Origin of the sequence: Neptunicoccus sediminis, assembly GCF_001719615.1 — a bacterium.
In the GTDB taxonomy this organism is placed as follows: domain Bacteria; phylum Pseudomonadota; class Alphaproteobacteria; order Rhodobacterales; family Rhodobacteraceae; genus Amylibacter; species Amylibacter sediminis.
The window spans coordinates 1-57,671 of record NZ_MDVX01000017.1 but is presented as its reverse complement, the minus strand read 5'-3'; the positions used below and the strand labels follow the sequence as shown (position 1 = coordinate 57,671).

General features: G+C 57.9%; 47 protein-coding genes and 2 tRNA genes (1 of these 49 running past the window's edge). 33 read left to right on the top strand and 16 right to left on the bottom strand.

Going from position 1 to position 57,671, the window contains the following annotated elements; translation table 11 throughout:
- A protein-coding gene (locus BFV97_RS15560; RefSeq protein ID WP_069301317.1) for a bifunctional allantoicase/(S)-ureidoglycine aminohydrolase crosses the window boundary here: on the top strand, positions 1 to 555 show its 3' portion. The gene continues 279 nt to the left of window position 1, outside the view; 555 of the gene's 834 nt are visible here — the last part of the coding sequence; its start codon lies off the left edge, out of view; it ends in the stop codon at positions 553 to 555.
- Here the strand turns inward: BFV97_RS15560 and bhcR are convergent.
- Positions 552 to 1,400: an HTH-type transcriptional regulator BhcR gene (bhcR, locus tag BFV97_RS15555; protein WP_069301353.1), complete on the bottom strand. Its 849-nt coding sequence runs from the start codon at positions 1,398 to 1,400 to the stop codon at positions 552 to 554. The two genes, BFV97_RS15560 and bhcR, sit on opposite strands and share 4 nt — an antisense overlap.
- Before the next feature lie 168 nt (positions 1,401 to 1,568).
- On the opposite strand from bhcR, the gene bhcA reads away from it, so the two are divergent.
- From bhcA to BFV97_RS15525, 6 genes are all read left to right on the top strand, one after another.
- The gene (gene bhcA, locus BFV97_RS15550; protein WP_069301316.1) at positions 1,569 to 2,759 is read left to right on the top strand and encodes an L-aspartate--glyoxylate aminotransferase BhcA; all 1,191 of its coding nucleotides are present in this window, start codon (positions 1,569 to 1,571) and stop codon (positions 2,757 to 2,759) included.
- Positions 2,760 to 2,776: 17 nt separating this feature from the next.
- On the top strand, positions 2,777 to 3,736 hold the full coding sequence (gene bhcB / locus BFV97_RS15545) for a beta-hydroxyaspartate dehydratase BhcB (protein WP_069301352.1): 960 nt from the start codon (positions 2,777 to 2,779) through the stop codon (positions 3,734 to 3,736).
- A gap of 14 nt (positions 3,737 to 3,750) precedes the next feature.
- Positions 3,751 to 4,911, top strand: a complete 1,161-nt coding sequence (gene bhcC, locus BFV97_RS15540) for a 3-hydroxy-D-aspartate aldolase BhcC (protein WP_069301315.1) — start codon at positions 3,751 to 3,753, stop codon at positions 4,909 to 4,911.
- A gap of 71 nt (positions 4,912 to 4,982) precedes the next feature.
- The gene (gene bhcD, locus BFV97_RS15535; RefSeq protein WP_069301314.1) at positions 4,983 to 5,948 is read left to right on the top strand and encodes an iminosuccinate reductase BhcD; all 966 of its coding nucleotides are present in this window, start codon (positions 4,983 to 4,985) and stop codon (positions 5,946 to 5,948) included.
- Between the two features lie 146 nt (positions 5,949 to 6,094).
- Positions 6,095 to 7,090 (top strand): type I glyceraldehyde-3-phosphate dehydrogenase, encoded by a 996-nt coding sequence (locus tag BFV97_RS15530; RefSeq protein ID WP_069301313.1) that lies wholly within the window; start codon positions 6,095 to 6,097, stop codon positions 7,088 to 7,090.
- A 17-nt stretch (positions 7,091 to 7,107) separates the two neighbouring features.
- Positions 7,108 to 9,384 carry an NADP-dependent malic enzyme gene (locus BFV97_RS15525; protein ID WP_069301312.1) on the top strand — a complete coding sequence of 759 codons (2,277 nt, stop codon included), beginning with the start codon at positions 7,108 to 7,110 and terminating at the stop codon, positions 9,382 to 9,384.
- Positions 9,385 to 9,525: 141 nt separating this feature from the next.
- Here BFV97_RS15525 and BFV97_RS15520 read toward each other — a convergent pair whose 3' ends face one another.
- Both BFV97_RS15520 and BFV97_RS15515 read right to left on the bottom strand, forming a co-directional pair.
- Positions 9,526 to 10,956, bottom strand: a complete 1,431-nt coding sequence (locus tag BFV97_RS15520) for a nucleobase:cation symporter-2 family protein (RefSeq protein WP_069301311.1) — start codon at positions 10,954 to 10,956, stop codon at positions 9,526 to 9,528.
- Positions 10,957 to 11,012: 56 nt separating this feature from the next.
- Entirely contained in the window at positions 11,013 to 11,504 is a 492-nt protein-coding gene (locus BFV97_RS15515) for an ureidoglycolate lyase (protein WP_069301310.1), read from the bottom strand.
- 400 nt (positions 11,505 to 11,904) lie between these two features.
- On the opposite strand from BFV97_RS15515, the gene BFV97_RS18655 reads away from it, so the two are divergent.
- Positions 11,905 to 13,122 (top strand): calcium-binding protein, encoded by a 1,218-nt coding sequence (locus BFV97_RS18655; protein WP_069301309.1) that lies wholly within the window; start codon positions 11,905 to 11,907, stop codon positions 13,120 to 13,122.
- A gap of 84 nt (positions 13,123 to 13,206) precedes the next feature.
- Here BFV97_RS18655 and BFV97_RS15505 read toward each other — a convergent pair whose 3' ends face one another.
- The gene (locus BFV97_RS15505) at positions 13,207 to 14,124 is read right to left on the bottom strand and encodes a LysR family transcriptional regulator (RefSeq protein ID WP_069301308.1); all 918 of its coding nucleotides are present in this window, start codon (positions 14,122 to 14,124) and stop codon (positions 13,207 to 13,209) included.
- A gap of 96 nt (positions 14,125 to 14,220) precedes the next feature.
- Between BFV97_RS15505 and BFV97_RS15500 the strand changes: the two genes are divergently transcribed.
- From BFV97_RS15500 to BFV97_RS15485, 4 genes are all read left to right on the top strand, one after another.
- Positions 14,221 to 15,477 (top strand): urate hydroxylase PuuD, encoded by a 1,257-nt coding sequence (locus tag BFV97_RS15500; protein WP_069301307.1) that lies wholly within the window; start codon positions 14,221 to 14,223, stop codon positions 15,475 to 15,477.
- 132 nt (positions 15,478 to 15,609) lie between these two features.
- The gene (locus tag BFV97_RS15495; protein ID WP_069301306.1) at positions 15,610 to 16,749 is read left to right on the top strand and encodes a hypothetical protein; all 1,140 of its coding nucleotides are present in this window, start codon (positions 15,610 to 15,612) and stop codon (positions 16,747 to 16,749) included.
- Positions 16,750 to 16,890: 141 nt separating this feature from the next.
- A complete protein-coding gene (locus tag BFV97_RS15490) occupies positions 16,891 to 18,444 on the top strand; it encodes a phospholipase D-like domain-containing protein (protein WP_083225680.1) in 1,554 nt (517 codons plus the stop codon).
- 77 nt (positions 18,445 to 18,521) lie between these two features.
- Positions 18,522 to 18,761 carry a hypothetical protein gene (locus BFV97_RS15485; RefSeq protein ID WP_245667768.1) on the top strand — a complete coding sequence of 80 codons (240 nt, stop codon included), beginning with the start codon at positions 18,522 to 18,524 and terminating at the stop codon, positions 18,759 to 18,761.
- A gap of 86 nt (positions 18,762 to 18,847) precedes the next feature.
- Here the strand turns inward: BFV97_RS15485 and BFV97_RS15480 are convergent, their stop codons facing one another.
- The 3 genes from BFV97_RS15480 to BFV97_RS15470 form a co-directional block, all read right to left on the bottom strand.
- Positions 18,848 to 21,862, bottom strand: a complete 3,015-nt coding sequence (locus tag BFV97_RS15480; protein ID WP_157888346.1) for a GEVED domain-containing protein — start codon at positions 21,860 to 21,862, stop codon at positions 18,848 to 18,850.
- A 443-nt stretch (positions 21,863 to 22,305) separates the two neighbouring features.
- A tRNA-Thr gene (locus BFV97_RS15475) sits at positions 22,306 to 22,381 on the bottom strand.
- Between the two features lie 67 nt (positions 22,382 to 22,448).
- On the bottom strand, positions 22,449 to 24,113 hold the full coding sequence (locus BFV97_RS15470) for an ABC transporter permease (RefSeq protein WP_069301304.1): 1,665 nt from the start codon (positions 24,111 to 24,113) through the stop codon (positions 22,449 to 22,451).
- A 55-nt stretch (positions 24,114 to 24,168) separates the two neighbouring features.
- Here BFV97_RS15470 and BFV97_RS15465 point away from each other — a divergent pair, with 55 nt between their 5' ends.
- Positions 24,169 to 25,059: a hypothetical protein gene (locus BFV97_RS15465; protein ID WP_069301303.1), complete on the top strand. Its 891-nt coding sequence runs from the start codon at positions 24,169 to 24,171 to the stop codon at positions 25,057 to 25,059.
- 42 nt (positions 25,060 to 25,101) lie between these two features.
- Here BFV97_RS15465 and BFV97_RS15460 read toward each other — a convergent pair whose 3' ends face one another.
- Both BFV97_RS15460 and BFV97_RS15455 read right to left on the bottom strand, forming a co-directional pair.
- The gene (locus BFV97_RS15460; protein WP_069301302.1) at positions 25,102 to 27,540 is read right to left on the bottom strand and encodes an ATP-binding protein; all 2,439 of its coding nucleotides are present in this window, start codon (positions 27,538 to 27,540) and stop codon (positions 25,102 to 25,104) included.
- Positions 27,541 to 27,779: 239 nt separating this feature from the next.
- A complete protein-coding gene (locus tag BFV97_RS15455) occupies positions 27,780 to 29,036 on the bottom strand; it encodes a DUF2254 domain-containing protein (protein ID WP_069301301.1) in 1,257 nt (418 codons plus the stop codon).
- Between the two features lie 286 nt (positions 29,037 to 29,322).
- Between BFV97_RS15455 and BFV97_RS15450 the strand changes: the two genes are divergently transcribed.
- Positions 29,323 to 32,235, top strand: coding sequence for a hybrid sensor histidine kinase/response regulator (locus tag BFV97_RS15450; RefSeq protein ID WP_069301300.1), 2,913 nt, complete (start codon positions 29,323 to 29,325; stop codon positions 32,233 to 32,235).
- A gap of 29 nt (positions 32,236 to 32,264) precedes the next feature.
- Here BFV97_RS15450 and BFV97_RS15445 read toward each other — a convergent pair whose 3' ends face one another.
- Positions 32,265 to 33,920: an FAD/NAD(P)-binding protein gene (locus BFV97_RS15445; RefSeq protein WP_069301299.1), complete on the bottom strand. Its 1,656-nt coding sequence runs from the start codon at positions 33,918 to 33,920 to the stop codon at positions 32,265 to 32,267.
- A gap of 217 nt (positions 33,921 to 34,137) precedes the next feature.
- Between BFV97_RS15445 and BFV97_RS15440 the strand changes: the two genes are divergently transcribed.
- The 3 genes from BFV97_RS15440 to BFV97_RS15430 all read left to right on the top strand — a co-directional run bounded on the left by BFV97_RS15440 (position 34,138) and on the right by BFV97_RS15430 (position 36,115).
- Complete coding sequence (locus tag BFV97_RS15440) at positions 34,138 to 34,704, top strand: carboxymuconolactone decarboxylase family protein (protein ID WP_069301298.1); 567 nt, start codon at positions 34,138 to 34,140, stop codon at positions 34,702 to 34,704.
- Positions 34,705 to 34,863: 159 nt separating this feature from the next.
- Complete coding sequence (locus tag BFV97_RS15435) at positions 34,864 to 35,508, top strand: DsbA family oxidoreductase (protein ID WP_069301297.1); 645 nt, start codon at positions 34,864 to 34,866, stop codon at positions 35,506 to 35,508.
- A gap of 1 nt (position 35,509) precedes the next feature.
- Positions 35,510 to 36,115, top strand: coding sequence for a TetR/AcrR family transcriptional regulator (locus BFV97_RS15430; protein ID WP_069301296.1), 606 nt, complete (start codon positions 35,510 to 35,512; stop codon positions 36,113 to 36,115).
- A 216-nt stretch (positions 36,116 to 36,331) separates the two neighbouring features.
- Here BFV97_RS15430 and BFV97_RS15425 read toward each other — a convergent pair whose 3' ends face one another.
- The gene (locus BFV97_RS15425; protein WP_216635970.1) at positions 36,332 to 37,453 is read right to left on the bottom strand and encodes a calcium-binding protein; all 1,122 of its coding nucleotides are present in this window, start codon (positions 37,451 to 37,453) and stop codon (positions 36,332 to 36,334) included.
- 409 nt (positions 37,454 to 37,862) lie between these two features.
- Between BFV97_RS15425 and BFV97_RS15420 the strand changes: the two genes are divergently transcribed.
- Positions 37,863 to 38,663, top strand: a complete 801-nt coding sequence (locus BFV97_RS15420) for a glutathione S-transferase family protein (RefSeq protein ID WP_069301295.1) — start codon at positions 37,863 to 37,865, stop codon at positions 38,661 to 38,663.
- A gap of 152 nt (positions 38,664 to 38,815) precedes the next feature.
- Here the strand turns inward: BFV97_RS15420 and BFV97_RS15415 are convergent.
- A tRNA-Met gene (locus tag BFV97_RS15415) sits at positions 38,816 to 38,892 on the bottom strand.
- Positions 38,893 to 39,076: 184 nt separating this feature from the next.
- Here BFV97_RS15415 and BFV97_RS15410 point away from each other — a divergent pair.
- The gene (locus BFV97_RS15410) at positions 39,077 to 39,409 is read left to right on the top strand and encodes an ArsR/SmtB family transcription factor (RefSeq protein WP_069301294.1); all 333 of its coding nucleotides are present in this window, start codon (positions 39,077 to 39,079) and stop codon (positions 39,407 to 39,409) included.
- An 8-nt stretch (positions 39,410 to 39,417) separates the two neighbouring features.
- Here the strand turns inward: BFV97_RS15410 and BFV97_RS15405 are convergent, their stop codons facing one another.
- A complete protein-coding gene (locus BFV97_RS15405) occupies positions 39,418 to 40,320 on the bottom strand; it encodes a DMT family transporter (RefSeq protein ID WP_069301293.1) in 903 nt (300 codons plus the stop codon).
- Between the two features lie 157 nt (positions 40,321 to 40,477).
- On the opposite strand from BFV97_RS15405, the gene BFV97_RS15400 reads away from it, so the two are divergent.
- The 6 genes from BFV97_RS15400 (at position 40,478) to bluB (ending at position 44,715) form a co-directional block, all read left to right on the top strand.
- Positions 40,478 to 41,065, top strand: coding sequence for an FMN-dependent NADH-azoreductase (locus BFV97_RS15400; protein WP_069301292.1), 588 nt, complete (start codon positions 40,478 to 40,480; stop codon positions 41,063 to 41,065).
- A 199-nt stretch (positions 41,066 to 41,264) separates the two neighbouring features.
- Entirely contained in the window at positions 41,265 to 42,779 is a 1,515-nt protein-coding gene (gene ffh / locus BFV97_RS15395; RefSeq protein WP_069301291.1) for a signal recognition particle protein, read from the top strand.
- Complete coding sequence (locus BFV97_RS15390; protein WP_069301290.1) at positions 42,776 to 43,300, top strand: GNAT family N-acetyltransferase; 525 nt, start codon at positions 42,776 to 42,778, stop codon at positions 43,298 to 43,300. The genes ffh and BFV97_RS15390 overlap by 4 nt, the downstream gene beginning before the upstream one ends.
- Entirely contained in the window at positions 43,297 to 43,605 is a 309-nt protein-coding gene (locus tag BFV97_RS15385) for a chorismate mutase (protein WP_069301289.1), read from the top strand. Before BFV97_RS15390 ends, BFV97_RS15385 begins: the two co-directional genes overlap by 4 nt.
- Positions 43,606 to 43,665: 60 nt before the next feature.
- A complete protein-coding gene (gene rpsP / locus BFV97_RS15380; RefSeq protein ID WP_069301288.1) occupies positions 43,666 to 44,064 on the top strand; it encodes a 30S ribosomal protein S16 in 399 nt (132 codons plus the stop codon).
- Between the two features lie 21 nt (positions 44,065 to 44,085).
- Positions 44,086 to 44,715 (top strand): 5,6-dimethylbenzimidazole synthase, encoded by a 630-nt coding sequence (gene bluB / locus BFV97_RS15375; RefSeq protein WP_069301287.1) that lies wholly within the window; start codon positions 44,086 to 44,088, stop codon positions 44,713 to 44,715.
- A gap of 69 nt (positions 44,716 to 44,784) precedes the next feature.
- Here the strand turns inward: bluB and BFV97_RS15370 are convergent, their stop codons facing one another.
- Together BFV97_RS15370 and BFV97_RS15365 are read right to left on the bottom strand one after the other, a co-directional pair.
- Positions 44,785 to 46,599, bottom strand: coding sequence for an ABC transporter ATP-binding protein (locus BFV97_RS15370; protein ID WP_069301286.1), 1,815 nt, complete (start codon positions 46,597 to 46,599; stop codon positions 44,785 to 44,787).
- Positions 46,596 to 48,431 (bottom strand): ABC transporter ATP-binding protein, encoded by a 1,836-nt coding sequence (locus BFV97_RS15365; protein WP_069301285.1) that lies wholly within the window; start codon positions 48,429 to 48,431, stop codon positions 46,596 to 46,598. Before BFV97_RS15365 ends, BFV97_RS15370 begins: the two co-directional genes overlap by 4 nt.
- Before the next feature lie 400 nt (positions 48,432 to 48,831).
- Between BFV97_RS15365 and rimM the strand changes: the two genes are divergently transcribed.
- The 7 genes from rimM (at position 48,832) to BFV97_RS15330 (ending at position 54,455) form a co-directional block, all read left to right on the top strand.
- Positions 48,832 to 49,347: a ribosome maturation factor RimM gene (gene rimM / locus BFV97_RS15360; protein ID WP_083225679.1), complete on the top strand. Its 516-nt coding sequence runs from the start codon at positions 48,832 to 48,834 to the stop codon at positions 49,345 to 49,347.
- Entirely contained in the window at positions 49,337 to 50,308 is a 972-nt protein-coding gene (locus BFV97_RS15355; RefSeq protein WP_069301284.1) for a hypothetical protein, read from the top strand. The genes rimM and BFV97_RS15355 overlap by 11 nt, the downstream gene beginning before the upstream one ends.
- A 32-nt stretch (positions 50,309 to 50,340) precedes the next feature.
- Complete coding sequence (trmD, locus tag BFV97_RS15350; RefSeq protein WP_245667767.1) at positions 50,341 to 51,183, top strand: tRNA (guanosine(37)-N1)-methyltransferase TrmD; 843 nt, start codon at positions 50,341 to 50,343, stop codon at positions 51,181 to 51,183.
- A 327-nt stretch (positions 51,184 to 51,510) separates the two neighbouring features.
- Positions 51,511 to 51,894, top strand: coding sequence for a 50S ribosomal protein L19 (rplS, locus tag BFV97_RS15345; RefSeq protein WP_069301283.1), 384 nt, complete (start codon positions 51,511 to 51,513; stop codon positions 51,892 to 51,894).
- A gap of 188 nt (positions 51,895 to 52,082) precedes the next feature.
- Complete coding sequence (locus BFV97_RS15340; protein WP_172827923.1) at positions 52,083 to 53,027, top strand: hypothetical protein; 945 nt, start codon at positions 52,083 to 52,085, stop codon at positions 53,025 to 53,027.
- A gap of 163 nt (positions 53,028 to 53,190) precedes the next feature.
- Positions 53,191 to 53,412, top strand: a complete 222-nt coding sequence (gene rpmE / locus BFV97_RS15335; RefSeq protein WP_069301281.1) for a 50S ribosomal protein L31 — start codon at positions 53,191 to 53,193, stop codon at positions 53,410 to 53,412.
- Positions 53,413 to 53,645: 233 nt separating this feature from the next.
- Positions 53,646 to 54,455, top strand: coding sequence for a division plane positioning ATPase MipZ (locus BFV97_RS15330; RefSeq protein WP_069301280.1), 810 nt, complete (start codon positions 53,646 to 53,648; stop codon positions 54,453 to 54,455).
- On the opposite strand, the gene BFV97_RS15325 is transcribed toward BFV97_RS15330, so the two are convergent.
- Positions 54,452 to 55,381, bottom strand: coding sequence for a DMT family transporter (locus tag BFV97_RS15325; RefSeq protein ID WP_245667766.1), 930 nt, complete (start codon positions 55,379 to 55,381; stop codon positions 54,452 to 54,454). The two genes, BFV97_RS15330 and BFV97_RS15325, sit on opposite strands and share 4 nt — an antisense overlap.
- A gap of 171 nt (positions 55,382 to 55,552) precedes the next feature.
- Here BFV97_RS15325 and BFV97_RS15320 point away from each other — a divergent pair, with 171 nt between their 5' ends.
- Positions 55,553 to 57,577, top strand: a complete 2,025-nt coding sequence (locus tag BFV97_RS15320) for an AsmA family protein (protein ID WP_069301278.1) — start codon at positions 55,553 to 55,555, stop codon at positions 57,575 to 57,577.
- Positions 57,578 to 57,671 lie beyond the last annotated feature (94 nt).

Sequence of the window (57,671 nt, the reverse complement as noted above, 5' to 3'; positions counted from 1 at the left end):
CTGTTTGTGGTGGAAGGCAGCTTCGAGCTGACGTTCAAGGGAGAGACCCACACGTTGGAAGAGGGCGGCTATGCCTATTTGCCTGCCGGAATGGAATGGACCCTGCGCAATACCTCCGATCAGGTCACGCGGTTCCATTGGGTGCGCAAGGCCTATGAAGCGGTTGAAGGATTGGACCTGCCCGATCCGGTTATCGCCAATGAAAAAGACATTGCCCCCAATGTGATGCCCGAAACCGATGGCGTATGGGCCACCACCCGTTTTGTGGACCCGAACGACCTGCGTCACGACATGCACGTCACCATCGTGACCCTGCAACCAGGCGGGGTGATCCCGTTTTGCGAAACCCATGTGATGGAACACGGGCTGTATGTGCTGGAAGGCAAGGCGGTTTACCGGCTCAATCAGGACTGGGTCGAGGTTGAGGCTGGTGACTATATGTGGTTGCGCGCCTTCTGCCCGCAGGCCTGTTATGCTGGCGGGCCGGGGCCGTTCCGGTATCTGCTTTATAAAGATGTGAACCGGCACATGAACCTGAAGCTTTCTAAAAATTAATCTGTGTAGGGCCGGTCTAAACCGGCCCCCATTGCATGTGACACGCGGGAGGCTGCGGCGATAACCGCCTCGGCCAGCGCGGGGATCTGGGTTTGGTCGATCCGGCTGGTCGGGCCGGAGACGGAAATTCCGGCAATGACCTCGCCCAGCGCGTTGCGGATCGGTGCCGCGATACAGCGCATGCCAATGTTGCGTTCCTGATCATCCACCGAATAGCCCCGGCTGCGCACCTGTTCCAGATCAGCCTCCAGTGCCTGTTTTGACCCAAGGGTCTGATCTGTAAACCGCTCCAGCCCCGCGCTTGCAAAACGGTTCAGCCGCGCGGTGTCGAAATAGGCCAGAAGCACCTTGCCGATGCCCGAAGCGTGCAGGGGCGACAGGGTGCCGGGCGGAAAGAAAGCGCGGATCGGGGCGTGGGTTTCCACCTGACCGAGGAACAGCACATGACCGTCCTTTTCCACCCCGAGGTTGGCGGTTTCTCCGGTGGTTTCCATCAGTTCGCGCAGGATCGGACGGCTGGTTTCCACAAGGCTGGTGCGGCGCAAAAAGGCAGAGCCGATCAGAAACGCCCCCGCACCTATGTGCCAGGTCTGGGTGCTCTCGTTGGTTTCAACGATCTGGTGTTGCGCAAGTGTAGTTAACACGCGGTAAAGCGTTGCCGGAGATTCCCCGAGCCGCTGGGAAAGTGCGCTTAGCGAAACACCGTCATTGCTTGCCACCGTCCCCAGTACAACCATCGCGCGGTCCAGCGACTTGATGGTGTTCTGCTCGGTTTTTGGGTGAAAGGCGCGGGGGCGGCCCCTTGGTTTACGCTCTGCCGGATTGTCATTGTCTTGGAAAGCCATCAAATCTTCCTCGTGCAAACTGAAATATGGTTTCATCTTATGAAAAATATAAGCGCCTGACAAACAATAGTTATTTCAACTTTTGCATTTTTGAAAAAAGGTTTCAAAAAAATTGTTAACCGTGGCGGGACGGGGTAGTTTAGTCGAAACAGTCTGATGGAGGACATTATGAGTTTTCAGAATCCCGTCTTTATTCCCGGCCCGACCAACATGCCCGAGGCGATCCGTCAGGCATGCTATATGCCCACAATCGACCACCGCTCCCCCTTGTTCGGTGACATTCTGCACCCCTGTCTGGATGGCGTGCGGCGGGTTTTGAAATCCGACACTGCCCGTGTCTTTATCTTTCCGTCCACGGGGACAGGCGGCTGGGAAACCGCCCTGTCTAACTGTCTGAGCGCGGGCGACAAGGTTCTGGCAGCCCGCAACGGCATGTTCTCCCACCGCTGGATTGATATGTGCCAGCGTCACGGTCTGGACGTGACGGTTGTGGAAACCCCTTGGGGGGAAGGACTGCCTGCGGACAGATACGAAGAAATCCTGCGTGCGGATACGTCCCACAGCATCAAGGTTGTACTGGCGACCCACAATGAAACCGCGACAGGGGTGAAATCCGACATCGCTGCGGTGCGGCGTGCCTTGGATGCAGCGGGCCATCCGGCGATGCTGTTTGTGGACGGGGTCAGTTCCATCGGGTCGATGGATTTCCGCATGGACGAATGGGGCGTGGATGTTGCCGTGACCGGATCGCAAAAAGGTTTTATGCTGCCTGCCGGTCTGGCCATTGTCGGCGTTAGTGAAAAGGCTTTTGCGGCCACGAAAACCGCAACCCTGCCGCGCACGTTTTTTGATTTGGGGGATATGCAGAAGGGCTATGACAACAACGCCTTTCCCTACACGCCGCCTGTGGGTCTTATGAACGGTTTGAAGCTGTCGCTTGAAATGCTGGAGGCTGAAGGGTTGGACAAGGTTTTTGCCCGCCATACAAGAATTGCGACAGGTGTGCGCAAGGCGGTGGCGGCTTGGGGGCTCGACCTTTGCGCGGCGTCGCCCGAGGTTTATTCCGACAGTGTTTCCGCCATTCGCACCCCTGAGGGGTTCAATGCGACAGAGATCGTGAACCTCGCCGCGCGGGACTATGGCATGGCCTTTGGTGTCGGTCTGGGCGAAGTTGCGGGCAAGGTATTCCGCATCGGTCATCTGGGAATGCTGACCGATGCGATGATGTTGTCTGGTCTGGGCGTTGCCGAAATGGTGATGGTCGATCTGGGGCTGGACATTACGCTCGGCTCCGGTGTGGCAGCAGCGCAGGAATATTACCGTCACGGGGGGCAGGCCGCCCGTCAGGCGGCAGCGTGAACAAGGAATTGCGACGGATGATCATACCGGATTTTAACGATGTTCTGGCCGCCCATGAGCGGATGAAACCCTATATCCACCGCACGCCGGTTCTGACCTCTGCTTATGTGAACGCTCTTGCAGGGTGCGAGATTTTCTTCAAATGCGAGAACTTTCAGAAGGCCGGTGCCTTCAAGGTGCGCGGCGCATCGAACGCGGTCTTCGGTCTGTCCGATGCCGAGGCGAAGAACGGTGTGTGCACCCATAGTTCGGGCAACCACGCGCTGTCCTTGTCCTATGCGGCGGGGCGGCGGGGGATACCCTGCAACGTGGTGATGCCGCGCACGGCACCGCAGGCCAAGAAAGACGCTGTGCGGGGCTATGGCGGGCTGATCACCGAATGCGAGCCTTCGACATCATCGCGAGAGGAGGTTTTCGCCCAGGTACAGGACCGGACGGGCGGCAATTTCGTCCATCCCTACAACGATCCCCGCGTGATTGCAGGGCAGGGCACCTGTTCGCGCGAATTGCTGGAGCAGATGGAGGATTTCGGCGGTGGTCTGGATATGGTTGTCGCCCCGATTGGTGGCGGCGGGATGATTTCGGGCACTTGCCTGACCCTGTCCCATCTGGCCCCCGACGTGCAGGTCATTGCGGCAGAGCCGGAGCAGGCGGATGACGCCTATCGCAGTTTCAAGGCAGGCCATATCATCGCAGATGATGCGCCGGAAACGGTGGCAGACGGGCTAAAAGTGCCGCTGAAGGATTTGACGTGGCATTTTGTGAAAAACCATGTCTCTGACATCCTGACCGCCAGCGACCCCGAGATCGTCGATGCGATGAAGCTGATCTGGCAGCGCATGAAAATCGTGATGGAACCCAGCAGCGCCGTGCCGCTGGCTACCATTCTAAAGAATAAGGACATCTTCGCAGGCAAACGCGTAGGCGTCATCATTACCGGCGGCAACGTCGATCTGGCAAAGCTGCCGTGGCTGTAAAAGGAAGCAAACCGATGAAAGATATTAACTTTGAGCAACTGGAAGTCGGCTTTGACGTGCCCGCAGTGCCCGGCATGGATGCGGCCGATATTCAGACCCCCTGTCTGGTGCTGGATCTGGATGCGCTGGAACGCAACATCAAGAAGATGGGCGATTACGCCAAGGCCCACGGCATGCGGCACCGCGCCCACGGCAAGATGCACAAATCCGTGGACGTGCTGAAGTTGCAACAGGACCTCGGCGCAGCGGTTGGCGTGTGCTGTCAGAAAGTTTCGGAGGCAGAGGTGTTCGCCCGTGGCGGGATCAAGGATGTGATGGTTTCCAATCAGGTGACAGACCCGGCCAAGATCGACCGGCTGGCAAAGATGCCCAAGCTTGGCTGCCGCGTGCTGGTTTGCGTGGATGATCCGGACAACGTCAAGGCGCTGTCCGAAGCGGCCGTGAAACACGGCACGCAGATAGAGGCGCTGGTAGAGATCGACTGCGGTGCGGGGCGTTGCGGCGTCAGTACAACACAGGATGTGGTGAATATCGCCAAGCTGATCGACAGCGCCGAAGGGCTGAAATTCGCCGGTATTCAGGCCTATCAGGGTGCGATGCAGCACATGGACCTTTATGCAGATCGCAAGGAAAAGCTGGATGTGGCCATTGCGCAGGTGGCTGATGCGGTGCAGGGGCTGAAAAGCAACGGGCTGGAATGTGACATTGTTGGTGGCGGTGGCACGGGGTCTTATTATTTTGAGAGCGGCTCTGGAGTCTATAACGAACTGCAATGCGGATCATACGCGTTCATGGATGCGGATTATGGCCGGATTCTGGATAAGGACGGAAAGCGGATTGATCAGGGCGAATGGGAAAATGCGCTGTTTATCCTGACCACTGTGATGAGCCACGCAAAGGCGGATAAGGCCATCGTGGATGCGGGGCTAAAAGCGCAATCGGTGGATTCCGGTCTGCCCTTTGTCTATGGCCGCGATGATGTGGAATACCTGAAATGTTCCGATGAACACGGTGTTGTTGCGGACCCGAACGGCGCATTAAAGGTCAATGACAAGCTGCGTCTTGTGCCCGGTCACTGCGATCCGACCTGCAACGTGCATGACTGGTACGTGGGCGTGCGCGGCGACAAGGTGGAAACCGTCTGGCCGGTTTCAGCCCGCGGCAAAGCCTACTAAGCCGTTTAAGCATACCAAAACACGGGGCCGGTTCGCTGGCCCCGATGTGTTCCAATTCAAAGGTTTTCCCCATGTTGATCGTACCCGAAAAAGAAATTGCCGCCCTGATGACCCGCGATGCAGCGTTTGAGGCCGTCAAAGGCGTGTTTGCCTCCATGTCTGCCCGCACTGCCTCTAATTTTCCGGTGATCCGCGAGGCGATTGGCCATGCAGATGCGCTTTACGGGTTCAAATCCGGTTTTGATAAGGCGGCGCTTAATCTGGGTCTGAAATCTGGCGGCTACTGGCCGGGGAATGCTGAAAAGGGCCTCACCAATCACCAGTCCACCATATTCCTGTTTGATGCGGACACGGGCCAGTGCCGCGCTGTGGTGGGGGGCAATTTGCTGACAGCCCTGCGCACGGCAGCGGCAGCGGCGGTGTCGGTGGACTGTCTTGCACGGCAAGAGTCCGAGGTGCTGGGGATTGTGGGTGCGGGGCATCAGGCAGCCTTTCAGTTGCGCGCGGTGGCAGAGCAGCGGGATTTCAAAAGGGTGGTTGCCTGGAACCGCTCCCCCGAAAAGCTCGACAGTTTGCGCAAGGTCGCAGAAGAACTGGGACTTGGTTTTGAATCGGTAAGCCTTGAGGATCTTGGCGCACAGAGCGATGTGATCGTGACGATCACCTCCAGCTTTGATGCGATCCTAAAGGACGGTCAAATCCGCGCTGGCACCCATCTGGCCTGTATGGGCACGGACACCAAGGGCAAGCAGGAAATCGCTGCGGAACTGGCTGGGAAGGCCCGTCTGTTCACCGATGAAATCGCCCAATCCGTAAGCATAGGCGAGTTCCAGCATCCGGTGGCTGCGGGGCTGATCCAGCAGGCGGATATAACCGAATTGGGCGCGGTTATTAACGGGACATCAGTGGGGCGCAGCTCTGACGAAGAGATCACGATTTTTGATGGTACGGGGGTCGGCCTGCAAGACCTCGCCGTGGCGTCTGCGGTGGTGGATCTGGCGGTAGAACAAGGCATCGCGCAGGTCGTGGATTTTTGATGCAGGCCCCTGACAAGCTTGATAGGCTGTGCGGACAGAGCTGAGGCTGCCCTTGGGGAAACAGGATCGGCGCTGTCCGGGACATATGTTCTAACCCTAAGAAATGCCGCGTTTTTTTCGCGTGCCCAGCCATAAGAAAAGTGAAGATGAAAAAGGTCCGTGTCGCAATTCATGGGTTCGGGAGGATCGGCCGCTCGATCCTGCGTGCCCTGTCCACCAGCCGTCAGGACAGCCCGCTTGAGGTGGTTCTGGTCAACGATCTCGCCCCGCTGGAAACCTGTGCCTATCTGTTTGAATACGACAGCGTTTTTGGCCCGTTTCGCGGGCAGGTGGAAACCCGCAACGGGGCGCTGCTGGTGAATGGTACGGAAATTCCGTTTCACCAGATTGACCCTGCCGCACCGCTGCCGGATTTGACGGGCGTGGATATTCTGCTGGAATGTTCGGGCCGTGCCACCAGTCGCGCTGTTGCCGAGGCGGGGCTGCAGGCCGGTGCTGGCGCTGTGTTGATTTCCGGCCCCTCTGACGCCGCCGATGTGACACTGGTGCGCGGCGCGAATGATGCGGTTTACACCGGCCAGAAAATTGTCTCCAACGCCTCGTGCACCACCAACGCACTGGCGCCGCTGCTGCGCTTGCTGGAGGACCGTTTCGGCGTGTCGGGCGGCCATATGAACACAATCCATTGCTACACCAGCAGCCAGCCCACAATTGACACCGCAGGTAAGGATCTCGCCCGCAGCCGTGCGGCGGCGCTGTCTATGGTGCCAACAACCTCTAGCGCGACAAAACTGATTGACCGTGTGGTTCCCGATCTGGCCGGACGCATCACCGGCAGCGCCGTGCGCGTTCCGGTGGCCAGTGTCTCGGCGGTGGATCTGGTTGTGAAGCTGAAGCGACAGGGCGCGGATTTCAAAGACGCGCTGAAAGCGGCAGTCGATGCCTCTCCGGTGCTTGGCTGGACGGACAAGCCGCTGGTCTCGACCGATCTGCGCAGCCGGCCGGAGTCCCTTGTGCTGGCAGAACCGGAATTGATTACAGGCCCCGAGTTTACCCGCATTTTCGGCTGGTATGACAATGAATGGGGCTTTTCCAACAGAATGATCGACGTGGCCCAGAGAATGGGCGCGGCGCAACAATAACCCAGAGGAGACAACACATGGTTGACGAGACCAAAAAGGCCGTGGAACGGCAGGCGGCGCTGGATTACCACGAGTTCCCCAAACCCGGAAAACTGGAAATCCGCGCGACCAAGCCGATGGCAACGGGTCGGGATCTCAGCCGTGCCTATTCCCCCGGCGTAGCGGACGCCTGTCTTGAGATTGAAAAGAATCCGGCAGATGCCGTGCGTTATACCGCCAAGGGCAATCTGGTTGCGGTGATTTCTAACGGGACAGCAGTTCTGGGGCTGGGCGACATCGGGGCGCAAGCCTCCAAGCCGGTGATGGAGGGCAAGGCCGTCCTGTTCAAGAAATTCGCCGGTGTGGATTGCTTTGACATAGAGGTAAACGAGACCGACCCCGAAAAGCTGGCCGATCTGGTGTGCAAGCTGGAACCGACTTTTGGTGCAATCAACCTTGAAGACATCAAAGCGCCGGATTGTTTTGTGGTGGAACGGATCTGCCGCGAACGGATGGGCATTCCGGTGTTTCACGACGACCAGCACGGCACCGCCATCGTTGCCGCCGCTGCTGCCACCAACGCGCTGCGGGTGGCGGGCAAGAAATTTGAGGACATCAAAATCGTTGCGCTGGGCGCAGGCGCAGCGGGGATTGCCTGCTTGAAGATGATGATGGTGATGGGGGCGAAGAAAGAAAACATCACCATGCTCGACAGCAAGGGGGTGGTGCACACGTCACGCAACAACCTGACGGAAGAGAAACAGGAATTTGCCCGCGATACCGACATGCGCACCACGATGGATGCAATGGACGGGGCGGACCTGTTCCTCGGCGTTTCCGGTCCGGGGTTGCTGACACCGGAGATGGTGAAAAAAATGGCGGATCATCCGATCATTTTTGCACTGGCCAATCCGACACCGGAAATCATGCCCGAAGTCGCCCGCGAAGCCTCGCCCGATGCGTTGATTGCTACAGGGCGTTCGGATTATCCCAATCAGGTTAACAATGTTCTGTGCTTTCCGTTCATTTTCCGCGGCGCACTGGATGTGGGGGCAACCCAGATCAACGATGCGATGAAAGTGGCCTGTGTAGAAGCAATTGCAGGTCTGGCACGGGAAACCGCCAGTGCGGAGCTTGGCGCGGCCTATCAGGGAGAGCGCCTGTCTTTCGGGCCGGAGTATCTGATCCCCAAACCCTTTGATCCGCGCCTGTTGCCCACCATTGCCGTGGCCGTCGCAAAGGCAGCGATGGACAGCGGGGTGGCCACGCGGAGCGTGGACCTCAGGGATTACCGCGCAAGGTTGCAGTCGCAGGTTTACCGGTCTTCCATGATCATGCGCCCCGTGTTCGAGGCCGCCCGCCTTGAAAAGCGCCGTATCGTTTTTGCAGAAGGCGAAGAACCCCGCGTGCTGCGGGCGGTTCAGGCCATGTCCGAAGAAATGCACGTCAATGCCGTGATTGTCGGTCGCCCCGAAGTGGTAGAACGGCGGATCGAACGGGAAGGGCTGTCTATCACGCCGGGCAAGGATTTTGAGGTGGTGAACCCCGAAAACGACAGCCGCTATCGCGATTACTGGGGCAGCTATCACAAGCTGATGGCCCGCAGGGGCGCGACGCCGGATCTGGCCAAAGCGATCATGCGCACCAACAGCACCGCAATCGCCGCCACAATGGTCCATCGCGGAGAGGCCGACAGCATGATCTGTGGTGTCTTCGGGCAGTATCACTGGCACCTGAACTACATTCGCCAGATCCTCGAAACACCGGACCTGCATCCGGCGGGGGCGCTGTCGCTGGTTATTCTGGAAAAGGGGCCGCTGTTTGTGGCTGACACCCATGTGCATATCGAACCTACAGCACAGCAACTGGCCGGAACGATGATTGCTGCCGCCCGCCATGTGCGCCGCTTCGGGGTGACGCCGAAGGTGGCGCTGTGTTCCAGTTCGCAATTCGGCAATCTGGACAGCACCTCGGGCCGCCTGTCCCGCGATGCGCTGGCGATCCTTGATGCCGTTGAAACCGACTTTGAATATGAAGGCGAGATGCATACGGATGCGGCGCTCGATCCGGAGTTGCGGGAATACCTGATGCCAAATAACCGCCTGACAGGAAAAGCCAATGTTCTGGTCTATACCAACTCGGACGCATCGGGCGCAGCCCGCAACCTGCTGAAATCCGTGGCGGACGGGCTGGAGGTCGGCCCGATCCTGATGGGCATGGGCAATCGCGCCCATATCGTGACATCCGGCGTGACAGTGCGCGGCCTTCTCAACATCGCGGCTTTGGCCGGAACGCCGGTTTCCAGCTATGGCTAACCGTCATTTTTCCATTTTCTGAAAATATCCCCGCGCGGAGCGCAGGAATTTTGCCTCCGGCGGGGATATTTGACGAAAATGGGAATGGCAGAAAAAAAAGGGCGCCTCAAGCGGGCGCCCTTTTGCTTGGGTGGATCGGGACTACCCGCTCAGCTTGCCAGTGCCGTGACCGGACATGCCGCCGGATACTTCCTCGGTGGACTCGCTTGAAAGTTCCTCGGGCAGCACAAGGTTGAGGACAATCGCAATCACCGCTGCGGGCAGCAGGCCTGATGTCATCAGGATGCGCAGAGTGTCAGGCAGGTATTGTACCGCCTTGGGGTCCAGTTGCAGGCCAAGACCGACAGACAGGGCAATCGCGAAGATCACCATGTTGCGGCGGTTCCAGTTCACATCCGACAGCATCGAAATACCGGCCGCAACCACCATGCCGAACATGACGATCACACCGCCGCCAAGCACCTCGATCGGGATGGTGCGGATCAGCGCGCCGACTTTGGGAACAAAGCCGCAGATGATCAGGAAGATCGCACCGATCGTCACCACATGGCGGCTCATCACGCCGGTCATGGCGATCAGACCCACATTCTGGCTGAAGGATGTGTTTGGAAAGCCGCCAAAGATACCGGCCACCGCAGAGCCGATCCCGTCCGCATAGGTTGCGCCGGTGATTTCCGCGTCTGTTGCTTCGCGACCTGCGCCGCCACGGGTAATTCCGGACACATCGCCCACGGTTTCCACTGCCGAAACAAAGGCCATCAGGCAGAAACCCACGATTGCTGCAACGCCGAATTCCAGCCCGTATTTGAACGGAACAGGCATGGCAACGGGGGCTGCGCGGGACCAACTGGTTGCGATACCCTCCAGTGTCACCATGCCAAGCATCATAGCATAGAAGTATCCCACAATAATGCCGATCACCACGGCAGAGACAGCCATCATGCCACGGGCAAAAAACTTAAGCCCGAGGGTTACAAGGATCACCATGAGGGCAACAGACCAGTTCAGCAAGCTGCCGTATTCCGGTTTGTTGATCGCAGGCACACCGCCTGCAGCATATTGGATGCCCACTTTAACCAGCGCGAGACCGATCATGGTGACGATCAAGCCGGTGACGAGCGGGGGCAGCGCAAAGCGGATTTTGCCGATGAACGTGCCGATGATCGCATGAAACAGGCCGCCGACCAGAACACCGCCAAACAGGGCGGGCATGGCCTCTACGCCTTTTCCGGCAACCAGCGGGATCATGATCGGGATAAAGGCAAAGCTGGTGCCCTGCACGATGGGCAAACGCGCCCCGACCGGCCCCATGCCGATGGTCTGGAACAGGGTTGCGATGCCAGCAAACAGCATGGACATCTGGATCAGATAGGTCATATCCGGAAAGCCCTGCGCCCCGGCGTCAGACCCGAAACCGAAACCGGCAGCCCCTGCGATAATAATCGCAGGTGTCACGTTTGAAACGAACATCGCCAGAACGTGCTGGATGCCAAGTGGTATCGCTTTGATCAGTGGCGGCGTATAATTTGGGTCGCGGAGTTGTTCCGCAGTCCCGAGTGAAGTGTCCGACATTTACTAGTCTCCCTATAAGACGGTTTCCCTGTTGCCCGCTCTTGCTGGCGGTTCGATTAATTGGTTTGCGTGATGTGCCACGGCTGGTCAAACCAGTGTTCCTGAAGGTTCGCACCCTCGCCGATGCGATCCACCACGGCGAACAGGCCGGGATCATGCAGCGGGGTCAGCACGCCGTGCCAGACGTTGCGGTGAAAATTGATGCCCTGTCCGGGCGCGGTGACAAAGGCCAACGGTTCTGCCGGAGCGCCGCCGTCATCTGCGGCCACGACCACCAGAAACGGGTTCTGGTGCATGGGCAGAAAGGCCTGACTGCCGTCGGGGTGGCGCTCCATCATGTTGAGCGTCAGGGGCAGGTCGCGTTTTTGCGCGTTAAACAGGCTGACACCGGCGCGGCCTTTGTTGAAATCCAGCGTGGCGCGGTCATGATACCGCCCGCACAGCCCTTCGTTGATGATCTTGTCTGCGGCGCCATCAATGTCCAGAACCTCTCCGAACGGAGCGAATGCTGCGCGGGTGATGGGGCGGATCTGGATGGTGCGGCGCATAACAGGGCTCTCCCGGGTCTGTTCAGCTTATCGGATTTGAAGAAACTGTTTCACGAATTTCAACCTCGTTCCGGTATAGGACACAAACCGCAAAGGTTTTTTCAAGAAAAAACGAAAGCACTGTAAAATTTTACAGGATTTTTGGGTAATCGACTTAAATGGGGGCAAGAGATGAGGTGGGTTTTAACAATTTTTTAACCACCGTTTTCCCCTTCACAGCAAGGATTCGCGCCGGATGAGTCGCAGTTTCAAGACAGTTCAACCGTGTAAAGTTTCGGTTTCTCCCTTGAAACCAATAGGTTTTTCTGGTGTCACTTGCCGTTCATTGTAAATCAGGTCTTTCAAAATAGTATTTGCCCGTTTTGAAGGCCTGACCCATACCAAGTGAAGGCTAAGTAAAATGGCGAACATTACCATCCACTCTTCCTCGAACCACTGGAACTACAACGATCTGTACTCTACCAACTTTGGCGACGCCCGCGTCTACAGCCACTCCGCCGGACACATTTCCGGCTCCGCAGGGGGCTTTGACATCTATGTGACCGGAACTTTCTACTATGATAGTTACGGGCTGTCGGGCGGTACATTCAACTCGCTCTCCATGAGCTATGGCGGCAGCCAGCTCGTCTCGGTTTCCGGGTTCTCGTTGAGTGTTTCCGAACTGGCCTACGCCACCCCGTCCCGCATTGAACAAAAGCTTCTGGCCGGAAGCGATACTATCGAGTCTGCGTGGAATCGCGGCGATTCTTTCCATACCTATGGCGGGAATGACCGGATCGAACTGGGTACCGGAAATGATTTTGTTGATGGGGGCACTGGCACCGATACTTTCGTCATTTCGGTGCATTCTTCCAGCGTTTCCGTGTCACCGACAAGCTCCGGCTTCCGCATCGAAAGTGCGTATGGTAACGACAGTCTGAAGAATATCGAGTTCGTTTCCTTCAATGATAAAGACGTGTCCCTTCAAAAAGGCAGTTCGGCAAGCGAGACCCTGAGTGGCGATCGTTCTGCAGCAGCGCTTACAGAATATATCTCTGGTGGCAGCGGGAACGATACCATCGACGGGGGCCGCGGCAAGGATTACCTCTACGGGGATGCCGGATCTGATGTGTTGATCGGCAAACAGGGCGATGATTTCCTCTTTGGCAATGCGGGCGCGGACAAGCTGTTGGGCGGCGCCGGGAGTGACGTTTTGAACGGCGCAAACGGGGCGGATACGCTGATCGGCGGAAATAAAGCGGACAAGCTGTTTGGCGGCCGTGGCAAGGATGTTCTGAACGGCGGTAAGGGCGCGGATCTGCTGATTGGCGGCAATGGCAAGGACACGCTGAAGGGCGGTGCCGGAGACGACCAGATGACCGGCGGCAAAGGCGCGGATACATTCGTGTTCCAGAACAAGTTTGGCGATGATGTGATCACGGACTTCGGGGCGCGCAACAACAAAGAGAAGATTGATCTGAGCAGCGTCACCCAGATCAAGCATTGGAACGACCTTGCGAACAACCACATGGAACAGGCTGCTAACGGCAAAGATGTCGTTATTTCGCAGGGTGGCAATTCCATCACCCTGCTGGATGTGGATTTGGGGGATTTGGGGGCAAACGACTTTTTGTTCTAAACTCCAGACCCTCAAGACGATCACCGCCGGTAGGACAAACGCCTGCCGGCGGGTTTGATCCTGACAGCCTGCCAGCTTTGCCCGTTAGCTCTGCTCGGTTGCGCGGATCGCGCTTTCTATGCGTTCGATCATGAATTCCATAAACAGCCGCGCTTTGGGGTCTTGATGGCGGCGATGGGTATAAAGACAGGCCATCTGGACGGGCAGGGGCGGGGTCTCTTCCACCACCGGAACCAATGCGCCGCTGCGCAAATGCTCTGCGATTTCAAACGTGGGTTTCATGGCAATGCCTGTGCCTGCCAGCGCCCAATCCGTCAGCACATCCCCGTCGTCACATTCAATCCGGCCCCGCACGTTGAACTTTTGCGGGCCTTCCGGGGTTTCCAATTCCCACTGGAATTCCGTTGCGCCCGGATAGCGCAGGTTAAGGCAATTATGCTGGCCACGCTCGATTTCGGCGCCCGTTTTGGGGTGGCCGTGGGCCGCTATGTAGGCGGGACTGGCGCAAAGCACCCGCTGGCAGTCGGCAATCTTGCGGATGCGCAGGTTGGAATCCGCCGGACGCCCGAGGAAAAAGGAAATATCAAGCCCTTCCGCCGTCAGGTCGATGTTCCGGTCGCTGAGACGCAGACGCACATCTACCAGCGGATATTGCGCGGTAAACGCGGGGGTATGGGGGGCAATCAAACGCCGCCCCACCCCGAGCGGCGCCGCAATATACAGCGTACCGCGGGGGTTGTCCGTCACGTCCCCGATGCTCGCCTCGGCAGATTCCACTGCCTCAAGCACCCCGCAGGCGCCCTCATAGAACAACTGGCCCTGCTCTGTGGGGGTCAGGCTGCGGGTGGTGCGCTGGAACAGACGCACGTCAAGATGGGCCTCAAGCTGGGAAATCCGCGCAGAGGCAACCGCAGGCGAAATCCGCTGGTCCCGCGCTGCTGCAGACATGCTGCCCAGTTCGTACACCCGTATGAAGGTTCTGATATTGTCGAAATAAGACATTGTAAGTTTTTTTTTGACACTGTTTGCTGAATGACAAGCGTAGCGCGAAAATAGGGCAGGCGATAGTGTGAAGACACGTCAAAGGAGGACAGATTAATGTATGATATTGCAATCTTGTGGGATTGGTTTGCCTTTGCAGTGCGCTGGCTGCATGTCATCACGGCAATTGCATGGATCGGGTCTTCCTTTTACTTTGTCGCGCTGGATCTGGGGTTGCGTAAGGCGCCCGACCTGCCGGTTGGGGCCCACGGCGAGGAATGGCAGGTGCACGGGGGCGGCTTCTATCACATCCGCAAGTTCCTTGTGGCACCAGAGAACATGCCCGACCATCTGATCTGGTTCAAGTGGGAGAGCTACGCCACATGGCTGTCTGGTGCGGCCTTGTTGATGATTGTCTATTGGGTCGGCGCAGAGCTGTTCCTGATTGATCCGGCCAAGGCGGATCTGGCGGTCTGGCAGGCTATTCTGATTTCCGGTGGTTCGCTTACAATCGGCTGGATTTGTTACGATTTCCTGTGCAAATCCAAGCTGGGCGAGACCCCGACAGTGCTTATGCTGCTGTTGTTTGTCATTCTGGTGGCGATGTCATGGGGCTATAACCAGATTTTCACAGGGCGTGCTGCGCTGTTGCATCTCGGCGCGTTCACCGCGACCATCATGACAGCCAATGTGTTCCTGATCATCATGCCGAACCAGCGTATCGTGGTGAAGGATTTGCAGGAAGGCCGCACCCCTGATCCGAAATACGGAAAGATAGCCAAACTGCGCAGCACCCACAACAACTATCTGACGCTGCCGGTTCTGTTCCTGATGCTGTCCAACCACTATCCGCTGGCTTTTGCGACCGAATACAGCTGGATCATTGCCTCGCTGATTTTCCTGACAGGCGTGACGATCCGCCATTACTTCAACACGATGCACGCCACCGGACGGGGGCCAAGCTGGACATGGGCGGCGACTGTGGTGCTGTTCTTGATCATCGCATGGCTGTCTACCGCGTCAAGCTGGGACGGAGATTACGACACGGTTGAGAACCAGCCCCTGACCGCATACGAGCAGCGCTATGCACAGGCCGAAGGCTTTGAGAAAGTCCATGAAATCGTGCTTGGCCGCTGCTCTATGTGCCACGCCCGCGAACCCGCATGGGAGGGCATGCACTGGGCGCCCAAAGGCGTGCATCTGGAAACAAAATCCGACATCGCCCGCGCCGCCCGCCAGATCTATCTGCAATCCGGCGTAACCCACGCCATGCCGCCCGCCAACATCACCTACATGCCCGACGAAGACCGTGTGAAAATCGTGAAATGGTTCCGCAGAGCAAATGAGAATGCCCTCGCAGGGATATTGGAGTAAGGGGCTGTTCCGTGGGGTAAACAGCTATAGGTTGTATTAGCCCTTGTGCATCCGTGTTACATCTGAGAAGAGACCGATTGGTTTTAAGCTTTTGGCAGTCAAAAGCTTAACAAATACAAGGTCTTGCATATCATGTTAAGTAATCTGGTAATCCATATAGGCGACCCGAAAAACGGTTCAAGTTCTATCCAAAATAGTCTCGCCCAAGGTCTGTGGCAGTGTGACAGTCGCACAATTCAAATGTCCAATTTGCGCAACGAAGTTGCTTTGGCAAAATCCCTGCGTCGGAAAGGCGACGCCGACAATCGCAATGCGCGCTTTGCCGAACTGGCCGAGTGGGCACGTGCGTCAGAGGCCGACTACGGGGTAGTATCCTCGGAATTTTTCTCTCAAATCCAGCCCGAGGCTCTTGCTGAAGCTTTAGATGAGCATCTGCCTGAATACGCGGGTAAAGTTCGCATACTCGCTTATGTCCGTCCTCATGCCGAGCGTTTTGTTTCAACCTACGCACAACGCGTCAAGACGGGATTGTTCGTGCGCGATATGCCTCTACTCCTCAGTGGCCTTAGTTCCGATCTCTCGCTCAATTATCATCGCCGGTTTTCAGCGTGGAAAGCGGTGTTCGGAGAGAAATTCTCTCTCCGCCCGTTCGTAAGAGATGCGCTCAATAACAATGACGTGGTGTATGATTTCTTTAACTTTGTTTTGGAAGGTGCGCATTTTTCCTTGAAAGACCCCGGTGTCGCCAACCGGTCCCTAGGTCTGCAGCAAATCGCTGCTATGAGGGCGTTCCAGAAGACGCTTATCCGGCATAAAGTGTCAAGAAATGTCCGTGCCGTCATGGGCGGCGCTATCGCACATTGTGTGGGTGAGATTACTTCGGCGGAAGGAGAGAAACTCACCTTGGACAGGGCTTTGTTGGAAAAAGTGGATGAATTTTTCCGTGACGATGCTCGCAAGACTGACAGCACTTTTTTCAATACTCCGTGGCTTGAAAGCTCGTTGGATAAATCAATGACTAAAGCGATCTCAGAGCCGAAATCCACCCGCCCGCGCGACCAGCTTTCTCCGGAACAGATACAGGAAGTCGAATACCTCGCCGTGCGTTGTGCGACTGTGATCGACGACAACCCCAAGATCTGGCGTGCGGCAAATAATGTACTGCGGGGATATGAGGCCGAGGCGGAGCGTATCCCGCTGAATGAAAATGAGAAGCTTGCGCAGGAGAAAGCGATCGTGCTTTGCCGCGAGACCTCTCGTTTGATTGCCTGACGACGGAATATTTCCGCTCTTTTTGCCGCAGACACGGAACCGATGGCGCAGCCAGCCGTTGCTTTTGCAGAGAGCCCCTTAACGGGGCTGTCGCGCTTGGACGATTAGGTCCATGATGCAATCGACAACGGGAGTGCAGCAATGCCAAGTGATACCGATCCAACACCGAAGCCCACTGCCCATGACGCCCTGACCGCGCTGCCGGAGGGGGCGTTGTTTACCGATGATACGACGTGGCAGGTGGCGCGGGCGGATAAATTTGCGCTGATTGTCGATGCGGCGGATTATTTTCGGGTGCTTCGCAAGGTGTTTATTGGCGCGAAGAGAGAGCTGCTGCTGATCGGTTGGGACTTTGATTTTGAACTGGAAATGCTCCCCGGAGAGGGGGACGAAGACGGGTTGGCACCGGACGGTTTGCCCAACCAGCTTGGCAGTTTTATCGAAGCAATCGTAGAGCGTTCACCCGATCTTAATGTTTACATGCTAAAATGGAATGGCGCGGTACTGGCGGCACCCGGCCGTTTGGCGCCAACTGTCGCGTTAAGCATTTTTGGCAGTGAGCGGATCCATTTTGCGCTGGATGGGCATCACCCGTTTGGCGCCTGCCATCACCAGAAGATTGTCGTCGCAGATGATGCGCTTGCATTTTGTGGCGGCATTGATGCCACGGAAAAACGTTGGGACACGTCAGAGCATTTGCCTGACGATCCTCGCCGGATTTGTAAGGACGGTACGCCCTCCGGCCCTTGGCATGACGCGACCTCGGCGCTGACCGGCCCTGCTGCGGCTGCGCTGGCAGAATTGTCGCGCAGGCGCTGGCATCGGGCCAACGGAGAGACTCTTTCCCCTCCGAACGACACGCCACCAACACCCTGGCCGGAGGGTCTGGAGGTGGATGCGACAGATATTGACGTGGCCATTTCCCGGACAGAGCCTCCGTTTGATGGCAAACCGCTGATTAATGAGATCGAGCAATTGTTTCTCAACGGCATCAACGCGGCGGAAAGGGTGATCTATATCGAATCCCAATATTTCGCGGCAGAGAGCATTTGCTCCGCGCTGGAAAAGCGACTGCAAGAGGATGATGGCCCCGAGATCGTCGTGATCAATCCGGTAGAGGCGGAATCCTGGTTGGAAGACGACGCCATGCATGTGCTGCGCCACCGTATGGTGGAACGGCTGATGAAGGCGGACCATCAAAACCGCTTTCGCATTTATTATCCGGTGACAAAGGCGGGCGAACCGATCTATGTGCACGCAAAGATCATGGTGGTGGATGACAGGCTGTTAATCATCGGATCGAGCAATATCAACGACAGGTCGATGGGGTTTGATACGGAATGTAACGTGGCAATCGCAAAGCCTGCCAAAGTGATAGAGCGATTTCGCGTCCGCCTAATTGCCGAGCATCTCGACGTTTCACCCGAGACATTCCGCGAAGCCGAGGGCAACGATCAACAGTTCATCGCGGCGATTGAGCATTTGAACCGCGAAAAAGGGCGCGGGTTGCGCAGACTGTCCCGTGAAAGCCCGACCCTCATCGGGAAAGTGCTTGCAGATACCAGACTGCTGGACCCCCGCTACCATCCGGGCGAGCAGACCAATGCGGGCAGGGGGCTGCGCCCGCGCCACATCGCAATTCTTGCCGGTGGACTAGCTCTCGGCTGGCTCGCATGGCGCAAGTGGGGCAGGTAGGGCAGCATCGCAGGTTGCGGTCCGCATATGTCTCTGCTTAATCTGTCTCGGCGGGACTTCCCGTTAAAGGACACTCCGTGCGAAGACCCTGTAAAAAAACGGTAATCTCTGAGCTTCGGGCGCTGGCTATCTGGTTTGTGGTGGTGACTGTGTTAATCTACCTCTACGCCGACGCAACCGATCCCATGCCCGTTAGCATCACAAGCCGATTGCTCATCTCTACGGGGATTGTCGCTTTTCTGAACCTGCCTTTCGTGAAAGCCATCGGGCGGATCTATCTGAACACCACGCCGGACGATGCTGATCTTGAGGATTGAAAACCCGCGTTATCCGACTGCGAAACACTCGCAATCGGGTGCCGCAAGCATCAGGGTAATTGCTCGGACGCTTCAGTACCGGCCAATCAGTCATTGATCCGTGCCGTAAACTCAAACGTCGCTGTCGATCCGGGCTGCACCTCACCCTCACACATCCACTTCAGACTGCCGACGTAACCGGAGTTGACCACCGCAGGCAGCGCCAGCGTACATTCAGTACCGTCGGATATCTGCACCGATCGCGTGATTTGACCCGCAAGACGGGTGTGGGGCGGGGTCATATCCTGCACCTTCACATCGTGAACCGCCGTCGTTCCGGTGTTAACAATGCGTATTCTGTACAAGAGCACATCAGCAGGTCCAGCCGTGTTAAACCGGCTTTCCCCGCTGGATTGCGTCAGGTTTTCAACGGTTTTTTCAACGACAATGCCCCCAATCTGCCGCCCGATAATGATCCGGTCGGTATTTTCGAGACGCACCGCTTTATCAATCCCGCGCAGCGCCGTATCCGCCACAAGCTGATAGGTGATGGCCGCTCCGTCCGGCAAGCCGGAGGATGTGGCGACGCGGGAGATCAGGCAAATCCGGTCACCGCTTTCCACCACGCGCGGGCCGGACACCAGCGCTCCGGTTTGGCCATCGCAGGCTTCGTCATAAAACAACGCCACGCTCGCCGCGCCGGTTGAGGGGAGAGACAGATTTTCGACGCTAAAGGACACACTGCCAGAGCTGCCTGCACTATAGTCATGGGACAGCAGGGTGATTTGTGCGGATTGCGTGTAAACCACGCTGTCCTGAGACAGCCGCGGCTGCGGGACCAACCCGATGCCCAGACCCTCCAGATCACTATCTGCGGCCAACACCAGCGTAATACGCCCGTCATTCGGCGCAGAGGGTATAATTTCCGGCATACCATCCGTAGTTTCGGAAATCGCAATAAACCCCTTGGGGGGAGCGGTGCGCAGGACAACCGCGCCGGTGTAACCGGCCGGCAGACTGGCGGACCAGAGGCCGAGTTCATCCGTGACCGCCACGGCAAGCACCGTTCCGTCCAGCGTTTCAATTACGACGGTGACCTCTCCCAGACCCGTTTCGCCGCCGCTTTGGATACCGTCATGGGCGATGGCCCCCTGCGTGCCGGCATCTGTAAAGACCTGTCCCGACAGACGCGGGCGGGGCAGGCCGGAGATCGCTACGGCGTGGTCCTCAACCTCTCCGTCGGGGGCTATCTGCACGGGGTCCAGTCCGGCGCGGCTTGACCAGCGGAACCGGGCAAAGCTGTTACCGGCACGGGCTGTAGCGGGGACCGTCACCGACAGGGCAATGACGCCGCTTGAGGGCGCGGTTACATCGCTGGCAATTTGTTCGTCCGCCCCGAACGCGCCGTCGCCGTTCCAGTCAACCCACGCCTGCAAATATCCGGTCTCCCCGCCCGATTCCACCACGCGAATTTCAAGGGTCTGCACCGTTCCGGCCGGCAGCGCGGGGAGCGTGACGCCGTCTTCGTCATCAACACCGCTATCATCATCGCCGCGCGCCGTGGCATTCCCCAGCGGGCCCGCATCCGTATCCGGAACTGTTGTCCCCAAATACAGCGTTTCATAAATAAAATGGTAGGGGCTGCCATAATTTGCAGTTGCAACACCGTCCGGCGCGCTGCCGGATACGGGGCAATCGGCGTAATCGGTGCAGATAGAGGTTACACCGGAAACAGAGGCTTCGGCCTCTCCGATCCCGACCCCGAAGAACCCCAGCAGCGGATCAACGGTGAGATCCAGAAGCGGCGAGACCGTATCCACCAGCAGCCCGCCCACATACTCGCCAACCAGCGGTTCAACCGTGGTGTCGATCAACGGTCCGATCTGATTACCCAGACTGTCTTCCACCTCAACATCCAGGTTCCGCGCGAGCGTTCCGATCAGATCACTAAACGAAGATGCGCCATCCCCGATGGACTGCCGCCGGGGGTAAGGGGGGGAGAAAAACAGCGTCTCACTGACTGGCGGAGCGCTTTGGGCGAAGGATTTGACACGGATGCCCGCACTTTCCTGCACCAAACCGCCCGCCAAGGCAACGTCCAGCCGCCCGATGGTGGCATAGTCCACATCGGATTGCAGGATCGGGCGGGAACGGTTGAAAAACACCGCATCGTCGATGCCACCCAGAAACAGGTCGATTGCACTGGGCGCGAGGATCACGCTTGCCGTTTTGGTGGTCGGATCTGCAGACAGGATCGTGCCATCCACCCGCCCGAATTCAAAATAGAGGTCCAGATCTCCTAAAATGATCTCGGAAGTGACCGCCCCTCCGACCAACGGCCCGAGCGTTGCGTCCAATGCAGAGGTATCGACCGCGGTGCCCGCAAGGTCGACGGATACTTTGGCGCGGACCGTGGAGGTGTGGAACTGTGTGCCAGCCCCGCCGCATTCAAAATGGGGCGGCTCCACCACCTGCAACAGGATCTCTGCGCCCCCGATGCCAAATTGTTCAAGGATTTCATTGTTAAGTGCGACCGGCTGCGTCGTCGTCACCACGTTTTCATAATTATACAGCTGGATCGCCCCGCCAATCAGGTCCAGCACATTTAGGTCGATATTCGCCAAAGCCCCCTGTGTGAGCGCAACCGTAATGAGATCGGCAAGATTGATCGTCTGGGTCAGTTCCCCCACAGGCAGGCTAAGCGCGTTAAGCGCGTCCACCAGGGCGGTATCGCCATCCGCCTGCGCAACCGCGGCGGAGGCCTCAACAAGCTCCAGCAGCGTCAGGTCAACGTTTAAAACCTGTCCCGGATCGGAAACGGTAACATCCGTCCCGTTGTCCCCGAGCAACCCCAGCAGATCAATATTGGCACCAGCCATCGCGTTCCAGTCCAGAACGCTCAGGCTGATGTCAGTACCAAGCAGTCCGGACAGGATCGGACCCAAAAGCTCGGCCTCACTGGATTCAACGCTGGCCATGCGCGGCCCCGCAAAAACACAAGCAGCACCGCAAGAGTCCTGCGCCCGCACCGCCTGACCGATCAGGGTACAAAGAGCCGCCAGACCAACGACTGCATGCCCGAACCGGATCAATGCGAACAGGGGCTTCAGAGCGCGAGCCAACCAGCGCAGGCTACCAAAGAGCAACGATGCGGGATTGAACACGCAACGATGTGTGCACAGGAAAACCAATTGGATAATCAGGGCAGTTAGAAAGAGAGAAGTATATATAAGTCGGCGGCGCATTGATCTTGGCTACATCTTCCGGCGCTGGATATTCAAGCGGGCGCATCAACTCGAATCAAAATACATATTTATCGGGCAATCGCTGTCAGTTTACCGGATAGCAGACCTATTCAAACGGTCCATCCGCGTAGTTTCAGGTCCAAAAGGATAGGTCTTAGGAAGGGGGGCAAGATAGCGCGCCTGCGGTCAGTGTGGCGACCGCTCAGGGTAATTGCCAGATCAGGAGAGAGTCTGAGGCGGCGGACCGCGAAACACAGCTAAAACACACGCGCGAAATGCGTTGGAAGAGGCAGCGGGTTGCTAAGTTTTTTATAAGGAAATGGTGCCCCCACACGGACTCGAACCGCGGACCTACTGATTACAAATCAGTTGCTCTACCAGCTGAGCTATAGGGGCACTGGGGGGGCTTTTGAGGCAAGTTGGGGGGGAATGCAAGAGGTTTTTTGCGGAGGTTTGCAAAAAATTAATCTCTGTTTGTCAGGCTGACAATTGCAACTGCAATCAGGCTTATCAGGACGATAACCAGCGCAGCAGGTGCGGCGCCTTCGATGTCTTCGAGAGAGGCGTGTTGATAGACGGAGGTGGCCAATGTCGACTTGGAATATAACAATAATGTTGCTGGCAGTTCTTTTACACTGTCGACAAATATCAGCAGGGCTGCGGTGGCAACTGCGCCCCTTATCATCGGGGCGTAAAGCCGTACCAATGTCTGTCGCGGGGATTGTCCCAGTGAACGGGAGGCCATACCAAGGGAGGGAGAGATTTTTGTAAAAGCGGCGTCAATCGTGCCCACTGCGATTGCAAAAAAGCGCACGCAATAGGCTAGCATGACAGCGCCGACAGAACCGACAAGCAACAGACCCGGATCAAAGCCTGTCAGCCAGAGAATGCCATCAGCGACCCGGTGATCCAGCATCGAGAGCGGGATCAGGAAGCCCAGGCCAAGCACGGCCCCTGGTGCGGCGTAACCGATTGTGGTGACGGGAAGAATACGGCTTAGGCCGGTGTGTCGGAACAGGCGGACGCTGAACACCAACAGGACGCCGGCTATGACTGTGATGGCCGCGGCGCCACCGGCAATCAGCACGGTGCGCATGGTAGCCTGCCACAAGGCCGGATCGCTCCAGAGTTTGGCGCGGCCAAAGGCGTGATCCCCGAGGATCGCAATAGGGAGGATGAAACCGATGAGCACGGGAAGGGTGCAAAACAGCGAAGCGGTGAGACCTTTGATGCCGCGAAGGTGTTGCCGCTCGGGCGGTCGCATGTTGCGGGCCGTTTCGTGGAATTTTATCCGGCGGCGGGAGAATTTTTCCAGAAGGACAAGGACAGTGACAAACACCAGAATCACGCAGGCCAGTTGCGCGGCCCCGCCGGCATTGCTGGCCTCCAGCCAGACGGTGAAAATGCCCGTGGTCAGGGTTTGCACGGCGAAAAATTCCATCGCGCCGAATTCGTTCAGGGTTTCCATCATCACGATGGCCACACCGGCCGCTATGGCAGGGCGGGCGAGGGGAAGGCCCACCCGCAGAAAGCTCGCCACCGGGCCACAGCCCAGGGCGCGGGAGACCTCTATGGCGGCGCCGGACTGGGTGCGAAAAACACTGCGCGTGAGAAAATACACATAGGGGTAAAGCGCGCCTGCAAGAACGATGATGGCGATACCGCGGGAGCGGATTTCAGGGAAGAGGTAATCCCGTGGCGTTGCCCAGCCGAACAGTGCGCGGACGCCGGTTTGCAACGGTCCGGCATATTCAAGGAAGTCTACGACCGCGAAGGCCGCGATATAGGCGGGGATGGACAGGGGCAGCAGTAATGCCCATTGCAGCACGTTGCGTCCGGGAAACCGGTACATGACGACCAGCCAGGCCGACAGGGTGCCGATCACGCCCGCCAGCAGGCCAACGCCGGCCATCATGATGACCGAATTGGTCAGGTAACGGGGCAGGGTGGTGGCCAGCAGATGGGGCCAGATGTTTTCGCGCGGAAACAAGGCAAGCCAGAAAACCGTAGCGACCGGCAGGATCACGAGCAGGGCAATGCACAGTCCGAGCAGCGTCCAGCCGTCCAGACCATACCGCCGGCGCCGTGGCGCAGAAGTGACAGCCGCTATATCTGATGTTTCAACCATTGATCCGCGCTTAAACCAAAGCTATTTCGGTGTCTACACGTGTAACAGGCAGTCAATGGATTTCAGACTTCATATCGGCGTGCACCGGAGCGCAACGCAACACCTTCGCAAGATGCTCTGGCAGAACCGTGATCTGTTGCAGTCCCAAGGCATTTGCGTGCCTCTCGCCGATCAGGCGGAACGGGCGTTTGCGCGGGCGATCAAGCAGATTAGCAGGGGCGCGACCCCAAGGGACGTAAAAGCGGAGCTGGTTTCAGCGTTAACCAAAGATCAGAGCTATCGTCGTGTGGTGATGATTGATCCGAGTATTTCGGGAACATTGATGCGGCCTGTGGGAAAAGAGTATTTTTACCCCCGCATTGCCACCACCATGTCGCGGATCCTGAACGTTCTGAACGGCGAGTCGCTGCGGGTTTTTGTTGGCCTGCGCAATCCGGCGAGCTTTATCCCGTCCTGTTACTGTGCGGGGATGCGGCATAATCCGGCCCTGTCGTTTGAGGATTTTGTGGCGGATGCCAATCTGCAAGGGTTGCGCTGGTCGGACTATTTGCACCGCGCACAGTTGAAAAAGGCCGATTTGCCGATCACGACCTGGCGGTATGAGGATTATCCTTTGATGTGGCGCGATGTGGCGCAGGCGCTGACGGGGATCAAAAACCGAGAGCTTCTGGTGGGGTCAAGCGCCCCGGTGAACAGCGGTTTGTCCTTGCGCGGGGCGATCCTGATGCACTCTTACCTGAAGGAGCATCCTGTCGGGACGCGGGCAGAGTTTGAGAAGTTGAACCGAGCGTTCGACCGGAAATTTCCGAGCACGCAGGGCTTTAATGATGAGTTGCACTGGCCCGAAGAACTGACCGAAGGTATGACGGAGAACTACGAAGATGATCTCTATTATATCGAGCGGATGGATAACGTCATGATGCTCTCACCAGAGCGTTACGACTAATCTGCGGACAGTTCGCGCAACGGTTTGCAGCAACGGTCGGCATCAGGAGGCCGTGCGCAACTGGTCGATGTCTTCAATGTCAGTATCATCAAAATCGGTATCTGTGTCCTCCGCGAGCGGGCAGGTGAACCAGAATATGGTTTTTTGTCCCGGGATGCTTTTGAAACCGATCGTGCCGCCCATAGATTCCACCAGATGACGGGAGATGTTCAGGCCGAGACCCGTGCCGACTTTCTTTTTATTCGCCTTGGTGTCGGCCTGTGCAAACGGCTGGAAAATCCGGTTGTGAAATTCTTCGGGGATGCCGGGGCCGTGATTGGTCACGGCGATGCGGACCTCTCCGGAAAGAAGCTGCGCGCTAAGCCGGACCCGTGTGTCCTGATCAGAGAATTTGCACGCGTTGGACAGCAGGTTGGTCAGCACCTGAATGATCCGCTTCTGATCTGTCCAGATGCGGTAGTTGCCTTTGGGGATAGAGACATCCAGCCCGACTCCGCATTGCGCGGCATAGGGGGCGATCTGGTCGGACACCAGCACCAGTAGTTTGCTCAGGGATTCTGCCTTGGCGTCGATGTGCATCTGTCCGGCGTTCATCTTTTCCATATCCAGAATGTCATTCACCAGATTATAGAGCCGTTCGGAATTGGACTGGGCGATCTCGACCAGTCGGGTTGCGACCGGAAGCTTGGCTTCGGCCACTTGGGATTCCAGCAGGCCGAGTGAGCCTTTGATCGAGGTGAGCGGCGTGCGCAATTCGTGGCTGACGGTGGCGACGAAATCCTGTTTCATCCGTTCCACCCGAATGCGGTCGGTAATGTCCACCTGTGTGCCGATCATACGCAGCGCGGTGCCGTCTTCGTCCCATTCCACCACGATGGCGTCGGACTGGATCCAGCGCCAGTCAGAGCCCGTATCAGAGACGCGGAACCGGGCTTCGGCCCGTTCAGTGACCCCTTCGATACAGGCGCGGTGCGCTTTGGTCAGGTTTTCGCGGTCATCCGGGTGAATACAGTCCAGCAAGTCGTTGAACGGATCGGCAGGGTCGGTCGAACTGGTAATATTCATCATCATCCGCCACATCTTTGAAACGACAGATGTGTTATTTTTCAGATCAATGTCGAACACCCCGATTTGCGCTCCGATCAGCGCCAGATCCCAGCGTTCTTCCATCTTGGCGATCTTCTGGGCCTGACGTTCCCGTTTGGTAATATCCCGCATCAACAAGGTGACGCGGGATTCGTTGTCCGATGTCATCCATGTGTTTTTCTCCACCTCCAGAATGGTCTCGCCGTGGCTGTATTCCGAGGCAGGCAAGGTCAGTTTGAAACGGGAGTCCGGAACACTCAGGTCCAGACCGGGCAGGACTTCGACGATGTTGCGGCTTTCGAGACCGACGGTTTTTGGCGTCAGCAAGAGCGTTTGTGCCGCGCCGTTCACCTGAAGAATACGCCCGTCCGCATTCGTGGACACGATTGCGAGCATGGCGTTTTCGATGATGGATCGGCGTTCTTTTTCCCGTGTCGCCAGTTCGCTGGATTTCTGTTCGACAAGCCGCGAAATGGTGCGTTCGCGCCGGTTCATAAAGCGCAACATCATCATAATCAGAGCGGTCACAGCAAGGCAGAGCGCCAGCATGACCCAATGGGCGCGGAAAGGCTGGATCTGATCAAACCTGTTGGAGCCGGTCCAGAGCAGGCGGATCGGGCGGCCAAAACCCTCAACATACATATCGCGCACGAACCTGGGCTCAGGGTTGGCGTTTTCTTCCGGGATATTCTGGAACAGGGGCGGGGTTGTCGGGATGGTGTCGGTAAACCAGGCCCGCAGTTCGACCAGTTCTTTTTGCGCCGGTGACAGGGTGTCAAAGGCACTGTCCATATCAATGACTGCAAAAACATAGCCGAGAAATTCTTCAAGGCGGATCGAACCGTCCGGTTCTACCCGCGACAGGCGGGTGACGGGGCGCAGCAGGATCCCCTTGCTGAGCAATTCACCGTTAATGGGAAGCTTGACGTCAGGCACCAGTGCGAGCTGTCCCGTCGCGCGTGCTGACTTTGCGGCGGCGATCACTTCGGGGTAAAGACTGAAGTCCGTCCCGATCACAGAGTCCCCCGGCGTGCGCGGGCGGATGCGCCGCACGATCAGACTATCGGGGTTTTCGCTGCCGTGCGAGGCAAAGCCGATGGCGTTGATGCCGGACTGGTTGTCATGAATGTCGATGGCGCGGGCGTAGTCGTCCATCTCGGTAAAACTGATGTCTACCGATGCGATAAACAATCCGGCAAGCCCGCCCAGTGTGCGTTCATAAATTTCGGCAGTGCGGCTGAGAGAGGCGACCGCCTGTTCCACAATAACCGAAAAGTTTTCTTCCGATTTGTGGTCGGCAATGCGTTTCACCCCGATAGAGGCCAGAACAGATGCGGTCAGGCAGAACCCGATCACCATCCATTGCAACCAAAACGAACCCCGTTTTGAATTCATACTCGATCTGCCCGTCGCTCGGTGTCCTTACTGTGCCAGTTCCAAAGAACAGCCAGCCGGACACACATTTTATCTAAGCGAACTGTAAGCGGACTTTTGCTGCCAGCGCAGTCGAAAAATGACTGTTGCCGCACGTTTACCATTACTGAGCGGTTTGTATGTCACACAGCTATAGGTAGATCAGGGGGAGTTTGCGCAGCCTGGCGTGTCGCAAGCCGGAATGGTGCGGGTTGCACCGCTCAGCCAATGTGTGAGGCGATCTGTTCAACCCTGTCCAGATCATCCTTGATTGGCAGCTTGTGCCTTGCCCGTTCCAGCGCCAGTTTTGAATGGCGTCGTGCCTCTGTATCCATGCCGGGGTAATCCAGCCTCTTGATCGAGAGAAAGGCTTTTTGCAGCCGGATGCCGACCTCTACCGTGCCAGCCCCGTCCCGTGCAATCGGGGTAAAGGCATCGTCGAAGAGTTCGCAGATTTCAAGTTCCGGTACGATAATCCGGTCATAAGCGATCTTTGGTTCGTCTTGCTGGGCCGCAATATCGGCCCATCGGGAAAACAGGCGTACAAAGCTGCCGATGATGACGATTGCGGTTCCCGGATCATTCACCGCCGGCGAGAGCGCACGCGCTGCAATTTCAGCGAGAACGACCAGACCAAAGCGGGGGTCTTCGTCAAAAGTGCGATTGACGCCAATGACCAGAGCTTCCTGAATCTCGGTAACAATCTCCGGTGCGGGTTCCACCAGCGTGTCGAGTACAACAATCGGCTGGTCGGGCGCCAGAAAATGACCGGCGGGGGCGGAAATCATCATGCGCAGATTGTGCTCTTCGGCCAGTTCCTGAAGCGCGCTCATATTCACATATTGCACATAGCCAACTTCGTCGCAGTATATCTTCACCCCAACCAGCGTATTCGTGACCGTTTTTTGCACCCCGCCCATAAACGGGGCTTTCTGGTGTTTCTCCATACATTTGCGGGCCGCGCTCTCGGCTTTGTTGATCGTGCTGCCCAAACGTCCCAGCCGCGCGATGTTATCGACCCAGCGCACGAAGGTCAGAATGACCCACGCAAAAATCGCCAAAGTCAGCAAGAACAGCACAAACAATCCGCCGCGCCCGTAAAAGCCGGTTTTCAGCGCAACGATAGAGACAATGCTGAAAATGAAAGCACCGATGAAGCTGGATAGTGCGGTTTTGGAAACATCATCTTCCAGCACAAGGGTAAAGGCACGCGGGGTGGCGGACTGGCTTGCAGAGGAATAGGAGGACAGCATGGACCCGACCGCAAATGTGGCCACGGCAAGCATTGAGGACGAAATGATCGTCAGCAGGGTTTCAATCGTGCCCGAGGTGATTTCCGGCAGTTTTTTGCTAAAGGGCAGACTGTCGGCAAACTGGGCAAAAAGCGCGGTTGAGACGGCAATCAGACAATAAACCAATGGTTTAAACCACAGCCGTTTGCGCAATTGCAGAACCGAATGGATAAATCTTGTTTTCATTGTCTCGCCATCCCTAAGCCGTACCCGAATACGCAGAAAGCAGCCCTGACCGGACGACCATGTAAATCTGCTTGTTTTTAATGAAGTTAGCGGGGTTAAGGGGCAGGGCAAACACATTCGTATAAGGGTCCGCACAGAGTATTTGAATTGATGCAAAAATGATCTAAATCTCAAACAAGATTCGCGTGTTTTCTCGTGTCGGGAACGGCCTCTGACCTGTTGCTTAAGAGGCTGATTTGTAGATATTATTGAACCCGGATAGCCTTAGATTGACGGAGTTGTCGGAATGCAAATCAATCTGGACGCAATTTTTGCTTCCGCCTTGTCGCCTTACGTTCTGGTAGACGCGGACCTGCGTATGGTTTGGGCCAATGAAGCCTATTTGCAAGTGACGGGCCGCACCCGTGAGCGGATCATCGGCCGCCTGATGACTGAGGAATTCCCCGCACCAGAGGACTCCGTGTCTGACAAGATGCTGAAGGGCTCTTTCCGCAAAGTGTTCGAAACCGGCAAGCCTGACCATTTGCCGTTGATCCCCTATCCGATAGAAACCGCTGACGGATTGATCGAGAACCGGTATTGGAGCGCGACGCACACACCGATCCTGCGGGCCGATAACAGTGTGGAATTCATCCTGCAAAACACCGTGGATGTGACCAGAATGTACCGCGGTGACAATCCTGAGGGGCTAAAGCTTCTGCCCGAGCAGGTTGCGATGATCCAGCGGGCAGAGGCGGTGGCAAACAAGAACCTCGAACTTGAGGCCATGACCGAATTCTTCAAGTCGGCCTTTGATCAGGCGCCAAGCTTTATGGCGGTGCTGAGCGGGGCGGACCATGTGTTCGAAATAGCCAACAAGACCTATACCGATCTGATCGGTCCCAGGGAAATCGTTGGCCGGACCGTGCGGGATGCGTTTCCCGATCTTGAGGGTCAGGGCTTTTTCGAGCTGCTGGACAAGGTTTATACTTCCGGAGAGGCCGTGTCCTTTCGGGGGATGCCGGCAACGCTTCAGGCGACCGCAAAGGAGGAGCCTGAACAATTTTACGTCGATTTCATGTTTCATCCGCTGAAGGACGCTGACGGGGTGGTCAGCGGCATACTTGTGCAGGGCCATGATGTGACCGCACAAAAGACAGCGGAAGCGGATCTGACGGCCACCCGTGAAAAGTTCCGGACCATGGCGCAATCCATGCCAAATCATGTCTGGACTGCAGATCGGGATGGCGGGCTGAATTGGCTGAACGATCGCGTTTACGACTATACGGGGGAAGTCGAAGGCTCGCTTTACGGTCCCGATTGGATCCGGGTTCTACATTCCGAAGATGTTGACGGGGCGATGGCGAAATGGGCGTATGCCATTGAAAACGAAGTTAACTATGAGACAGAATTTCGCATCCGAAAGGCTGATGGCAGCTACCGCTGGCATATTGTGCGTGCCTCCCCTTTACGCGCCGAAGATGGCACGCTGACCGGCTGGGTTGGTACCAATACAGACATTGAGGACCGCAAAGCTTCGGAAGAGCAGATCGAACGGCTGAACGCCACGCTAGAAACCCGTGTGTCCCGTCGCAATCGGGAACTGGAAGAACTGCACGCCACCCTGCGCCAAAGCCAGAAGATGGAGGCTATCGGCGGGCTTGCTGGGGGGATCGCCCATGATTTCAATAACCTGTTGCAAGTGATCACCGGAAATCTGCAAATGGTCTCGCGTGAGATCGAAGCCGGGTCTCCGGCGCATGAGCGGTTGGAACAAGCCTCCAAAAGTGTGGCGCGCGGGGCGATGCTGGCCTCGCAACTGCTGTCCTTTGCGCGAAAACAGCCGCTGTCGCCTGTGCCTCTTAATCTGGCGGAACTTCTGGTGGAAAATACCGAAATTATCAGCAGCGCGGTCGGGGAAGGGGTGGAACTGGAAACGATTGTCGCGGACGGGCTGTGGAACACCTATGTCGATCCCAACAATATGGAAAACGCGCTGCTGAACCTTGCCATCAACGCGCGGGATGCGATGGACGGGCAGGGGCGTCTGACGATCGAACTTGGCAATGCGGAATTTGATGCGGCCTATGCGGCCTCCCATCCGGTGGTGGATGCGGGGCAATATGTGTCATTCTCGGTGCGCGACACCGGCTGCGGCATGCCTCCGGAGATTGTAGAGAAAATCTTCGAGCCATTTTTCACCACCAAACTAGAGGGACAGGGCACCGGATTGGGGTTGTCGATGGTCTACGGGTTCGCCAAACAATCGGGCGGCCATATCACCATCACCAGCGCGGTCGGAAGCGGAACGGCGATCAATATTTACCTGCCACGTACGCTTAAAGCAGTGGAAACAGGGACGCAGACCAGCACCGACGGCGTGATGTACGGCACCGAAACCATTCTGATGGTTGAGGATGACGACGAGGTGCGCGAGACCGCCCGCCTGATGCTGGAGGATCTCGGCTACGGGGTGTTGCCGGCGGCGGATGCGGATGAGGCGCTGATCATTCTGGACCGGATTCACACGATCGACCTGTTGTTTACGGATGTGGTGATGCCCGGAAAAACCAACGGGCAGGAACTGGCCAAGCAAATTCAGGAGATCCGGCCTGATTTGCCGGTGCTGTTCACCTCGGGTTATGTGCAGGATGCCATCGTACATGACGGGGTTCTGAACGAAGGCGTGCAATTGCTGAGCAAACCTTACACGCAGCCGGAACTGCAACGCAAAATCCGTCAGGTGCTTGACGCGGCCTACGTGCCCGCGACCGACCAGCCGGAGGCAGAGGCAGAGGCAGAGGCAGAGACATCTGCGCTTGCGCCGTCTCAGACAGTGGCCGAGGGCGCGTCCAACGGCCTGTCGGTTCTGGTTTGCGAAGATGACTTTCTGATCCTGACCGACATAGCCGAGGGTCTGCGCGAGGCAGGTTACACCGTGTTTGAGGCCACAAACGGCGATGATGCTTTAGACCTGCTGAAAGAGCAGCAGATCGGGGCGCTGGTCACGGATGTCGGTTTGCCCGGCCAATCGGGGGAAGAGCTTGCTACAGAAGCGCGGACAACGTTTCCCGGCCTGCCGATTGTCTTTGCTACCGGCGGCATAGAGGTTCAGGCGGCCGAAGTTCTGGGCAATTGCGAAGTGCTGACGAAACCGTTTCAGGAAATCCAGTTGCGCGATGCGCTGGACCGTCTGGTGAGCAAAGCAGCGGCGGAATAGCCGCTGCCAGCCCGCCGGACGGTCAGGGCCTAATCCGGCTTGCGCCCCCTGCGCTCCAACACACCCTCGGCCCAGCGGTCAGAGGACGCACCGAAACAATCGTGGATGGAATCCGCTGCAATTACGCTGCCAAGCGCGAGCCGGCCAAGCATGGATAGGCCGCGGCGGACCTCATTGTCACGACCGACCACTTGCCCGTCAGGGGCGGTCGCCGCGCCGGAGCCTTCATAGCGGGGGTGCAGCGTGCCTTCGGATTTTAACTGTGTAAACAGCCCGTCCGACACCGCCTCCAGCGCAGGGGGCGGCAGTACGGCGTCAATCATCACGGAAACATTTGCCTCTGCGTTATGTTCCTCCAGATGCCAGCCGCCGTCGACCAACTGGATGTCGGGATCCTCCACCACGCGCAAACTGACAAGACCGGAATTGATCACGGCCAGAAGCTCTTGTGAGGATCGCAGCGGCGGGCCGTAAGAGTAGCGTTTGATCCCTTCGTCAAAGCCGACGATTGTTCGGGCGGTTTCCGGCTCCATTCGTGCGGAATTAAAGTTCGCCCGCAACTCGTTCTGCATCTTGCGCCAGACCTGCCCGACACAATAGCCCACCGATGGCGGGGTGCTGCCTTTGGCCATTGCGATCCCGTGTTTCAGGGTTTCTTCGGGGCTTTGATCCTCTTGGTCCCCCGGAGAGTCGCATTCTGTCCGCAGCCAGAGTTTTACGGCCTTAGCGTCAAACGCCGCCCCGAGTGTTGCGCCGATTCGCACCACAGGGGACAGCAATGCCTCGCAAATCGGGGCCAATGCGCGGTCCGGTCCTTGAGCCACCGCCTCTTGCACGGCGATCTCAAATTGCTCTACCTCCTGTAGTGTGGGGTCAAATTTCTGGTCAAGCGCGGCGTCCACGGGTTTTGGAAAGGGCGGTTTGCCATTCAGCGAAAATGCGTAGATCCTTTGTGGTTCCTTGCCGGAAGGGTGGTAGGTTTCCCCCTCAAACCGGCCGCCAAGTCCGACTGTCAGGAAGCGTATTACATCGAAGGTGGACAGGCCCAACCCGCGAATGCCAACCCTGCGGTCCGACCAGTTTTTTGCCGCTTCCAGTAACAGACGGTCGGGATAGGCGTTAATCACACAGGCACCGGTGTCTTTGGCGTGCGTGCTCCAGCGGGCCCATTGCGGGTCCGGCGGGGTCAGCGGCTGGCCCGGTATAAGAAGAACCTCGTGGAAGGGGCCGTAGCTCCGGTCTTGCGCGCGGACTTGCCAGCCCGCATCGCTTTGCACCAGACGGGAGGCTTTGGACTTGAGCGCGGTCACGTCTATGGCCACGCCACTGGATTGAGTCATATCGCGAAACCGTGCCATCAGATAGTCGCCAAGTTCCGCGCGGGGCGGAAACCTTTCGCCGTCCCCGTGACCGCGATCAAACTGCCAGTCCGTGAAATCACCGCAGGGCAGGGACAGGACAGGCGGAATATCGACATCGCGCAGGGGAATGTTGAGAATGCTGTGGGGCGTTTGTGCCGGATCAAAATTCGGACCGGCGCCCGGCAGTTGCAGATCGTCAAACAGTGTCAGGTCAAGCGTGGTGCCGCTGCCCTCCAGCCGTGCCACCAGTGCTTCGAGTGCACCAAGACCCCGCGGGCCGGCCCCGATCAGGGCGATGCGAATTGTATCAGTCTCGCGTGTCATGAATTGTCCTTGGTTATACACTCTTGCAGTCCGGTGAGGCAGGACGCCCTTGCGGTTTTGTCAGAATGTGGCGTGGCCCTGCGGTTTGTCCAGCACGGCTGGGTCGCTCACGTTTGAGTGATCACTCAAATATTGTGTTGAGTGATCGCTCAAATGGGTTAGGTAAGGATGCAACCCCCAAATCGGGGGAGACCGAAACCGACGAGAGGACCACCCGATGGCCGAATTCAAAATCCACACAATCGACTCCGCACCCGAAGCCGCCAAACCGCTTCTGGAAAAATCCTTCAAGGCAAACGGGCGGATTCCCGGCTTGCACGGCACGATGGCGGACGCGCCGCAACTGCTTGAGGCTTATCAGGTGGCCCATGCGCAATTCATGGCGACAAGCCTGACAGATGAAGAAAAAACCGTTGTCTGGCAAACCATTAATGTAGAGCACGACTGTCATTACTGCGTGCCCGCCCATACCGGAATCGCCAAGATGATGAAGGTGGATGACGCCATCACCGAAGCCCTGCGCAACGAAACACCGCTGCCGACTGCCAAACTGGAAGCGCTGCGAGACTTTACCCTGCTGGTGATCCGCAATCGCGGTTTCGTCGAGGATGCGGACACGCAAGCCTTCCTTGATGCCGGTTTCACGACCACCAACATTCTGGAGATCATCTTGGGGGCAGCGCAAAAACTGATGTCCAATTATGTGAACCATTTTGCCAAAACCCCGGTTGATGAGGTGTTCCGCAAATTTGAATGGTCCCGTAAACCACTGGCCGCCGAATAAGCCAACCTAGCCCCGCGGCGTTTCTCCTGCGCTGCGGGGTTGTTTTTGACAGCGGCCCTTGTTCCGCTATCTTTACAAGCAAACAAAGGGCGGCTGCATTGCTGCCCTCTCCGGACTGGCCTACACAGCGCCGGACGACTGATCTGAAAAGGACACATCATGACCGATCCGCTTCGCATTGACATTATCTCTGACGTGATGTGCCCTTGGTGCATTATCGGGTATCGCCAGCTGGCACAGGCGCTGGAAGACACCGGCGTTGCCCATGAAATCCACTGGCACCCGTTTGAGCTGAACCCCGAAATGCCTGCCGAGGGGCAGAATATGCGCGAGCATATCGCTGAAAAATACGGCTCAACGCCGGAACAATCTGAGCAGAGCCGCCAGCAGATGACCAAGCTTGGCGCGGATCTGGGGTTTAGCTTTAACTTTGCCGAAGACATGCGGATGCATAACACGTTCAACACCCATCAACTGTTGCACTGGGCAGAGACCCAAGGCCGCAAGCATGATCTGAAAATGGCGCTGTTTGACGCCCATTTCACCCACCGCCGCAACCTGTCTGACGATGGCGTGCTGGCGGATGTGGCTGGGGAAATCGGTTTGGATCGGGACGAAGCGGCCGCAGTCTTGGCGGACCAGCGTTTTGCCGCCGCCGTGCGAGAGGTTGAGGGCTTTTGGACCCAACAAGGCATTCGCGGCGTTCCGGCGATGGTGTTCAACCGCAAGCATCTTGTGACCGGGGCGCAGGGGGTCGAAAATTACTCCAACGTCTTGCGCCAATTGACCAACGAGACCGTCTGACATGGCACGCGCGGCCCCTTATGATCGGGAAACAGCGCTGGAATCCGCTCTGGCGCTGTTCTGGGACAAAGGGTTCCACGCCACATCACTGAAAGATCTGGAAAAGTCCTTGAAGATGAAGCCGGGCAGCATCTATGCGGCTTTTTCATCGAAAGAAAATCTGTATTTGCTGGCTTTGGAACGCTATTTTAACGCATCTCGTGCAAGGTTGCAGGATCATGTGAAGGCTTCGGCCTCGCCACTTGGGGCGCTGGCGGATTATCTGCGCTCTTTCGCGACGCTGGCGCCGGACGACAAGGCGCGGCAGGCATGTATGTTGACCAAAACGCTGGTAGATACCCGCAACACCGAACCCTCGATTGCTGCGGCAACACAGGGGTATCTGCTGGAAATTCAGGGCGAATTTGCCGCTGTGTTTCGCGCTGCGCAAAATCGCAAGGAACTGCCGGCACATCTGGACCCGAACCGGCTGGCCCGCCGGTTTCAGGCCAATATTACAGCCCTGCGGCTGGCGCTGCATCAAGGCATGGAAACGGTGGCTTTTGAAGAACTGGCCGAAGATATGGCCCGCGAGATCGAAGACCTGCGCCTGCCGGAAGGCGGCTGAGGGTCTGATCGGCTTAGGCAGCAGCGCGGTGGCCTGTTGCGCAAACTGATCGGGCGCTTTGCGTTTGCCGCCTTCGGACTGCTGTTCAATTCGGCAATATGATCAAATGCGTAGCGACCTGCGCCCACATGAAAAGGCGCGCGGCTCTCTAAAAATCGGTAAGTTTACAGCTTGATGATGTAGGAGGCGCGGCTGCGGGGCAGCCGCGCCTTAGGGTCAAAACAGGAAATCGTCCGCCTGCAATTCGGCGGTGGTGACGCCCTCAAGCAATAGGCTGTCGCTGCCGTCGGTGATCAACACCCCGTCTCTGGTATCGGCGGCATGGTTTGCGATCAGATCGCGAAAGCTGCCAATGCCGTCTGCATTGCTCAGGTCGATCAGCTCACCCGTTTGTTCGGTGTCGAAATCTTTGATTTTGTCAGCGCTAGAGCTGAAGATGAATGTGTCGCCGCCTTTGCCGCCGATAAGCACGTCATTGCCAGCGCCGCCGTCCAGTGTGTCACTGCCTCGCCCGCCCCACAATTTGTCTTTTCCGCCGCCGCCAGATAGGTCATCCTTGCCGCCGCCGCCCCATAGTTTGTCTTTACCGCCGCCGCCATCAAGCTTGTCGTTTCCAGCGCCGCCCCATAGCTTGTCTTTACCGCCACCGCCGCCAAGGTTGTCGTTGCCGCGTCCGCCCCACAGTTTATCATTGCCGCCGCCTCCTTGCAGGTCGTCGCTGCCAGCTTCGCCCCGCAGCTTGTCCCGACCACTGCCGCCGTTCAGGCTGTCATTCCCTGCGCCGCCGGAAATGGTGTCATTGCCGCCGTTGCCATTTATCACGTTGTCTTCGGCATCGCCGGTCAGGGTTTCTGCGGCGCTTGTGCCCTCAACAACGCTATCTTCTTCGTCATCGTCCGGTTCGTCGGCTTCAAAAATAGAGTTAATGAAAGCTGTGTCGTCAGCAAGAGAGGAGCTGGTCCAAGCTTGGTAGAAGTCCGCCGCAGAGACGCCCTCAAGTTGGTCGGCGCCAACCAAAACGTGTTCATGAACGTTCATGAAGACCATGGCTTCGATGTCACCGGAAGTCGGTACTCCTGCGGCGTCGAACGTCATATTGCTGCCGAGCATGACAAACTTGCGGTTCCAACCGGCGCTGCTGACCATGCCGTCCCAAGAGGATCCGGCATCATAGTAGTTGAACGCAACACCTTGCGAATATGCTTTTCCGGCAAGGCTCATCCCTGAAGGGATGTCGCCTCCGTAGATGCTTACCAAATTGGCTTTCAGAAAGTAAAAATTGCCGCCCTGAGTCTCGGATTGTAGAGTTTGGCCGGGGAGGGTAGAGATATCGCGCATTGTATTTCCATTTGTATTAGGTATTGAATTCAGCGGGTTGCGCCCCTGTGAATGTGTAGGAGGAACACCTATGGTTGTAAAGCGCCAAAAGCCTCCACCAAGGCACGAGTTCCTGTCGGCGCGAAATTTACGAAGCCGAATGTGGTGAACGGTTCCTGTTGCGTCGAATGCCACGGGTCGCGGGCCAAAGCCCGCAGATGAGCTGCGCAGGATGGCTGTCATTTCGGAAAGACAGACGCACGACTGCCGGCGGCCGCCCCTTTGCGCCAGAGAAATTTTTTCTTGGAGCAAAGGCAATCGCGGGAATATACTGTAGCGCGATTGATCCGGTGTCCCGTTGCGGGGGGCGGTTTAATCCCGTTGCACAACTGACACGCCGGACTGCCCGTGCCGGTTCAGGAGTAATCTTATGCCGAACAAACACATCGTCTATCACATTCCGGTTTGCCCGTTTTCACAGCGGTTGGAAATCCTTCTGGCCCTAAGGGGGCAGGAAGATGCGGTAGACTTCCGCGTTGTGGACATTACCAAACCGCGCGATCCCGAATTGCTCGCCAAAACGCGGGGCACGACGGCGCTGCCGGTTCTGGAAACGGCTGAGGGAACCATCCTGAAAGAGAGCCTCGTAATCCTGCGGTATCTGGATGAGGTGGTCAAAGGGCCATCCTTGCGGCGCAGCGATCCGGTAGAACACGCGATAGAATCCATGCTGATTGCCCAAGAGGGACCGTTCACAATGGCAGGCTATCTGTTTGTCATGAACCGCGATCCGGACCAGCGCGACAGCCATCTGGAGAAGTTTCTCGGCCTTTACCGCACCATGAATGATTTTCTGATGGCGCACAGTCCCGAAGGTCCGTTCCTGTTTGAAAGTTTCGGACTGGCCGAAGCGGTGTTCACGCCAATGTTCAAACGCTTCTGGTTTCTGGAGTATTACGAGGATTTTGCGCTTCCGGACGGACCCGAATATGCGCGGGTGAGGCAATGGAAAGCGGCATGTATGGCCCATGATGCCACCGATCAGGTCAGCAAGGAAGAAATCGTCAAACTCTACTATGATTATGCGCTGGGCGCGGGAAACGGTGCGCTGGTTGAGGGCCGGCAGGTTTCCAGTTTTGCCTTCAATCCGCCTTGGCAGGCACGTCCCTGGCCGCCAAAAGACAAATACACCACCTCTGCCAGCGATGCAGAACTAGGGCTGCTGCCCTGAGCCTGTGACGTTCATCAACGGATCGCTGGGGTTTCAACGGGAAAAAGACGCCAGCACGGGCAAAAGAACCGGCAGCCACCCATCGCGACACGCACCCGCACAACCCTGACGGGGTGTGCCGTTGGACACTGTCACGAACTGTCTGGGAGTGTTGGTAGCGGGAGAGGGACTTGAACCCCCGACACGCGGATTATGATTCCGCTGCTCTAACCACCTGAGCTACCCCGCCGTACCGTGGCGCTGTTTAGGCAAAGGAAGGGCAGGCGTCAAGCGGGGAATTGACGGTTATTTGCGCTCTTTTGCACTTTCTTTTGTCCGGTCTTGCGAAGGGGCTTAAAAACAAGGGGATCCGGCCTATGGCTTGTGTCCATGACAGCTTGACCGCGCAGGGGCGGTGCCGCTAGGGCTGGGGTATGGCTTCAACTTCGCTCGATCTTGTCTTCTCTGCTTTGTCCGACCCGACCCGTCGGGCGATTCTCAGCCTGTTGCTGGAGGATGATATGGCGGTGACGGATGTGGCAGAGCCGTTCGAGATGTCACTGGCGGCGATTTCCAAGCATTTGCAGATACTGACCCGCGCGGGCTTGATTGAACAGGAACGGCGCGGGCGGGTGAAATGGTGCAAGCTGGTGCCAGAGGCGCTGCGGGAAGCTTCGGTCTGGATGGAAGGCTTCGGCCAGTTCGAGGCGGTTAACCTTGACCAGTTCGAGCGGTTTTTAGCCTCTGAAACCATCGCAACGGAATGACGGCTGTGTCAGCGGTCCTGTAGCAGCATGAATAGCGCCAGCACCGTGGCACCCACCCCCACCAGAATGACGGGTGACGGCACACCGCCGCCAAGGGCCAGTTCCCAGACAATCACCCAGCTTGGCGTGAGGTAGGTATAGGCCATGACCTTGGCCGAGGGCAGCGACAGGGTGGCGTATTGCACCAGAAAGAAGGTGATCGCTGTGGAACTGATCGACAGATAGGCCAGCCCGATCCAGAAAATCGGGGGCAGGGCGGCCCAATCCACAGTTGCGAGATCGGGCAGGGACAGGGCCAGAAGGATGATGCCACCTGCAATCAGGGTGCCCAAGGTGAAGACCGCAGGGTGCTCTCCGCGGTTCAGCAGGCGCACCAGCGGGGTGTAAAAGGCATGGGCGAAGCAGGCGAAGAAAAAGATGACCTCGCCGCGGCCCACGTCAAATCGCAACAGCGCGTCCAGATCGCCGCGAAAGATCACCCAGACCGCGCCGCTGCCCCCGACTGCCAGCGCAAGCGCCATCCAGCGGGTAGTGATCTGACGCAACAGGATATAGCCGAAGACGGCAGACATAATCGGGGTCAGGGTAAAGATTGCGGCAGTTGAAACCGAAGATGCGGTCTTGAGCGCCTCAAACATCAGCACAAAATAGACCGAAAAGATGCCGCCAAGCGCCACATAGCGCCAGGGTGCGTTGAAATCGGACCGTTTGATGCGCGGGCCAAGCCCGACAAAGACCCCCACTACGACAGATGCCAGCGCAAAGCGCAGGGCGGTCAGGGACAGCGGGTCAACCAGATGCGCGATCCGCACACCAAGGGGAAAGGATCCTGCCACAAGGACGGAAAACATCAGCATGGCCAGATGGCCGCGCCCTTGGCCTGCTTGTGCGGGGGGATTTGCAATCGTCATACGTCTTCTTACCCGATCACAGCCGGTTGGCAATCCGCAGATGCTTTGGCGTTCGGGGGGATGTTGCCAATCCCGCAACATTGCTTTGCGAAAGCGCTGGCTTATGTCAGGGCCTTGCGGGGGGTAGATGTCGGGCAACAGAATTTGGAGACTTCCCATGACCAAGACTATCCTGAAGATCAACGCATCGGCCCGAATCACAGACAGCGCCTCGCGGCCTCTGGTGGAGCGTGCAGTTGCCAAACTGTCCGGTGCGGACACCCGTGTGATCGAGCGTGATCTGGCAGCCCCCCTGCCAGCCGTGAACGAGCAGTGGCTGAATGCCAACTGGACCCCTGCGGACAAGCGCACAGCTGAACAGACTGCTGCGCTGAAGCTGTCCGATACACTGATTGCAGAGTTGAAGCAGGCGGATACCATCGTGCTTGGCCTGCCGATGTATAATTTCGGCGTCCCGTCCAGTTTCAAGGCTTGGGTGGACCTGATTGCCCGCAATGGTGAGACTTTTGCCTATACGGACAACGGTGTTCAGGGGCTGCTGGAGGGCAAACGCGCCGTGGTTATCGTGGCCACAGGCGGGGTTCCCGTCGGCAGTGCTGCCGATCATGCCACGCCTTATGTGACAACGGTGCTGGGATTTGTCGGGATCACCGACATCACCTTCATCGACGCCGCCACGCTGGTGGCCAATTCGGCCACGGTTGTGCCCAAGGCCGAGGCCGCTATCGACGCGTTGGCAGCATAACTTGACAAGGGGGCTTCGGCCCCCTAAACGCTGTTTTATCCATTGGAAGCACCAGCCTTCCGGTCTCAGGATCGCCACCCGTCAGCGAGTTTCGCCCACGGGTGATTTTGTCGTATGGGCAATTGCATCTTGGGCTGGGAATAGCGGGCAGGCTGCTTACATAGACTGTAACCGCGTTAACTGAAAGGACGCCAAGGCCATGTTCGAAAGTCTCTCCGACCGCCTCTCTGGCGTTTTAGACAAGCTGACCAAACAGGGTGCGCTGTCTGACGCTGATGTGTCCACCGCCCTGCGCGAAGTACGTGTGGCCCTGCTGGAAGCCGATGTTTCCCTGCCGGTGGCGCGGGACTTTATCAAGGCGGTGCAGGAAAAGGCGACAGGCCAGAACGTGACCAAATCGGTGACGCCGGGCCAGCAGGTCGTCAAGATCGTGCACGACGAAATGGTGCATTTCCTTGCCGGTGACGATGCCAACGCGGGTCAGTTGAAAATTGACAACGCTCCTGCGCCGATCCTGATGGTCGGTTTGCAAGGTTCGGGTAAGACCACCACGACTGCGAAGCTTGCCAAACGTTTGACAGAGCGGGACAAGAAGCGGGTTCTGATGGCCTCGCTTGATACCAACCGTCCGGCGGCGATGGAACAGCTTGCGATTCTGGGGACACAGATTGGCGTGGATACGCTGCCAATCGTGAAGGGCGAAACGCCGGTCCAGATCGCCAAACGGGCCAAGCAGCAGGCGACCTTGGGTGGCTATGATGTTTACATGCTCGACACGGCGGGGCGCCTGCATATTGATCAGGAGTTGATCCAGCAGGCCGCTGATGTGCGCGATGTGACCAAGCCTCGGGAAACCCTGCTGGTGGTTGACGGGCTGACAGGTCAGGACGCGGTGAATGTCGCGACCGAATTCGACGACAAGATCGGCGTATCCGGCGTTGTGCTGACGCGTATGGACGGCGACGGACGCGGCGGTGCAGCCCTGTCCATGAAGGCCGTGACCGGCAAGCCGATCAAATTTGTCGGTCTGGGCGAAAAGATGGACGCGCTGGAGGAATTCCACCCCGAGCGTATCGCGGGCCGAATCCTTGGCATGGGCGATATCGTCAGCCTTGTGGAAAAAGCGCAGGAAACCATCGAGGCCGAACAGGCCGAAAAGATGATGAAACGGTTTGTCAAAGGTCAGTTCAACATGAACGACCTGAAAGGCCAACTGGAGCAAATGCAAAAAATGGGCGGCATGGAAGGCATCATGGGGATGATGCCGGGCATGAAGAAAATGGCCAAACAGGTGGAAGACGCCGGTTTTGACGATTCCGTGCTGAAACGTCAGGTGGCCCTGATCCAGTCCATGACCAAAAAGGAACGCGCCAACCCCGCGATCCTGCAAGCCAGCCGCAAAAAGCGGATCGCGCGCGGGGCAGGGATGGAAGTGTCCGATCTGAACAAACTTCTCAAGATGCACCGGCAGATGGCCGACATGATGAAGAAGATGGGCAAGATGGGCAAAGGCGGCATGATGAAACAGGCCATGAAGGGGATGCTTGGCAAGGGCGGTGGCCTGCCCGGTGGAATGCCTGCAGATATGGATCCCAAACAGCTTGAAGCGGCGGCCAAGAAACTGGGCGGCAAGATGCCCGGTGGCCTGCCGGGTCTGGGCGGCGGCGGTTTGCAACTGCCCCCCGGTCTGTCCGGTTTCGGGAAGAAGAAATGACCCTGACACACGCCCCCACGCTGGAAACCGAGCGGCTGGTGCTGCGCGGCCCGCAGATTGCGGATTTCGAGCCGCTGGCCGCGTTTTACGCGTCCGATCACTGCATCGGGTTTGGCGGGCGTCTGGAACGGGACGAGGCATGGCGCTGGTTTTCAACTAACGTGGGCCATTGGCATATCCACGGTTACGGCTATTTTTCCATCGTGGAAAAAGCCAGCGGTGAAGTCGCCGGACTGACCGGCATCTGGTATCCTGAAGGCTGGCCCGAACCGGAATTGGGCTATGCGCTTTTCGAGGCGTTTGAAGGCCGTGGCATCGCGCGCGAAGGTGCGGAACGTGCACGGCGCTGGGCGTTCGAGGACTTGGGTTTCAAAACCCTGTCCTCCCATATTGTTCCGGGGAATGCGCGGTCCATCGCGCTGGCGCAGCGGATGGGCGGCACATTCGAGCGGGCCTATCACAACCCGCATATGGGGGAAGACCATATCTACCGTTACCCGACACCGGAGCACGCCCAATGAGCAGCGCAACCGACAATGCCGTGACCAAAGCCGCAGAGGTCCTGAAGGAGCACCGCGCCAGCATCGACCGTCTGGATGCGATCCTTGTCTATACTCTGGGCGAGCGGTTCAAACACACTCAGGCCGTGGGAAAGCTGAAAGCGACCCATGACCTCCCGCCATCTGATCCAACCCGTGAAGCCAGCCAGATCGACCGTCTGGAACGTCTGGCACGCGAGGCGGATCTTGATCCCGAATTCGCCAAGAAGTTCCTGAACTTCATTATCAGCGAAGTCATCCAGCACCACAAACAACATCAATCCTAATTCCCGAATGTAGGGTGGGACATGCGCCCCCCGACCACGCCATCTAAAGGAGATACACCCATGGCAATGAAGATCAGACTGGCCCGCGGCGGTTCCAAGAAACGCCCTTTCTACCGCGTTGTTGCAGCCGACTCCCGCATGCCGCGCGACGGCCGCTATGTTGAAAAACTCGGCACATACAACCCGCTGCTGGCCAAAGACGACGAAAACCGTGTTCAACTGAACATGGAACGCGTTCAATACTGGCTCGGTGAAGGCGCACAGCCATCCGACCGTGTGTCCCGTTTTCTGGAAGCGGCTGGCGTTGTTGAAAAGAAAGAGCGTGCCAACCTGAAGAAAGCCAAGCCTGGCAAGAAAGCAGTAGAGCGTTCCGAAGAAAAAGCTGCTAAAGAAGCTGCTGCCAAAGAAGCTGCTGCGGCACCTGCAGAAGAAGCCAGCGAAGAAGCGGCTGCTGAATAAGATAACGGAGACGGGAACATCATGCATAAATTTACCGCAGAGTTCCGGTCCGAGTTTGTAAATCTGTTGAAGTGGCGCCGCGATGTGCGCCACTTCAAAACCACCCCTGTTCCCGAAGACAGCCTTGCCGAATGTCTGGACGCGTTTCGTCTGTCCCCTTCCGTTGGCCTGTCCGAACCCTGGCGCATTGTCAGCCTTGATTCCGAGGCGGCACGGGCCAAAGCCTATGCAAATTTTCAAATCCAGAACGATGCAGCTCTTGCCGGTTATTCCGGTGACAAGGCGAAAACCTATGCCAGCCTGAAACTGGCCGGTATGAAGGAAGCCCCCGTTCAATTTGCGATCTTTTGTGACGAGGAAACGGAAAAAGGCTCTGGTCTCGGGGCGGCTACTATGGCTGAAACACGTCGATATTCCGTGGTGTCAGCAATCATGTCTTTCTGGCTGGTGGCGCGGGCCTATGGTCTAGGGGTCGGCTGGGTGTCCATTCTGGACGCAGACCAGTTGCGCGGGGATCTTGGCGTGCCGGACAGTTGGTCTCTGGTGGCCTATCTGTGTGTCGGCTACCCGACCGAGGAAAGCCTGCAACCGGAACTGGAAGCCAAGGGCTGGGAAGAGCGGGCGGAAACCGTCGACGTGATTTCCCGCTAGGCGCATAGGATCAGGGGCGCTGCCCCTGAAACCCCGGGATATTTTCCCCAAAAAGAGCGTAAACTCTTATCAGGCGGCAAAACCGTCGGTCTGACGGGACCAGAATCCGGCGTAATACCCGTTAAGGTCGAGCAGCTCTTCGTGGGTGCCGCTCTCTACGATCCGGCCCGCGTCCAGCACCACAATCCGGTCCATCCGCGCGATGGTGGACAGGCGGTGCGCGATGGCGAGCACGGTTTTGCCCTCCACCACCTGATCAAGCGCCGTTTGAATGGCGGCTTCCACTTCGGAATCAAGCGCGGAGGTGGCCTCGTCCAGCACCAGAATCGGCGCGTCCTTCAAGATGGCACGGGCAAGCGCAATCCGCTGGCGCTGGCCGCCGGAGAGCTTGACACCGCGCTCTCCCAAGTGGGCATCATAGCCACGGCGGCCTTTGTGGTCTTCCAATCCGAGAATAAACTCATGGGCTTCGGCGCGTTTGGCAGCGGCGATGAGGTCCTCTTCTGTGGCATCCGGGCGACCGTACAGGATGTTGTCACGGGACGAGCGGTTGAACATGGCCGTGTCCTGCGTAACCATACCGATCTGGCGGCGCAGGTCTTCCTCGCTCACCTCGCGGATGTCCTGCCCGCCAATGCGGATCGCGCCTTTTTCCACATCGTAAAGCCGCAACAACAGGGCAACGAGGGTGGATTTGCCTGCACCTGACGCGCCGACAATGCCGATCTTTTCGCCCGGTTTGATCGTCAGGTTGATGTCTTCGATGCCATTGCCGTCCCGTCCGTAGCCAAAACTGACGTGATCAAAGGCGATTTCCTTGCGCCCGTCGAGCCCCTTGGGGGCGTTGGGCTGATCCAGACGGTGGCGCGGGGTGAGCGTGCGCATGCCGTCCTCGACCTCTCCGACATTGGCCCAGATCGCCATCAGGGTGAAGCTGACCCAGCCGGTCATCTGCGCGATGCGGATGGAGATCGTGCCCGCGGCGGCGATGTCCCCCGGAGAGGCCAGCCCACGGGACCAGAGCCAGAGCGTGCCGCCGATCAGGGCAACCGGCAGCAGTCCGGCCACTGTCATCAGCGTCAGACGGAAACCGGCGGAGAGTATGCCGAAATCAAGCGCACGGTCGCGAAATTCCGCGATGGCACCGATGGCGGCGCGGTCTTCGTGATCCGCATGGGCGAAGAGTTTGACGGTTTTGATATTGGTGATCGTATCCACCACCTGACCGGACACCATTGCCCGCGTGCCCGCCCGCGCCTTGGACCGTTCGCGGATGCGGGGCATGAACCAGCGGATCAGCAGCAGATAGACCAGCAGCCAGCCCGCCAGCGCCATTGCAACGGTGCCATTGATCGAGGTCAGCAACAGCACCGAGCCGACCAGCGAGGCGAGCGCGAAGAACACCACGTTGATGACTTCGACCGCCACATCCGTCATGGCGCGGGCCGCCTGCATCTGTTTTAGCGCAATCCGGCCCGCGAAATCATCGTCAAAAAAGCTGACGGTTTGCCCCAGTGTCCAGCGGTGCAGACGGGTCAGCACCAGCGGGTTCACGTTCGGCGCCACCAGCACGGAATTGGCGGTGGAGGAGGCGCCAAAGGCCAGCGGGCGCAGGATCAGGAAGAAACCGGCAGCAAGCACCAGCAGCATCAGGTTCTGGTCCCAAAAAACATCCGGCCCGCTGAGAAGGGCCGCGTCGATCACTTTGCCAAGCAGGATCGCAGTCACCACTTCCAGTGTGCCGACGAAGGCGGAGAGCAGCCCAGCCACCGCCAGCCAGCCGAATGCCCCGCTGAGCGCCCAGCGAAAGAACGCGCCAAGCGTTTGAGGTGGTGGTCCTTCGGCCCGTGCAAAGGCATCTATCAATCCTGCAAATCGTCTCATTCTGTGTCCAGTCCCAACATTTCACCCGATTGGCGCGACCAGAAACCGGCATAAAGCCCGCCTTTGGCCAGCAGTTCGGCATGTGTTCCGATCTCGGCAATCTGTCCGTCATCCAGCACTACAATCCGGTCCATCCGCGCGATGGTGGACAGGCGATGGGCGATGGCGATGACGGTTTTGCCCTCCATCACACCGGAAAGGGCATTCTGGATCACGGCTTCGCTTTCACTATCTAGGGCGCTTGTGGCTTCGTCCAAGACCAGAATCGGTGCATCTTTGAGAACAACACGGGCAAGCGCAATCCGCTGGCGTTGACCGCCTGAAAGTTTCACGCCCCGTTCCCCGACAAATGCTTCCATCCCGCGCCGTCCTTTCGGGTCTTCGAGATCGGGGATGAACTGGGCCGCATCCGCGCGGATCACGGCCCGTTTGATGTCCGCCTCTGTTGCATCCGGTGCACCCAGCACGATGTTGTCCCGCACAGAGCGGTGCATCAGGCCGGGTTCCTGCGTGACCATACCAATGGCGCGGCGCAGGCTTTCCTGTTTGACCGATGCGATGTCCTGCCCGTCGATTTCTATGCGTCCTGCTTCGGGGTCCATGAAGCGCAGCAGCAGGTTCACAAGCGTGGTTTTCCCCGCACCGGAACGCCCGACAAGACCGACTTTTTCACCCGCAGCAATGGTCAGGTTGATCCCGTTCAGACCACCTTCACCCCGCCCGTAGTGATGGGCCACGTCGATCAGTCTGATTTCACCCGCGCTGACGTGCAGCTCCGGTGCGGCCTCGGTGTCGGTGACGGTATGTTCCTTGGCGATGGAGTCCATGCTTTCATGGATTTTGCCCGCGTTTTCAAACAGCAGCGTAGAGACCCACATGATCCATCCGGTCATGGCGGACAGGCGCATCACCAGCGCGGTGACTGCGCTCAATTCCCCCACACTAACCACGCCACTGCGCCAGTAGTAAAGCGACAGCCCGACCACCCCCGCAATCAGGATGCCTGTGAGGATGCCCAGATCCAGCCGGATCCGGGTCCAGAGCCGCAGAAACAGCATGAATCTCTCACGATCCTGCTGTGCGGCCTGCAAGGCGAAATCCTTTTCGCGGCTGTCACCGGAAAACAGTTTCACGCTTTCGATGTTGGTATAGGCATCCACCACCCGCGCCGTCACCATAGAGCGGGTCTGCGACATATCCTCGGAGGCTTGGGAAATCTTGCGCCCCATATACAAGACATAGACGACAAAAGCACCCAACCAGAGCAGCATTGGCAGGGCAAGGGCCGGTGTCACCGAGGACATGATCCACAGCGCACTAACGAAATAGATCGACACGAACCAGACAGCCTCAAAGAAGGTGTAGACATTGTCCTCCACCGCAGGGCCGATCTGCATCACGCGATTGGCCAGACGTCCAGCGAAATCATTGTGAAAGAACTCGCGGCTCTGGCCGAGCATATGGGTATGGGCCCGCCAGCGCACCTGATCGCGCATGGCGCTCGACAGGGCCTGATGCTGCAAGACCCCGTTCAAAAAGAAAGCCAGCGGCCGCCCGAACAGCAAAAGAGCCGCCACCGCCATCAGTTCCAGACCATAGTGCCCCCACAGCGCATCACCGTCGGTCTGGTTTACATAGTCGATGATCCGGCCGCTGTAGCTGATCAGCCATGTTTCCAGCAGGGCCACAACCAGCCCGCCCAAAAGCAACCACGGTAACAGCCCGTGGAAGGGGCGCAATTCGCTGCGGATGAAAGCCCAGATATTACGGGGCGGGGCGCCAAGATCCCTATGGGCAAAAGGATCAACGATAGATTCAAAAAAACGGTACATAACGATATTCCAACGAACAAAGAGAATTGCGCCACGGGCAGAATAAGACAGGGAATGTCAGGATATGGCCGCAGGGGCCAAGGCAACAACGTGGCTGGCTGAGGACGGACGGAAAAAGGCCCGCATCAAGTGGCTATAGGACTTTTCCGGCCTTCTTGATTATCCAACAATTCATGCCACACCTCTTGGTTGATGCAAAAGATGTAGCACCGCATCTGCGGCCTGTCACCTGTTTCTTTGGCCCGTGGTTTCAGCCATAGCTGTGCGCGACAAAGGGTGCAGGGTGGCAATCCTGTGCCGGAACATCTTTTCTTTAACCCTCTGGCGGGTTAGGTGAGAGAAAGGGTGCGCTGCCATTTTGGGCGGATGTGCAAACGGATAAACGAACTGGGGCCGGAACTTGGCAAAAAACGATACCATCTGCGTAGCGGCAATTATGGGAGCATTCGGAGTGAAGGGGGAGGTGCGGATCAAATCCTTCTGTGCCCAACCCGAGGATGTGGGCAGTTACGGTCTGCTCAGCACTGAGGATGGCAGCCAGACCTTTGATCTGACTGTGACCCGTCCGGTCAAGGGCGGCTTTGCCGCGCGGATCAAGGGGGTCCGGTTCAAGGACGAAGCCGACGCCTTGCGCGGTGTGCGGTTGTTTGTGCCCCGCAGTGCACTGCCCAACCTGCCGGATGACGAATATTACTACTCCGACCTCATCGGTATGGAGGTGGTGGATACCGGCGGCGAGATGCTTGGCAAGGTGCGGGCGGTGCATGACCACGGGGCAGGGGACATCCTTGAGGTACGCCTGACGTCGGGGGGGGATGCGCTGCTGCCCTTTACCCGTGAAATTGTGCCCACTGTGGATATGACATCCGGCCGGATCGTCGTTGATCCGCCGGAAGGGGCGATAGATGGCGGCTGAGTCTGCGGTTGAGACTGCGGCTTCTGACGCGCTGGCCCGCTGGAGCCGGAAACAGGCGCGTGAGACTGCCGCTTTTGCAGCCCTGAGCGACCTGCTGACGGGCGAAGCCGCGCTGGACGGGGTGGTGCTGGCGGAGTGTTTGCGGATTGCAGAGGATCGCACGGTGTTTCTCGCCCATCTGGACGGTGCGCCGCTGGTGATCAAGCATTTTACCGGAGCCGATGGTATCGCCCGCGCCGCACAGGTGCATCAGGAACTGACATCACGGTACGCGATTATGGGCAGCGGATTGCTACAGGTGTGTGAGCCTAAGCTGTTCCTGCCGCAAAAGCCGCTCACCTTTCGGGCCTACCAAGCCGGAGAGCGGCTCGACACGATCCTGCAAAACGCCATCCCCGCAGCACGGGCGCAAAAGCTGCGTCAGGCGGGGCAATGGCTGGACCTTTATACCAGCGACAGCCGCAAAACTGCCGGATTTGGTCCGTGGAAATGGATCAAGCGGATTGCGCCGCAGCGAGGTACTCCTTTTGCGCCGCTGTTAAACCGTCTGAAAGCGCGGTTGCGCGAACAGGCCCCGCACCTGATGGGCAAGCCTGTGCAGGTGGCCCGCACCCACGGGGATTTCGCGGCGCTGAACCTGATCTGCGATGGTCCTGTCATGACCGGCATCGACATTGAAAACCGGCATGAACTGGCCGTCACCAAGGATCTGGCGCGGTTTCTGGCGCAGGCGCAAAGCTACCGGCGGCCTCAGGGGGGATGGCTGCCAAACCCCGACCTTGATGCCATTCTGGAAGGGTTCGGCCCCCTGCCGGAGTTCGATCGCGGTCCCGTCCTGCGGTTTTTCTACGGGGTGGAACTGGGCCGGCGTCTGATGGGCAGCCAAGGCACAGAGGCCGAGACGGAAAACCTTGCCTCTGCATTGCGCAGCTATGTGAACTTCCAGACAGACAGCCGATAGACAAAAGCGGCAGAACGGATTAATCCGCCCCTATGTCCGATGAAAAGAAACCTCTGTCCCACGGGATGAAAACCCGCAGCCTGACCCGTTCCCACGGGCGTCTTGCCGTGCGCCCCTCGCTCAAACCGCGCGCGTTGATGACCGACACGCCTGACATTGCCGGTACTTGGCGGGCCAAGGTCATCACCCTGTTTCCCGATGCCTTTCCGGGGGTGCTGGGGCAGTCGCTGACGGGTAAGGCCCTGCAAGACGGTAAATGGGCACTGGAGCCGATTGACCTGCGCCAGTTCGGGACCGGCAAGCACAAGGACGTCGACGACACCCCCGCCGGGGGCGGTGCCGGCATGGTGCTGAAGGCGGATGTGGTGGGGCAGGCCTTTGATGCGGCCCGTCCGGGTACACCGATGGACCAGAGCCGCTGGCCGGTGATCTATCTGTCGCCGCGGGGCAAACCCTTTACGCAGGCTATGGCACAGCAGTTTTCCAAGGCCGAAGGCATGACCCTGCTCTGCGGCCGCTTTGAAGGCGTGGATGAACGGGTGCTGGAAGAATATAACGTGCAGGAAGTCTCGCTTGGGGATTTCGTGCTGACGGGCGGGGAAATTGCGGCACAGGCGCTGATTGATGCAACCGTGCGCCTGTTGCCGGATGTGCTTGGCAATGCGGCCTCGACCGAGGAAGAAAGCCACTCGAACGGTCTGCTGGAACATCCCCAATACACCCGTCCGGCAGAATGGAAAGGGCGTGGCATCCCCGCAGTCCTGACGTCCGGACATCACGGCAATGTGGAAAAATGGCGCCGGGAGCAGTCCGAAAAGATCACACAGGAACGCCGCCCCGATATGTGGGCAGATTACACCGCTAAGAAGGACTGAGCGGGCCAGATCAGGGGCTTGCCGCTGCACGGTTTCAATGTTCCCCAAATACTCGTGCCACCGCCCTGTACAGCCCTGCAAAACCCTTGCATAACGGCCCCAAGCGCCCTATACGACCCCGTGCTCTACCCCGTTTTGAGTCGCGCTGCCCCCTGTGGTTCTTCCCACAGGACGGTGCGCTGCTTGCAGGAAACGGCAAGGACCACACACATAAGGAACGTCACTCCTATCTCTGGCGGGCACTGCGGTGGACCCGGAAGAAGACCAAGAGCTATGGGACAGGCATCAAACTTCGCCAGACAATGGCGGGCATAAAGGATCATGACGATGAACATCATCGAACAGCTCGAAGCTGAACAAATTGCCGAACTCGGCAAAGAAATCCCTGACTTCAAAGCAGGTGACACCATCCGCGTAGGTTACAAAGTGACCGAGGGCACACGCTCTCGTGTACAGAACTACGAAGGTGTCTGCATCGCACGTAAAGGCGGCTCCGGTATCGCTGCTGCATTCACAGTGCGCAAAATCTCTTTCGGTGAAGGCGTAGAACGTGTGTTCCCGCTGCACTCCACCAACATCGACAGCATCACAGTTGTCCGTCGTGGCCGTGTGCGTCGCGCGAAACTCTACTACCTGCGTGCCCGTCGCGGTAAATCCGCACGTATCGCGGAAAAAACAAACTACCGCCCGCTGGGTGGTGCAAAAGCGTAAAACCGCTTTTATCCGAATACCAGAGCGGCCCTTTCGGCCGCTCTTTTCGTTTCTAGGGGCGGGGTTGCGTCCGACCCTGATATTTCCCCCGTTATGCCGGACCCTGTCCAAAATCCCGCCATATTCCTGTGTCAGCACGGATGTATCGAATTTTCCTCTGCGGGGTGAACGGCATGCTTTCCTTTTTGATGCGTACATTTGCATTGTCTCTGTCCATCTTCTGGCGGGCCTTGCCGTGCTGGGCGCTGCTGGTGGCGATCCTTTACGCGATTTTCAGCTTTTTCGCGGAAAGTCCGATCCTGTTCCTGATCCTGCTGGGCTTTGGCGCGGGCACATTGATGGTCTTCATGCTGTTTGTGAACGTGCGCTCCGGTCTGATCGTCGCGGATGAGGTCAATCCAACCGATCTCGGCAAACTTTTTCTGCGCTCGTTCAAGTTCTTCCGCTTCTTTGCCATCTTTAACAGTCTGATGGGCGGCCTTTCCCTTGGTGCCTATTATGTGGCGTCGCAGATGGGGATTTTCGATTTCGATATGGCGGTTGAAGCTGTGACCACCGGCAATACAGAAGCGCTGGAGGCGCTTTACGCCTCGCTCTCGCGTCCGTCGGTCTATGCCTATACCACCGCCACGCAAATCCTCTCGCAAATTGCCTATGCCTCCCTTGCGGTGCCTATGGCGGCCAATGCCGCGGCCTGTAGTCCAAAGGCCCGCGACTACGAGATCTTCTGGGGGTTCGGCGCCGGTGCGCTGCGGATGTTCCTGCTGATGCTTGTGGCCGGTACAATCGTTACCGGAATGGTGCTGGTCTACGGGTTTGTCCTGCTGACCATGCCGGTGTTTGACGGTCTGTCGCTGATGCAGGTCACAAGCCTTGAAGAACTGACCGCCCCAAGCACGCTGTCAGCTTACCTTATGATCGCAGTGCTGGTGCTTTTCCCGATTGCCGGATTTGTCTGGTTCATCAGCCTCTGGTGCGCGGGGGCGACCTTGTGTTTCATCGACCACCGCGATCGCAAACAGGCGGAAAACGATTTTGAGATTTCCCGCGTTTTTGAACGGCCCCACAGTGCCGAAGACCTGCGGGCCTTGCGCCTGTCGCGGATGAAGGGCACAGCGAGCGGACAGGCGTGAAAAACACTCTGGGTGACAGGGTAAGATAACCGCTTGCCCGATGGCTTTTTCTGGTCTATACGCCGATTTCTGTAATTCACGCAGGGCGACCGTTTACCGGCGCCTCTTGCCAAGCCGGAACGGTGGCCGCAATCGGATCAGTCCTGCACTCTGGAGCTTAGACATGAAAAAAGACCTGCACCCGAAGTATCACATGATCGAGGTCAAACTGACCGACGGCACAACCTATAAAACCCGTTCCACCTATGGTGAAGAAGGGTCCACACTGGTTCTGGACATTGATCCGTCCGTACACCCTGCCTGGACTGGCGGGAACCAGAAACTGATGGATGCCGGTGGCCGTGTCACCAAGTTCAAAAAGAAATACGAAGGTCTGGGATTCTAATCCACTCCGGTTTTATTCTCGAAAACGCCGCTCCGCTTGGGGCGGCGTTTTTGATTCTGCCCTTTGGCGCTGCGGGGGGCGAACTGTGGCTTATCTGTTTCGATGCAGGTATTTCCGCAACAGAGCAGCCCTACCGTATTGGAAACAATATTGTATTCGCATAATCCATGCGCCATAGTGCGCTCCAAGCCCACACAACATATCTCTCTACAAAAACAGGGCAGGGGACACCAATGGCGTATATTATCGTCTTCGGAAACGAAAAAGGCGGCTCTGGTAAATCGACCACAGCCATGCACGTTCTAACCGCCCTCTTGCGCAGCGGGTTCAAAGTCGGGGTGGTTGATCTGGATTTGCGCCAGCGCACCCTTGGCCATTATGTTGAGAACCGTGGCGAATACGTGCGCAAGAACGATATTCCCCTCCCGCTACCCCAGCTTGCAGAGATGCAGTCGGCAGAGGATCTGGGTTTGGAACCGGGCGACGAGGCCAATCTCGTTGCATTTCAAAAGGCTATCCTGCTGCTGGATGAAGACAACGATTTCATCGTGGTGGATTGCGCCGGCTCTCATTCTGCTTTGGCGGAACTGGCCCATGCGATGGCCGATACATTGGTCACGCCGATGAACGACAGCTTCATCGATTTTGATCTGCTGGCCAAGATTGATCCCGAAACCAACGCTGTCACCGGCCCGAGCGTGTATTCCGAAATGGTCTGGGAGGCCCGCAAGGCCCGTGCCGAAACCGGCGCGAAACCGATTGACTGGATCGTGACCCGCAACCGTGTTGGTGCGCAAAACATGCACAACAAACGCAAGGTCGGCGCGGCGTTGAAAGACCTGTCACGGCGCATCGGTTTCCGTCTGGCGCCGGGCTTTTCGGATCGTGTTGTCTTCCGCGAGCTGTTTCCCCACGGGCTGACCCTGCTGGACATCAAGGACGTGGGCGGTGGTTCCCTGAACATCTCGAACGTGGCCGCCCGTCAGGAAGTCCGCGATCTGGTGGCAGAGTTGCAACTCCCCGATGTGACGGTAGACTTCTAGGGCGCAGTGCGCCTTTGGTTTTGTTTGAACAGTCCGAATACCCGCCCGTCAATCGCGGCGAGACCGGCCCCGATCACGGCCATGCCAGCAATGTGGTTCCAGCCAAGGGATTCGTTCAGGACGAGCACACCCAAAAGGATGGCGCTGGGTGGAATCAGGAATGTGACCAGCGCTAGATTGGTGGCCCCTGCAGTGGACAGGATACGGAAATAGAGGAAATACCCGACCGCCGTTGACAGCACCACCAGCCCCGCCAAAGCCCAGAGCGTTCCGCCCGAGGGCCAGCCGTAGGTCCAAGGCTGATCCACCATCAATACCACAGGCAATAGCAGCAGGCTCGACGCGCAAACCTGACCTGTGGCTGTGGCCAGAGGAGCCACGCCAAGCCGCCCGAACCGCTTGCCAAAGATTGATGCCAGTGCATAAGACACCCCCGCCCCAAGCACGGCAATATGAGGCAGGATCGCGCCGCTTTCACCGCTATTGCCGCCCATCAGAATAAACACCCCGGCAAAGCCAAGCAGCAAACCAATAATCCGCCCCCCGGACAGATGCTCGTCATCGGTCAGAAAATGCGCGGCGATCACGGTGAAAATTGGCGTCATTGCGTTCAGGATAGAAGCCACCCCGCTGGCCAGTTCGTTTTGCGCCCAGAAGATCAGGCTGAAGGGGATGGCATTGTTCATCAGTCCCATGCCGAGCAAGGCGAGCCAGACGGTCTTGCTGCGGGGCAGTTTGATCCTAAGCAGCCGCAGCGCCAGCACCAGGATCAAAGCCCCGCCAAAGACGCGGATGAAGGCGATGGTCATGGCCGGAAGCTCGTCTATCGCAACGGCGGCAAAGAAGAACGATCCGCCCCAGACGATCGACAGTCCGGCGAGCATGGACCACTCCAGCAGGGTCATACGATGTGCAATCTGTTTCATGCTGTGTCTATGGCGCAATTGTCAAAGCGGCGCGACCCGTTTCTTGTGCATCCCTCCCGCACCGCGTTATTTCGCGATCTGGCGGGGGGAATGACGCTAAAACCCGCTGTCTGCAGCTTGCCAAGGCTGCTAGAGACACGCCATATTGATTGAGTCTTAACGGGGGTTGTGATGCGTTGGTTGATCCGGATTGCTGTGGCACTGGTCGCATGTGTTGTCGTTGCGGTGGGGCTGTTGTTCCTGCTGCCCGCAGACAGGATCGGACAGTTGGCTTCGGATCAGTTGGAACGGCAAACCGGGCGCAAACTGACCCTCTCGGGGGATTTTACCCCGACGCTGTTTCCCACGCTTGGTGTGAAAACCGGCGCGATTACCGTTTCTAACGCGGACTGGGCGAGCGAGCCGCTGATGATCTCGGCCAAAGGCGCAACGGTCGGGGTGAACCTGTCCGCACTGATCGGGGGCAATGTAGAGGTCGAAACCTTCGAGCTTCTGTCTCCGGTGGTGTATCTGGAGCGGGATGCCTCGGGCCGTGCGAATTGGGATTTGTCAGGGCCGACACCCCGTGACACGACCACCCGCCCGCAGGCAGAAACTGACAGCGCGCGGCCTTCGCTGGCCTTGGGGCGGATTGTGGACGGGGACATCTATTTTCGTGATCACAGCACCGGGACTAGCCACGCGCTGGGCGGGATCAATGGCACGGTATCCCTGCCCAAAGGGAAAACGACAGCGCGGATTGCGGTTTCGGGCAATCTGGACGGACGTGACGGCGCGATAGAGGCGGTTCTGGGGGATTGGCCGGCTATGATGGAAGGCGGCATCTCGACCGTTTCCGGCACGCTGGAGCTGGGCGCGGATACGGTGGGTTTCGACGGTACGGCGGGGCTTGGTGACGGGGTGCCGACGGTGGATGTGGTTCTCAACGCCTCGCTTGGCGATCCCTCCGGTACGGCAGCGCGTTTCGGACTGAACGCCCCGGCGCAGCTCGCGGCGCTTTCGGGTGTGTCGCTGGAGGGCAAGGTCTTGCTGTCCAGTGCTGGTGTCTTCACACAAGCCGACCTCAAAGGGGTTTACGGCAAGGCTCCGGTCACGGGCCGGCTGAGCGCGACCGGCGATGAAAGCTGGCTTGAGACACCGGAGTTCAACGTGGAAACTTTCCTGTCGCTGCAAGGCACGGGGGATGTGGACTTCAAGGGACGGGCAGGGCAGGCGCGACCGAACCTGTTGTCGGGCCAACTGCTGGCGCGCTTCTCGGACCTGCGGGGCGGCTTGCGTCTGGCGGGGATTGAAACCGGTACGCCGAAAGGCACATTCCAGACTGGCAAGCTGGACGGAGAGTTGCGGGTCGCAGCCTCTGGCAAGGCCCGCCTGAAAAACGTTGTAATCACGCTGGATCAGAATGTTGTTTCGGGCGAAATCGCCTTTCGTCCGCAAAATCCGCCCTATGTGGAGGCCACGTTGGACGCGGGGAAACTGGACCTGTCGGATTACATCTCGGATGATGCTTCTGTCGGTGCAGAGGGAACAGGTGGCAAAAGCGCTGCGTCTTCCGGCTGGTCAAAAGAGCCGATCCGCCTGCAGGGGCTGGATGCGCTTGACGCGGATGTGACCCTGCGTGCGAGCAGCGTTGATCTGGGGGTCAGTCAACTGGGCCTAACCCTGATAAATGCGCGGTTGCGGGACGGGTTGCTTGCGCTTGATTTGCGCGATGTGCGGATATTTGACGGGGCGGTGTCGGGTCGTATCACCCTGCGTGGCGGGCCTTCGGTGGCGTTTGAAACCGATGTGACCGCGCGGAACGTGGAATTGGAACCGCTCTTGTCGCAACTGCTCGATATGGACCGCCTGCGGGGGACCGGAACGACCAGACTGGCACTGCGCTCACAGGGGGGGAGCGTGCATGAGATCATGACCTCTCTGTCGGGGAATGGTTCGGTGGAATTTGGCAACGGCGCGATCAAGGGCATTGATCTGGCGGCAATGATGCGCAATCTCAAATCGGCCTTCGGCGGGTTTCAGGGCGCAACAGAATTTACCAGTCTGGATGGCACGTTTTCGATGGAGCGGGGCGTGTTGCAGAATGTGGATCTGTCGCTCATCAGCCCGCTGTTTCGCGCTGCGGGGAAGGGCTCGGTCGATATTGGCGGGCAGGCGATGAACTATGGTAACCGCCTCATTGATACCGCGGATTAAGCGGCTTGAGTGTCACTTCTTGAGGCGAGCGGTTCCCAATTCCACGGCAACAACTCTTCAAGTCGGTTGATCTTGTGATCATGGATTCGGTCGA

Coding starts and splice junctions, on each gene's coding strand:
- rplS (WP_069301283.1), top strand. CDS start 51,511: ATGAACATCATCGAACAGCTCGAAGCTGAACAAATTGCCGAACTCGGC.
- BFV97_RS15435 (WP_069301297.1), top strand. CDS start 34,864: ATGACCGATCCGCTTCGCATTGACATTATCTCTGACGTGATGTGCCCT.
- BFV97_RS15370 (WP_069301286.1), bottom strand. CDS start 46,599: ATGAGACGATTTGCAGGATTGATAGATGCCTTTGCACGGGCCGAAGGA.
- BFV97_RS15450 (WP_069301300.1), top strand. CDS start 29,323: ATGCAAATCAATCTGGACGCAATTTTTGCTTCCGCCTTGTCGCCTTAC.
- BFV97_RS15520 (WP_069301311.1), bottom strand. CDS start 10,956: ATGTCGGACACTTCACTCGGGACTGCGGAACAACTCCGCGACCCAAAT.
- BFV97_RS15495 (WP_069301306.1), top strand. CDS start 15,610: ATGTTAAGTAATCTGGTAATCCATATAGGCGACCCGAAAAACGGTTCA.
- rpmE (WP_069301281.1), top strand. CDS start 53,191: ATGAAAAAAGACCTGCACCCGAAGTATCACATGATCGAGGTCAAACTG.
- BFV97_RS15320 (WP_069301278.1), top strand. CDS start 55,553: ATGCGTTGGTTGATCCGGATTGCTGTGGCACTGGTCGCATGTGTTGTC.
- BFV97_RS15515 (WP_069301310.1), bottom strand. CDS start 11,504: ATGCGCCGCACCATCCAGATCCGCCCCATCACCCGCGCAGCATTCGCT.
- bhcB (WP_069301352.1), top strand. CDS start 2,777: ATGATCATACCGGATTTTAACGATGTTCTGGCCGCCCATGAGCGGATG.
- BFV97_RS15505 (WP_069301308.1), bottom strand. CDS start 14,124: ATGTCTTATTTCGACAATATCAGAACCTTCATACGGGTGTACGAACTG.
- BFV97_RS15340 (WP_172827923.1), top strand. CDS start 52,083: ATGCGTACATTTGCATTGTCTCTGTCCATCTTCTGGCGGGCCTTGCCG.
- BFV97_RS15430 (WP_069301296.1), top strand. CDS start 35,510: ATGGCACGCGCGGCCCCTTATGATCGGGAAACAGCGCTGGAATCCGCT.
- BFV97_RS15330 (WP_069301280.1), top strand. CDS start 53,646: ATGGCGTATATTATCGTCTTCGGAAACGAAAAAGGCGGCTCTGGTAAA.
- BFV97_RS18655 (WP_069301309.1), top strand. CDS start 11,905: ATGGCGAACATTACCATCCACTCTTCCTCGAACCACTGGAACTACAAC.
- BFV97_RS15420 (WP_069301295.1), top strand. CDS start 37,863: ATGCCGAACAAACACATCGTCTATCACATTCCGGTTTGCCCGTTTTCA.
- BFV97_RS15425 (WP_216635970.1), bottom strand. CDS start 37,453: ATGCGCGATATCTCTACCCTCCCCGGCCAAACTCTACAATCCGAGACT.
- bhcA (WP_069301316.1), top strand. CDS start 1,569: ATGAGTTTTCAGAATCCCGTCTTTATTCCCGGCCCGACCAACATGCCC.
- trmD (WP_245667767.1), top strand. CDS start 50,341: ATGTCCGATGAAAAGAAACCTCTGTCCCACGGGATGAAAACCCGCAGC.
- BFV97_RS15490 (WP_083225680.1), top strand. CDS start 16,891: ATGCCAAGTGATACCGATCCAACACCGAAGCCCACTGCCCATGACGCC.
- BFV97_RS15410 (WP_069301294.1), top strand. CDS start 39,077: ATGGCTTCAACTTCGCTCGATCTTGTCTTCTCTGCTTTGTCCGACCCG.
- BFV97_RS15460 (WP_069301302.1), bottom strand. CDS start 27,540: ATGAATTCAAAACGGGGTTCGTTTTGGTTGCAATGGATGGTGATCGGG.
- BFV97_RS15385 (WP_069301289.1), top strand. CDS start 43,297: ATGAGCAGCGCAACCGACAATGCCGTGACCAAAGCCGCAGAGGTCCTG.
- BFV97_RS15440 (WP_069301298.1), top strand. CDS start 34,138: ATGGCCGAATTCAAAATCCACACAATCGACTCCGCACCCGAAGCCGCC.
- BFV97_RS15405 (WP_069301293.1), bottom strand. CDS start 40,320: ATGACGATTGCAAATCCCCCCGCACAAGCAGGCCAAGGGCGCGGCCAT.
- BFV97_RS15365 (WP_069301285.1), bottom strand. CDS start 48,431: ATGTACCGTTTTTTTGAATCTATCGTTGATCCTTTTGCCCATAGGGAT.
- bhcC (WP_069301315.1), top strand. CDS start 3,751: ATGAAAGATATTAACTTTGAGCAACTGGAAGTCGGCTTTGACGTGCCC.
- BFV97_RS15500 (WP_069301307.1), top strand. CDS start 14,221: ATGTATGATATTGCAATCTTGTGGGATTGGTTTGCCTTTGCAGTGCGC.
- rpsP (WP_069301288.1), top strand. CDS start 43,666: ATGGCAATGAAGATCAGACTGGCCCGCGGCGGTTCCAAGAAACGCCCT.
- bhcD (WP_069301314.1), top strand. CDS start 4,983: ATGTTGATCGTACCCGAAAAAGAAATTGCCGCCCTGATGACCCGCGAT.
- bluB (WP_069301287.1), top strand. CDS start 44,086: ATGCATAAATTTACCGCAGAGTTCCGGTCCGAGTTTGTAAATCTGTTG.
- BFV97_RS15525 (WP_069301312.1), top strand. CDS start 7,108: ATGGTTGACGAGACCAAAAAGGCCGTGGAACGGCAGGCGGCGCTGGAT.
- BFV97_RS15470 (WP_069301304.1), bottom strand. CDS start 24,113: ATGGTTGAAACATCAGATATAGCGGCTGTCACTTCTGCGCCACGGCGC.
- BFV97_RS15325 (WP_245667766.1), bottom strand. CDS start 55,381: ATGAAACAGATTGCACATCGTATGACCCTGCTGGAGTGGTCCATGCTC.
- BFV97_RS15390 (WP_069301290.1), top strand. CDS start 42,776: ATGACCCTGACACACGCCCCCACGCTGGAAACCGAGCGGCTGGTGCTG.
- BFV97_RS15530 (WP_069301313.1), top strand. CDS start 6,095: ATGAAAAAGGTCCGTGTCGCAATTCATGGGTTCGGGAGGATCGGCCGC.
- bhcR (WP_069301353.1), bottom strand. CDS start 1,400: ATGGCTTTCCAAGACAATGACAATCCGGCAGAGCGTAAACCAAGGGGC.
- BFV97_RS15465 (WP_069301303.1), top strand. CDS start 24,169: ATGGATTTCAGACTTCATATCGGCGTGCACCGGAGCGCAACGCAACAC.
- BFV97_RS15445 (WP_069301299.1), bottom strand. CDS start 33,920: ATGACACGCGAGACTGATACAATTCGCATCGCCCTGATCGGGGCCGGC.
- BFV97_RS15355 (WP_069301284.1), top strand. CDS start 49,337: ATGGCGGCTGAGTCTGCGGTTGAGACTGCGGCTTCTGACGCGCTGGCC.
- BFV97_RS15400 (WP_069301292.1), top strand. CDS start 40,478: ATGACCAAGACTATCCTGAAGATCAACGCATCGGCCCGAATCACAGAC.
- ffh (WP_069301291.1), top strand. CDS start 41,265: ATGTTCGAAAGTCTCTCCGACCGCCTCTCTGGCGTTTTAGACAAGCTG.
- BFV97_RS15455 (WP_069301301.1), bottom strand. CDS start 29,036: ATGAAAACAAGATTTATCCATTCGGTTCTGCAATTGCGCAAACGGCTG.